The following is a 57671-nucleotide window of genomic DNA, read 5'->3' as shown; positions in this document are numbered from 1 at the left end:
CTTCCATGGAGGAAATTGCTGCATCAGCAGATGAGCTGTCAATCATGGCAGAAAGATTAAAGCAAACAATTCAGCAATTTAAATATTAAGTTTGTTCTCAGATGAGGGTGGTCAGAAATGGCCACCCTTAATCTATTTTAAAAGCTAGTTAGGGTTTGTACCCTTTATAAGGGTTTAATAGATATGAGTCTTTTACTATAACAAAAGTCCCCATTTAGAATTATAGATTTACTCTATTGTTAGTATATGGTACACTAACCAATGTAACTAAAAAACAATATATTGTATTAGTTTTGTAAAGGTACTACTATATGTAGTTTAAAAGGGAAGTTCGGTGAGAATCCGACGCTGTCCCCGCAACTGTAAAGCTGACGAAGGTTCGATGTCCACTGTGTGAATACATGGGAAGGGAACCAGAGAATGAAGCAAAGCCAGGAGACCTGCCTTATAAAACCGATCCATCATTTCTTCGGGGATTGAGGAATGGAGACGTAGACGTAGTTTATCCATTTTTCAATTGCGAACGTTTCCAGGCTATCTCTTTTCGAAGAGATAGCCTTTTTTTTGTGCTCTTTTTAATGAAGGAATTTGATAGAAGAAAACTGTGCGAAATATCGTTCATAAGGGGCGATACTGCCACAAAGTAGGTCGATTTAGTCACAAAAGGGATCCGTATTGTCACAAAGTAGAGCGATACTTTCACAAAGGGGCGATACTGCCACAAAGTAGGTCGATTTGGTCACAAAAGGAATCCATATTGACACAAAGTAGAGCGATCCTTTCAGATATGATGGGAATTTGGGACTGCTGGTACTTTTATTATCAAAAGAAAGAAGGAATCTAAATGAAACTTTATACAAAAACAGTCTGCCCAAAATGTATGTGGGTAAAATCAGAATTGCAACGTGCAGGGCTAGAAGTTGAAATGATCAATATCGACCACAACGAAGAAGCAAAACAAAAGGTATTAAACAATGGATTTCTTTCAGTACCAGTTCTTGAATTCGAGGGAAAATTACTAGGAGATGTAAAGGAGATCATTTCTAAAATCGAATTGGTAGCACAATGATTGTCTTTGCAAGTCGAACAGGAAACGTGAGATACATTGTTTCTAAACTGGAAGTTGAATCCATTGAAATTACAGACAATTTAATTATGGACAAGCCATACCTATTAATAACATATACAGACCGTTTGGGAGATGTACCTGCCAAAGTTTCGGAGTTTTTGGAGTTTAATGGTCACCTTTGCAAAGGGGTTGTAGTAAGTGGTAATAGTAACTTTGGCCATAATGTGTTTGGTGGAGCAGGTGACAAAATTGCAAAAATCTATCAAGTACCATTAGTGCGAAAACTAGAATTAAGAGGCTTCCAAGCAGATTACGATGCAATTCAAAAGTTTTACGAAACGAGGGTGAAGGATGAAAACTTACTTAAAATTAAATAATGAAGTTTTAAACCGTTATAGCTTAACTGGGGAATTAGAATTAGACAAGGATCATGATGCGACAAGTCATTATTTTTTGGAATATGTAAATCCAAAATTAAGAAATTTTAATACTATAGAAGAAAAGATTCGTAATCTAGTAGAAGAAGGATATTACGAAAAGGAATTTATCGAACTCTATGAAATGGAATTCATAAAAAAAATGTACGACAAGGCTAACAGATACAATTTCCGATTCCCTTCTTTCATGAGTGCAAGTAAATTCTATGATAGCTATGCAATGAAAAGTCGAGATGGGCAAGAGATTCTAGAAAAATATGAAGATCGAATTGTTATCATTGCATTGTACTTAGCGCAAGGGGATAAAGAACTTGCCGAGCGTGCAGTGGAAGCCATGATGGAAGCGTATCAGCCAGCCACACCTACTGCCTTAAATAGCGGAAAGAATGCGCGCGGAGAATTAGTGAGCTGTTTCAAACTAACGATGGATGATTCAATGAACAGCATTGCTGAGAATATTGGGTACTGTCTAGAGCTATCCCGCCTTGGCGGAGGAGTAGGTGTTAACCTAACAGATTTGCGACCATTAGGTGATCCAATTAAAGGAATATTAAATCGTGCGAGTGGTGTTATTCCTGTTGCTAAATTACTAGAGAACTCTTTCTCATATTCAAATCAACTTGGGCAGCGTAATGGCTCAGGTGTAGCATACTTGAACATCTTCCACGCGGATATCGAGAACTTTATTTCCGCAAAAAAACCAAACGCCGACGATAAAATAAGACTTGCAACACTTTCGACAGGCATTATTATTCCAAGCATCTTCTTCGAGCTAATGAAAAGAGATGAAGATATTGTGTTATTCAGTCCATACGATATTTATAACGAATACGGAAAACGTATGTCTGAAATTTCAATGACTGAAATGTACCAAGAGCTTTTACGCAATTCAAATATTCGTCAGATTAAGAGCCTTAATGCGCGGAAGCTTTATACAGAAGTAAAAAAAGCACAATTTGAATCAGGCTATCCATTTGAAATCTTTGATGACAATGTGAATGAAGTACATCCTCTGAAAAATATTGGACGAGTAAAGATGTCAAATCTATGCACAGAAATATTGCAAGTACAGGAAACGAGCAACATTACTGACCAAGATCAACCGAATGAATACGGCTTAGACGTTTCGTGTAATTTAGGGTCAATTGATATTCATGCGGCAAGTAAAGTACAAGATTTCGGAAAGTTAGTCGATACGTCGATGCGACTTCTTACGAATGTTTCAACAATGACGAATATTAAAAACGTCCCATCAGTCTCAAAAGCAAATCAGCTAATGCATTCTGTTGGGCTAGGTGCCATGAACTTACATGGTCATCTTGTCACGCAAGGAATTCTTTATGGCTCCAAGGATTCAATCGATTTTATAGATTGCTTTATGGAAGCAATGAACTACTACTCGCTTAAATCATCTATGGAGATAGCAAAAGAGCGCGGCGAAACGTTCTATCGATACGAAGATAGCGATTATGCTTCAGGTGTTTACTTTGATCAATATGTGAATAGGGAAGATGAAGAAGTCTCGCCGACAGTACTAAAAGCACTAGGAAACATTCCAATTATCACGAAACATATGTGGCAGGCGCTAAAAAAAGATGTTATGCGGTACGGAGTGTTTAACAGCTATCGGCTTGCGACCGCTCCAACTGGCTCAATAAGTTATATAAGATCATGTACAGCATCCATCGCACCGTGCACTGAACGCGTGGAGATCCGTGATTATGCGGATAGCCGTACAATATATCCAATGCCACACTTATCAAATGATAATGCGCATCTCTATGTTGAGGCATACGATGTGAATCCCTATGACATGATTGATTTGTATGCGGCTGCACAAAAGCATGTAGATCAAGGAATATCAATGACGCTTTATGTAACGGATCAGTGGACAACAGAGCAACTCGCAAAAATTTATATTTATGCTTGGATGCGCGGCATTAAGTCCGTTTACTATGTTCGTCAACGATTACAAACCTTGGAGGAGTGTGTAGCATGTCAAATTTAACCTATGAAGCTGTTAATTGGAATAAACCGACGAGTGAACTTGCTCAAGTATTTTGGGACCAACAATGGAAACAAATCTGGTTTCCTGAAGAAATCGCTGTTTCCAAAGACATAAAACAATGGCAAGACTTTGATCATCAAGAAACGTACAAAAAAGTTTTAGCTGGGCTAACCTTACTAGATACAGTTCAAACAAATATCGGGATGAACCAAATTGTAGCCCATGTATCCGATATGCAGGAAAAAGCTGTTTTAACTGTATTTGGATCCTTTGAAGCTATTCATGCAAAATCGTATTCTTATATTTTCACAACCCTTTGTACAAACTCTGAAATTGACGAACTGTTTGAATGGGTAAAGAACAATGAGTTCTTACAATATAAAGCAAATAAAATTAGCGAAATTTATAACAATATTGAAGTTGGAAATGCTGAAAGCTTATGGAAAGCGATGTATGCATCAGTAATGCTGGAATCTTTCTTATTTTACTCAGGATTCTTCTACCCACTTTACTTAGGTGGACAAGGCATATTACGAAACAGCGCGGAAGTTATTAGCTTGATTTTGAGAGACGAATCAATTCACGGAGTAGCAGTAGGATTTTTCGCTCAAAACCTATTCAAGCAATTCTCACTAGAAAAGCAAGATGAGTTAAAAGTTTGGAGCTATGAGGTATTACTTGATTTATATCAAAATGAATTAAACTATACTAATGACGTATATGCAAAAACAGGTTTATCCACTGATGTAATAGCTTATATACGTTATAATGCGAATAAGGCATTAATGAATGTGGGGTTTGATGCCATGTTCCCTGAAGAAGAAGTAAACCCAATCGTTATGAACGGGATTCGTAATGAAGGGTCAACTTATGATTTTTTCAGTCAAAAAGGATCATCGTACGCAAAAGCTAAAGTAGCTCCAATAACAGATGAAACCTTCCATTTTAATCGATAAGGATGACAATAATGAACTACGAAGTAAAAATTAAACGAATCCACGAAGATGCAAAAATACCGCTTCAAGCAAACCCAGGGGATGCTGGGATGGATCTTTATTCCATAGAAGATGTGGAGATTCCACCAGGTGAAGCTAGGCTCATAAAAACCGGTATTCAATTAGAATTACCAAAAGGTACGGAAGCCCAAGTACGTCCTCGAAGTGGACTTGCTTTAAAACACAGTATTACTGTTCTAAATAGTCCTGGAACAATTGATGAAGGGTATCGTGGTGAAATAGCTGTAATTCTAATTAATCACGGTAAATCCGAATTTCTTGTTGAAAAGGCGATGCGAATTGCTCAAATGGTTATTCAAACTGTTCCACAAGTGCATTTAGTAGAAGTTGATGAATTAACCAAAACAGCTAGAGGTGAGGGCGGCTTCGGCTCAAGCGGAACAAAATAATGTAAAAAAGATTCCCACTAGGAAGTGTCACTTTCTTTTGGGAATCTTTCTTAAATTTCTATTTTACTTTTCAAGTTCCTTAGTCATTTTCTCTACCCAGTCGCGAAATGACTCTTTGTTCCTCGAAATATCCTTTTGAAAGTTTTCTTCAGAGCCAAATTCTTCTTTCCTTTGACGAAATGCTCTTTCACCTTTTTTTCTTAAAGGAACTTTGTCGTCGAATTTTGAATACATATTAAAATCATTTCTTTCTGTCATATCGTCATCACCTCTCTTTTGTTAATATGAGAATATCTACTTTTGTTTATGTACAAGGAACTTCTCACTTAGAAGCGCTAGAAAATAGAAAAGATGGTGATTCCATGTTTTTAAAAAGAGTTGAACTACTTCGTGATGACATCCAATCATTTAGAAACTATCCTTTTTCAATTCCCGCCATTCGTAACTTACATCAACTAGATCTCTATAATCCCGTAACATTTTTTGTTGGTGAAAATGGAACAGGAAAGTCCACACTTCTAGAAGCTATTGCCGATAAATGCGGCTTCAACAGTGCAGGTGGGGGAAGGAATAATGTTTACAGTGTACATGCATCAGAATCTGCTCTTTCTGATTACATTAGACTTTCTTGGCTACCAAAAGTATCAAATGGGTTCTTTTTAAGAGCAGAATCATTTTATCAATTTGCCTCCCATATTGATGAAATTGCAGAAGAAGAAAGATCGACAAAAATTTATGACTCATATGGTGGAAGGTCTTTACATGAGCAATCTCATGGTGAATCCTTCTTATCTTTGTTCACTAATCGTTTTAATGGAAAATCAATTTACCTATTGGATGAACCAGAAGCGGCACTTTCACCTCAAAGACAGCTCGCATTTTTGAAAATCATCCATGACTTAGTTTCACAAGTAAATGTCCAATTTATAATTACGACTCACTCACCGATTATTTTAGGTTATCCAGGTGCAACGATATATTCTTTTGATGATGGTGATATTCATGAAATCGATTATGAAATGACAGATCATTATCAAATCACAAAATATTTTCTCCAACATAGAGAGAAGTTCTTAAAGGATATATTAGAGGACTAGTAAACATTTTTAGTTGTTGCAAATCCCAGTTGTTTACTTATATAATTAATTCAAAGTAATCTAATCGGAAATGAGGGATTATGATGTTTCGTGTACAGCAACCGGGTGCCAGAAAGCTTTCGTTATTAAAAATTCCAAGTGGGAATGATTATATAGTGGGAAGACTATATATTGCAGATGGGGAAGAAGCAAAACCAACAATCGTTTTACTTCATGGATTTCCTGGTGTAGTACTAAATCTTGATATTGCTGCTAGTCTTCAGGATAAAGGATGGAATGTCCTAGTAATCAATTACCGCGGCTCGTGGGGGAGTTCGGGAAACTATTCCTTCGCAAATGCAATTGAAGATGTTCAAATAACATTAAAATATATTAGACAAGCTGATGTGGCAAAAGAACATCGAATAGATATAGAAAGAATTGGATTAGTTGGCCATAGTTTTGGAGGATTTTTGGCATTAAAAACAGCATCTGTGGATCCAACGATTCGAGTAGTTGCTTCATTATCAGGTGCTAACTTTTCGTTATTTATAAAAATGATTGAACAAAATCCTCAATTGGAGAATCAAATCGTTCAGATGTTAGAAGATGCTACATTTTTCCTAAAAAATAGTTCTGGAGAAAAGCTGATTCAGGAAGTCCGTGATCATGAAGATGAGTGGAATACATTTTTGTTCGCAGGTGATTTGGCAAATCGAAAACTCCTTATAACAGCTGCTACTAGTGATGAAGAATTACCAAAAGAGTATTTCCATGATCCATTCGTACAGATTCTTGAAGGTACTGGAGCTAAATTTGAAACTGCTATTTTTGATACAGATCATAATTACTTAGATAAAAGAACAGAACTAACAAACATATTGCACGAATGGTTATTGAATAACCTTTAATCATATTGTTTAATAACAAACTTTTTCGAGCCCCTAGTGTATCCCAGGGGCTCTTTATTTATTTACTATGTTTTTTATTTGACTTCGAGTTTTTATCGTGGTTTGTCGCATTATTTTTGTTTTTTAATTTTGAGTCAAATTCCTCTGAAAACTCTGCTGTATTATCTTCTGGATTATCTGTGTGACTTGTTGTGTTCGTATGCAAGTGTTTATATGTCTCGAAAGGATTATGAGTTCGCACATTCAATGTTCTCTTATTGTTTTTGTTACCCATGGTTAAATCACCTCCTAGACTTTTAATGTGCGTAAATCTGGAGGTTTTATTCTTTTTCTATTTGTAGAACATTTTAGGGAAAAATACCCATAATTTATAATTTATTTACAATTCATTAAAATTACATAGGAACAGACTATCAAGCGACAAACATTTGTTACATATTTTTGACATCTTCCATAAAAATTTTAGCAATTTTAAAACTATCCCCGTTTCGATTGTAAAGTTTTTGTTAAAATAGAAGCACGAAGAAAACAAAGATTTAATATATTTGTTTTAAAAAAGTATCTCTTTACCGAGGAGACTATTGTTATGCTTACGAAACATCCAATTCCTTTAAACAATATAGAAGAAATCAATGAACAACTCAAAGTACTACTTGATAAAGAATACGCATTAGATAAATCAGCCATTGTTGGGGTGACTGACAGACAAGGGATTATTACATATGTAAATGATTTATTTTGCGAGCTATCCCAATTTAGTAGGGAAGAACTAATAGGAAAAAGGCACAATATTATTAACTCAGGTTATCATCCAAAAGAGTTTTTTAAAGAAATGTGGAAAACCATTGGACAAGGACATATATGGACAGGTGAAATAAAAAATAAACGAAAAGATGGTTCGTATTATTGGGTGCATGCAACCATCGTCCCTTTTTTAAATGAAAATGGTATACCGTACCAATATATATCCATTCGTACAGATATTACAAAGGAAAAATTATTAAAAGAAGAAGTCATTAAAAGTAATGAGAAATATCGACTCATAGCGGAGAATTCAGTAAACCTTATATCTTTAATCGATGTGGATGGTAACTTAGATTATGTTTCACCATCCTTTGAAAAAATATTACAATTTAATCTTTCGAAATTAGAGAAATCGAATCTATTTGAATTGATACATCCAAATGATATAAAGTCTTTTAAACGTGATTTAGAGTCATTCATAGCTAAAAAGAAAACTATTGATTGTGAATGTCGCCTTCTTACTAAACAGGGCGACTATATTGAGGTTGAAGTTGTAATTAGTAAAATAGAAAAAAGTCAATATGGTTCTACAAAAGAGTTAATATTAGTTGTTATGCGCGATATTAGTACAAAAAAAGCGATTGAAAAGAAAATACATCATCTAGCCTATCATGATAGTTTAACTGATTTTCCAAATAGGAGATCTTTTATGAATCAGTTACGTAATGTTTTGCTAGATCGTAATAATTCGAAATATAACATGTCTATTTTGTTTATTGACTTAGATAATTTTAAAAATATTAATGATCAACTTGGTCACGATATTGGTGATAGTATCTTAAAGAAAGCAGCAGATACGATTCGTAACACGATACGTCCAACAGATGTAGCTGCAAGAATGGGTGGCGACGAATTTATTGTCATGTTGAAAAACGTGAAAAATAATGAAGAAACCAGCGAAATTATCAATCGTATAATGACAAATTTCCGTGCGGGCTTTAGTGTAGATGGTGAAGAACAAGTTGTTACATGTAGTATTGGCGTTGCAAATTATCCTGAACACGGTCAATCAGCAGAAGAACTTATTAAAAATGCAGCAAATGCATTAACTTTAGTAAAAACAGGAACTAAAAACGATTATCTGTTTTTCAATAAAACAATTGAGTATCAGTCGATTGAACGAAGACTGTTAGAAAGTGCTTTTCGTATTGCGTTGAAAGAAAAACAATTTTATTTAGAATATCAACCTAAAATTAATTTAAAAAGTGATCAGATTATTGGTATGGAAGCATTGGTTCGCTGGAATCACCCTGATTTAGGAACGATACCACCCGGAAAATTCATTTCTTTAGCGGAAGAAACAGGTTTAATCATTCCATTAGGAGAATGGATTTTGTATGAAGGTTGTCGCCAAGCGAAAGAATGGCAAGACAAGGGTCTAGACAATTTAGTTATCTCTATCAACGTTTCCGTTCGACAATTAGAGGACCCGGAATTTGCTAAAAAATTAACTCAAATACTTGAGGAGACAAAACTTGCTCCTGAATTTTTAGAAATTGAGTTAACAGAAAGTGTTTTTGCAGACATACAAAATACTATTTCTATTTTACAAGAGATCCGTGCAATTGGTGTTCAAGTATCTGTTGATGATTTTGGTACGGGTTATAGCTCTTTAAGCTATATTAAACATCTCCCAATTGATACGTTAAAAATTGATGCATCTTTTGTGCGTGACATCCATGTCAATGAAGAAAGTAGAGCCATTGTTCGTGCAATTATTCATATTGCAAATTCAATTGGATTGAAGGTAATCGCTGAAGGAATCGAATTACAAGACCAAGCAACAGAACTTTCTATTGAAGGTTGTAGATTTGGCCAAGGATATTACTATAGTCGACCGCTAAAAATTGAAGCATTTGAGCAATTTATGCAAAAAAGATTAGTTACTATTTAAGGGATTGTAAAGGGCAACCTTGCAATCTCTTTTTGTTTGTTTAAGTTTGACAAAATTTCTACATTACAAATAAATTAATGAATTAATACTATTCGAGGAGTAGAATAAAAGATGTAAAACGAATGCATCTTTAGAATTGGAGTGAATTCAAATGATGGATCAAAATGAAAAGCTACACGTTTACAAGTAATGTTAGAAGAAGCACTTAAACCAATACTGATGAAACTTGATTCGTTAGAAAAAGAAGTAAAAGTTCTACAAGAAAACCAGGAAAAATTACAAGAAAAGTTAGAAGTTAAGGCATAGTCCTTTTTTATAATAGTTATCATTGCTCGCAAGCAATGACATAAAAAAGTCGATCCCTATTTATAGGGGATCGACTTTTATTATTTTTCATTATTGCTTGGCATCAACCTAATATTTAATGGGTGTTTATACTTGATAGGCAAATGAATCTACTACAATAATCTATAAAATAATTTGTTTATCTAGTTAATTCAACTAAATCTAAAATTGTAAGTTGAATAGATATATATAGAAAAATAAAAAAGGAGTGTTATTATTGGCAAATCCATGCGGCTGTGGAGATTCTAATCCAGTTTCCACACAGAATACAAATCAAGTGCAACAAGTGCAACAAGATCCATTAACTCCATGTCCAGTAACGGTTCATGAGGAAGTTTGTGTGCAGGCTACAGTTACAATTAGACCAGATGTTCAAATACTACCTATTCGTTCATTTTGTCGTGGCCCAGCAAGAATCAATCAACCATGTGTCGGTACACCTCAACGTTTTTGTACTTTCACTGTAAGTCAGAACATCTGCGTCGAAATTCCTTTAACATTCTCTGTAACTCCAGAAGCAGTTCCAACAGGTATAGTTTGTGGTATACCGATGGAAGGACCATGTGTTCCGGATACTTTCGTTTGCTGCCAATTTATTCAAGCGCAACAAGGTGAATTTAACGGAAGACCTTTAAACAGCTTATCAATCCAACTTTGTGGCCCTGAAAATCAATGTTCACCACAAGGTAACCACATCAATATTGTCTTCCCTGGCGCTACTCCTAATATCAATCTTAACCAAGGGGAAATCACTTCAATGACTTGCGCAGGTGAAGGTCCAACTAGAGTTGTAACTGTAACTGCTCAAGATAATTTCGGTGGAGAGCTTACAAACTTTACATTCACATTTACACCAAATGCAAATGGGACAGTTAATCTCGTAGTTTTAGCTGTTAATGCAGCAGATCCTACTGATACTTTCACTGCAACAATTACACTAACTGGTCCAAATCTTTCATTCCAACCTTGTACACCATAACGAAAAGTTATAATATAGCATGCAAAAACAGACAGCGATGAGCTGTCTGTTTTTAATCTTCTTCACAATCTGTAGAAGGTTCTACATGCGTATCTAAACACACCGCTTTCTCTGATTTGACCACAGCCTTAGCTGAGAATATTAATGGAATTCTTAAACAAAGTTCTTGTTTAATTAAAAATGTACAGTCATCGTCTTTTTCAAGATGTGGTGTTTTCCCATATTTATAATTATGGACATTTTTATTACGAACTTTTTGCTTAGGATCTTCGTCGATTCTACAAATTATATAATCTCCACACTCTAATGAAAAATCATCCCCAATAATTACTCTTGGCTTAATTTGAACAATTGCTTCTATCTCAAGGTTTTGATGAATGATTGAAATACAAGCAATATCTTCTGATTGTTTTTTGTGTTCATCTTCCACAATACTTCGCTCCTTTTCAATTTTGACACGATGCAAAAGTAAAGGTCTTGTAGTATTAAATGCAATGAAGTGCACAAATGTACTAGGGTAAATGCCTATATAGAAACTAAAAGTAGATATAAAGTGAATTGTATTCATAGATTAATAAACCCATTTTCTGTATTATTGGAGGTAGAAGAAAAAACGAATCGAAGACTGAGTAAGAAGGGGTTTCATTTTGCAAATTATTTCAATGGGTTTAGTCATGACCATTAGTTTAATTGGGGTATTCATTTTTAAAAGCTTAAATTTGCCATTACCTTGGATGTTAGGACCGTTAGTTGCTGTATTGCTTAGTCAATTCATAATAAAAAAAATAGACTTAGTGTGGTCAGCGTCCTTTCGAAATTTTGGCCTAGTTGTTGTAGGGGTAGCAATTGGACAATCCTTTCAATTCGATCTGTTTACTGGAATGGGCTGGATTATTGGGTTTATGTTTGCTCTTAACATTTCACTTGCATTGCTTTCGGTAGTACTAGCATATGCGCTTGAAAAACTAGGGAAGATATCTTTCAAAACAGCTCTTACTTGCACAGTTCCTGGGGGCCTATCTCAAATTGTAGCCTTTGCAGAAGAAGAAAAAGAAATTAACCTTGCCATAGTCACATATTTTCATGTGATTAGGATAATATGTATTGTTTTAATTGTTCCATTTATTGTTTCAGGACATGTAATCAGTGATACGGGTGAGAATGTAGGGTTTACTATACAAACATTATTACCAGTAATCGTTCTTATAACCGTTGCCTATTTCTGTGCGATAGTTGGCAAAAAAGTTAAATTGCCTGTTTCATTCTTTTTAGGCCCAGTATTGTTAACTATAATGCTTCAACTAACGAGTGTATCTACTCCTGAGATACCCATTTGGTTATTGCATATTGCACAAATTTGTATTGGAGCATATATTGGCCTTCTATTAAAACCGCATATGCTAAAACTTGGTTCGAGGGTACTTATGTTAGGAATATCAAGTGCACTCGTATTAATACTTATCACGTACTTACAAGGACTATTGGTAACCTATTTATTTAAATACTCTTTACCAACTAGCTTTTTAAGTACAGCAGCAGGTGGATTAGATCAGATGAGTTTACTTGCTACTGCGGTCGGAGCAGATATATCAGTGGTAACTGTATTCCAAATGTTTAGATTACTTTTTGTCTTCATCATTATTATCCCATTGCTAAAAGCTGCATGTGTATGGATTGATAAGAAGCATGATCACTATCAAAAAAATGAAGTAAATATTAGTAAATCCTAAAGTAGCGAATAAGTGATTATTTATAGAAAATAATAATTGAGAATTGTCTTAAAGGCAGTTCTCTTTTATTTTTTATTTTTTGGAGTGTATTTAATGATCAAAAAAATTTTGTTTGTCTGGCTAGTTTTAGTATTTGTCCTTTGGAAAAATAATTTTGTAGTAGCTACTGAAGATATTGGCATTACGACTGATAATATGATTCCTTTCTATTCAGGGGGGAATGGTAAAGTGATTGAACCGACACCATTTTATATAGCCGAAGCAACGGGTTTAAAGAAAATGGGGACATTAGAATCTGGATTAGTTTTAACACCAACAACTATCTCAGATATATTTTTTACCGTTGAAGTTGGAAATATTCAGTACAATATTCCTAAGTTTGCAATGAAATCAACAAATGAGAAACCAACGCTTGAGCTTCCATTTGATTCAACAGGGAATAGTTCAATCCTTACTGCAAAAAGGGATGCGCAAGTTCGAAGTGAAAGTGGTGATGTCGTAGCAACTATTGAAATAGGAAACGATGTTACTTTACACTCTGTTGAAGAAAATCTTGGTGTTATACAACTGTTTGGAAAGAAAATGTTTATAGATTTGGCAGATTTTCGTCATATAAATCTAGTAAATCCAAAAAAGAATATTAGTTACAATGAAATGGAATACATTCTACAGGTAATATCTTTGCTCTATCCAGATTTTACTGAGTTGATGAAAATTGGAACATCAGTTCAAGGGAGAAATTTATACGCGCTCAAAATAGGAAAAGGTGATTTAGAAATTTTAATGGATGCCTCCATGCATGGAAGGGAACATATGACGACAAATGTGTTACTTGAAATGATGGATGAATATATAAAGGCTTATGATGAGAGTTCAAAAATTGGTGAATTTGATGTAAAAGAATTATTGAACAAGGTAAGTATTTGGTTTGTGCCAATGATGAATCCAGATGGTGTCACACTTGTACAAACGGGTCTTAGTGTACTACCAGAACAAATCATTATGAACTATGGGAGTGTAAACTTTAATCGATGGAAAGCAAATATACACGGTGTGGACTTAAATCGGAACTTTGATGGTGGGTGGGTAACTAAGAAAACAGTGAAGTTTCCAGCCTATAAAGATTATAAAGGAGAAGGTCCCTTTACAGAACCTGAAGCAAGAGCTTTAAGGGATTTTATCGCACAACGAATCATTAAATCGTATATTACTTATCATAGCTCTGGGTCAGTAATTTATTACTACCACCACCAAGTGGGAGAGCAATTAAAAAGAGATCTAACTCTTGCGAAAAAATTGAGTAAAGTAACAGGCTATCGGATTATGAAACCTACAGGAGATACAGGGTCAGGTGCTTCTGCTGACTGGTTTATAATGACGTACAAATTGCCAGGTATTACTATGGAAATTGCTCCACACATAAAGGAATCATTTGTTCCATTAAAGTACTGGGATGATATTTGGAATAAAAATAAACTAGTTGGATTAGTTGTTGCAGAAGAAGTACTAACATGGTAAATGGTAAATGTTGAGAAAAAAATCTAAAAACGACAATATATCTACAAAAATCGCAAAATCCTAAGAGTTATATAATTGTTGTATACCATAAATCAATGTTATGATAGAATCATGTGCTATTTTGACGATTTGTGTTTGTTAGTGAAGGGAATATGATTGATTATGCAGAACTATATGGATTTGTGGGCAAAAACAGTTAAGACCGGAATTATTAAGTCCAATTTAATTCCAATGATTGCCGCCTTAATGCTTGCTTTATATACTTATAATTTAGATTTTGTTGAAAACATCCCAAATATCATTTTTGCAATTATCGGAAGTGCATTCATCATAGGTGCTGCTGGAGCATTTAATAATCTTTATGATCGTGATATCGATTTGAAAATGGCGCGTACTAAAACTCGTCCGACTGTTACCGGTGAATTAGACGCGAAATTCGTAATGATTGTTGCAACGATCTTGTTGATAGCAGGTCTTGTAATTTTGTCGTTTACAACATTGCTTGCTGCTCTTTTAGGATTTCTTGGAGTGTTTTTCTATGTTGTTCCTTATACAATGTGGACAAAGCGGAGAACGATTTGGAATACTGAAGTTGGTAGTATTTCTGGTGCAATGCCGCCATTAATCGGATGGGCAGCTGTTGCTCCAGACATATGGCATCCAGCAGCGTGGGCACTATTTTTTATAATGGTCATTTGGCAAATGCCACATTTTTATGCAATTGCGATTCGTAAGAAAGATGATTATTCTGCAGCAGACGTCCCAATGTTACCGGTTGTTAAAGGAATTCGCAGAACTTACATTCAAACGAACATCTATTTAGTGATCCTAACATTAACAAGTTTCTTATTTGTACCAATTAGTTGGGGACTGACACTTGTTTCCTTACTTTTAGCGGTAATTTGGTTGTGGTTGAGTTTTGTAGGCTATCATAAAATGGAAGGGAAAACATGGGCAACTAAAATGTTTGTGTATTCTTTACTATTTATGACAATTGAATTTGCTACTGTCATTATTTATTCAATAGTAGCTATGATTATTAGTTAAAAAAACTTATGAGTGTAAAACATTTATGTTTTATGCTCATTTTTTGTGCAAAAAAGAATCAGATAGGATAATTAATTTAATGAAAAGTCAAAATTTTATGATAAACAATTGGTGAGTAATTAACAATTATAACAGTTTGTGGGACAGGATTTCTTATAAAGTGCATTTTTTCGGCATTTAAGAAATTATTCTAGGGAAAAGATACTTTGATTGATATGTTATATAACAATTTATTTCGAAATTGTGAACAAAAATATGATAAAAATGTGACATATAAGAAAAAACTATTCCTAGTCATAAGTATCAATGATAAACTAATATCATCATAAAGGTTACAAATGTAACTGATATGAAATGATCGCTCTTTAGTAAAAGTGATTAGTTAAGCTCAATAAACCTTAGTAAAGCTTGTTCGACAAGATATATAACCTCCCCTATAATTATATATTGCTTTAAAAAGGTTAGTTCAAAAAGTCGACTCTGGTAACAGGGTCGACTTTTTGCGTTAATGTATTTAATTTTTAGAGAAATATTATAAAGATAGTTTTGAAACCTCATGTACATAATCTCCGAGAACACGAAGACCTTTATCAAAATTCTCTAAGTGGAAATGTTCATTTGGCGCATGGAAATTTTCACTATTTAGTCCAAAGCCCATTAACACCACCGGCAACTCTAAAATCTGATCGAAAGCAGCCACAATTGGAATTGAACCACCACCACGAGTATACGCAGTTGGGACATTGTAAACTTTTTCATATGAACGACCAGCTGCTTGGATTACAGGGTGATCAAATGGTGTAATATAAGGAGCACCTTTGTCAAATTCAGATACAGTAATTTCTACGCCAGCAGGCTGATGTTTTTGAATATGCTTGCGAAGTAACTCAACAATTTCTTCTGGATCTTGATTAGGTACTAAGCGACAAGTAATTTTTGCACCAGCTTCAGCAGGTAATACGGTTTTAATTCCTTCACCAGAAAACCCACCAAAAACACCATTTATTTCAAGAGTAGGACGAGCCCAAGTTTGTTCTAAGTATGAATATCCTTTTTCCCCGAATAATTCATTTACACCAATTTCTGCTTTTAATGCATCCTCGTCAAAGTTTAGTTCTTGATAAGCTTGTCGTTCTTCGTCTGTAAGAGGGAGAACTTTATCATAAAAACCATCTACTAAAATTTGTCCATCCTCATTACGGAATGATGCTAATATTTCAGCTAAGGCATGAATTGCGTTTTGAACACCACCGCCGTAAAGGCCTGAGTGAAGATCTCCTTTTGCACCACGAACATCAATTTGAACGCCAGTTAGACCACGAAGTCCATAGCACACTGCTGGTTTTCCAGGTGCGTATAGCCCAGTATCAGAAATTACAATAAGATTAGCAGCAAGCTTTTCTTTATTTTCCTCAACATAGGCAGGAAGATTAGGACTACCAACTTCTTCTTCGCCTTCATAGATAAATTTAACATTTACAGGAAGTGTGCCTTCGGTTGCAAAAAGTGCTTCAATCATTTTTAAATGCATGAATACTTGTCCTTTATCATCTGAAGAACCACGTGCAAACAATTTATTATCACGGATTTCAGGATTGAAAGGTTCTGATTCCCATAAGTGTAATGGATCTACTGGTTGCACATCATAGTGTCCGTAAAATAGAATTGTCGGCTTTCCTTCAGCATGAAGCCAGTCGCCGTAAACAACAGGGTGGCCTTTTGTTTCATCAACTGAAACGTTTTCGATTCCTAACTTTTTCAAAGCTTCAGCTAACCAGTTAGCAGCTGTTAACATATCTTCTTTATGTTCGGATAGTGAACTAATGCTTGGGATACGTAAAAACTCCTTAAGTTCTTCTAAATGTTTTTCTCGATGTTGTGTGAAATATTCATCCAACAATTGTAAATGACTCATTAAATTCCCTCATTTCCAAATTTCCATAGTAAAAACAGTATAACAGAAACGTAGTTGTACGGCATTTTTCAGAGTGCCGATTGCATGTAGAATTCTGAAGATTCCTTCATTTGTAATATATTGTTAGTACTAAGATACTGAATTCTTACATCAATGTAATGAAATTGAAAGCTAATGCGATGGGATGTAATACAATTATTTGGCAAAATAGAAACTGTAGAAAGATATATAAATTACGTCAATTTATATGGAGGTACGAAAAATGAGTAAAAATTTAGCTGGGGTATATGAAGAATATAACCGATATATATATCATTTATGTTTAAAATTAACACGTAACGCACAGGAAGCAGAGGACCTGATGCAAGAAGTATGGGTAAAAGTAGTTCGTAACGAAGAACAAGTTTACCAAGTAGAACATGTGAAAGCTTGGCTTACTACTATTACAATGAACACTTTCCGTGACCGCTATCGCAAAAATGTTCGTCGTAGCAAGTACTTAATGCATCAACCTGAAACATTAGACGTTCCAATCTTAGATTTGGTTCCTAATAACGATCTTTCAACTGAGGAACAAGTTGAAAAAGAAGCCGTAACAAAAATTGTTCAGGAAAAGATGAAAATGCTCGATGGAATTTATCAAAAAACGTTATGGTATTTCTATGTTGACCAATATTCATTAGTTGAGATTTCAAATCTTATGAAAGTGTCAATTGGAACAGTAAAGTCACGTTTATTCCGTGCGAAAGCAAGATTGAAAGAAATATTGTTAGCTGATGATTCAGTGGTTGATGGAGTTTTAACAGCTTAATTACAGCTTAATTAGAAAGAATTGTTCTCTAAGAGCAATTCTTTTTTTTCATTAGAAGCAGCAGGGGAGAGAGGAAAGTAGAAAAAAGGGATAGTCCATGAAGTGTCACTTCATGACTATCCTTTTCACTTATTATTTAGTAAACATTTTTCAAAAATAGTATGTAATGTTTTTATTTCTTCATTTGTAAGCATACCGAACATGGAGTTCACCATTTCACTTACATGAGATCTCGATTCATCTAAAATCTTTTCGCCTTCTGGAGTAATAGCAATTTGAGAAGAACGGCGATCTGAACTACTTTGTGTTTTTTCTATAAAGCCTGAATTAATGAGTTTTGTAGTTAAAACCGTAACGCCACCAGTAGTTACTTTTAGGCGCTCTGCAATAACAGACGGACGCTTCGGGCCTTCCTTAGATAATAATTCTAACAAGAGTATATGAGATTTTGAAAAGCCCAAGTGATTTTTTTGGTTCCATTCATTTGCCCATTTCCGCTCTAAAGAAGAAACTACTTCAAATAGAGAAGTAAGATTTTCATATCTTTGGTGATCCATACACGCGAAGCCCCCATCGATTAAATAGCTTAGTAAAGAGAAATCCAAAGGAAGTCTCTTCACTAAGCTAATCATGTTTTACATTTGACTTGCAAGCTTTTGCATTGCAACAAGTTCATAAGCGCGAACTTTACGTGGAATAAATCGACGAATATCCATTTCATTGTAGCCAACTTGAATACGTTTTGCATCCAATAGAATCGGGCTTCGTAACATACGTGGATATTTTTGAATTAAGTCATAAAGCTCTTGTATTGAAAGTTGGTCGATATCAATATTAAGATTTTTAAAATCATTTGAGTTAGTAGCAATTATTTCGTCTGTACCATCTTCTGTCATACGCAAAATATTTTTAAATTCAGCTAAAGAAAGTGGATGAGAAGTAATGCGTTTTTCAACAAAATCGATTTTGTTTTCTTTTAACCATTTAATTGCTTTTCTAGATGAAGAACAACTTGATTGTGTGTAAATTGTAACTGTCATAATAACTCCTCGCTTTCATAAGTTTATAAAAGCTTACAAGTAAAATAAATCTGTTATACATATATCTTACTGGTAAGATAAAAGTAAGTCAATAGTGTTCACTAATCATTCATAATAAAGTACTTCATACTTTTTTTATAACCTTTTCTATAACAATATATACGTTGTCTCTAAAAAAAAGTTTCAAAAACTAAGGAAAAGTTAGTAAATTATGAATTAAAGTTGATAGATTTGTGAATTTAGAAAAATGATTTTTAAGTGAGAGTATGTGGTTGAAAGTGAATTTTCAGAGTTTGATAGATAATAGCGAGACAATTTATACTATGTACAAGTGAGGGGGGAAGGATAATGAGTGAAAAAAAAAGAACAGAGTCAGCAAAATTGCAAGCATTAGAAGCAATTGTAAGGCGTTTTCCTAAAGATGATATCCAATATGATAAATATAAAACACAGTTAGCTTGGGCTAAATCGGGGTTATTTGGAGAACAACGTGTTGATAAAGAATATTTAGATATGAATATTCAAATACCTCATGTTTATTTGTACGGATTAATGACTGAAAATGAAGCAGGATTTCAGCATGAAATAGATTCAATCTTTATATGTCAGCATTTTGTACTTGTGATTGAAATTAAGAACTATTCGGGATTCATAGAGTTTGATGAAAAGACACATCAGTGTATTAAGAAGAACTTTGATGGCGATATTGTAGGATTTAGTAATCCGGTTGATCAAGTTAGAAGGCATAGAAATTTTGTTACTTATAAAATTAGAGAAAAAGGAATTGATATGCCCATTGAGAGTGCATTGATTTTTGCAAATCCTAAATCAATTTTAGGGAAATTACCCTTTAATGATGTACTAGTATTTCACGTAGTAGGACTTCGGTATAAAATACATCAGTTAATTGAAAAGCATACAGATGAAAGGATTACTGTTGAGCAGATGATGTCAATTGGACAACTTGTTAAGTCAATGCATAACAATAAGCCCTGGGAATTCAATATTGATAGGGAAAAACTTCAAAAAGGAGTCCTTTGTAGTGAGTGTAACTATTGTGTTGTAATGAATTATCATCATGGAGGTTGGAAATGTCCACGTTGTGACAACAGAGCTCATAAAGAAGTGTTAGAAGCGCTAGATGATTATCGACTATTGTGGGGGGATCGTATTTCTAATAGAGAATTCAGAGAGTTTATTGGTTTAGCGTCACAGAAGACTGCTTATCGCATTTTAAAAATTTTAAACTTTAAATCAGAAGGGGCAAGTAAAAATAAAAAGTATATAATTCCGCGAGATATTAGAGAACGAATTGACTTGAAATGAAAATGTCCCAAAATTATTTTTTGGATACTTACTTACATGTGTTATTTTTAACATGAATGTCATATATATATCATTCCAGATGCTGTGTTTTACTAAATGTCCGATAACTTTACGAAAGTGTCCGGTAAATCTTCTAAACTGTCCGATAAATCCGAGAAACTGTCCGATAAATCCCCAAAATCCGCATGTAAAAATAAAAAAAACGCGGAGAGCCCACAGAACTACCGCGTTTTTTAATCTATTCTTATAAATCTGTTTTCCCAGTCGTGAACCAATCCTGTACATTCCAAACTTTCGTTGCAAGTCCTTCGTAAAATTCAGGTTCATGGGATACCAATACAATCGTCCCTTTAAATTCTTGCATTGCACGTTTTAATTCAGCTTTCGCATCAACGTCTAAGTGATTTGTAGGTTCGTCAAATACTAGCCAGTTGGAATCTTCCATCATTAATTTACATAAACGTACTTTTGCTTGTTCTCCACCAGATAATGAGTTTAGTGGGCGCGTAATATGGTCCGTTTTAAGGCCCGCTTTTGCTAGTGCGCCTCGAACTTGAGCTTGCTGCAAACTTGGGAAAGCATTCCACACATCATCGATCGGTGTGATTTTGTCTGCTTTTACTTCTTGTTCAAAATAAGAAGGCTTCAAAAAATCACCTAGTATTACTTTTCCACTTAGTGGTTGTATTTTACCTAACATCGTTTTAAGTAAAGTTGATTTCCCTACACCGTTCATACCGACTAAGGCAATTTTCTCTCCACGTTCAATGGTAAATGTAAGTGGTGGTAATAATGGTTTATCTTTATTGTATCCAATACTTAAGTTCTCAGCTTCTACGATAAATCGGCCAGGTGTGCGTGCTTCTTTAAAACTAAATTCAGGTTTGACAGCCGTCTCTGGACGATCGATTCTTTCTAAACGATCTAATTGTTTTTCACGAGATTTTGCACGACCAGTAGTTGAGTAACGTGCTTTATTCTTTGCGATAAACTGTTCTTGCTTCTTAATAAACTCTTGTTGTTTTTCATAAGCATCAATATGTTGGCGTTTATTAATTTCTGCTAACTCTAAAAACTTTTCATAAGTTGCTGTATAACGAGTCATCTTCGTAAATTCTAATTGGAAAATAACATCTACAACACCGTTCATAAACTCTGTGTCATGCGAGATTAATAAAAATGCATGAGGGTAGTTCTTTAAATAGTTTGAAAGCCAAGTAACATGTTCCTCATCAAGATAGTTTGTAGGTTCATCTAGCAATAATACTTTCGGCTTTTCGAGTAATAGTTTTGCGAGTAAAACCTTTGTACGTTGACCACCTGATAGTGCAGCAACATCGCGTTCAAGTCCAATTGCATCTAAACCTAAACCTCGAGCAACTTCTTCAATTTTAATATCTAAAGTGTAAAAATCACCAGCATCTAAAGCATCTTGAATATCAGCCATTTGTTCAAGTAATGTTTCCAATTCTTCTGGTGTAGCGTCGGCCATCTTTGCAGTAATTTCGTTCATTTCTTCTTCTTTTTTATAAAGAGGTAGAAAAGCATCTCGTAATATGTCACGCATAGTACGTCCAGCTGTTAATACCGTATGTTGATCTAAATATCCATAATGTGTACCTGGTAACCATTCAACCTTACCAGTATCATGGATTGTTTGACCTGTAATAATGCCCATTAGAGTCGATTTTCCAACTCCATTTGCCCCTACTAGGCCGATATGGTCGCCTTCTACAAGACGAAAAGATACATCTTTAAATAGGGTACGATCCCCAAAAGAATGGCCTAAGTTTTCAACTGTTAATATTGCCATAACAATTTGTTCCTCCAAATATTCTAAATTTATTAATGAATGCATTATGCATAAATCTATTAGTAATCATAAGTAACACTTTTTAATAGGCTAACGAATTTAAACAGAAAAAAACGCGGGTTATGACAACTCCGCTAGTTGCTTATTTAGTTCTGCAAGTTGTTTTTCCATACATTCAAGGCGCTGTTGAGCCTGTGCTACTGATCCAGCATGACCTGTTTGTTCAAGCTTTTCCATATCACCTTGTAAATTCATATAGTCCATTTTCAATTCAAGAATTTGTTGTTCAAGTTCTTTTTTGGTAATCATGACTTGTTACCCCTTTATCACGAATTTTATCACTCTATTCTAACATAGGATAGATAACTATTTCATTATTAAATGAATCCCAATTATAGGAGAGGGGATAGGTGTACACATTAGGATTTCATAAATAAAAAAACTCCGTATGAGTGAACCTCACACAGAGCTAGTTTAAATTACGAAAGTACTAGTTGGAAAGACCCTTTAGACGAATGAACGTTAACGATTAGAGAACCTTCGTAAAGTGGTGTGCTTTCCTGTATTTGTTGAGGGTTCATCGTTAACTCAATACCCCAATTAGACATATTAACTAAGTAAATACCGTTATGTAAATTTAGGAATTCACTGACTGCATCTTTTGCAAGTGCATCCACTACAGTTAAATCTTCTTCTGCATATACTGAAGCTACAGCTAAAAGTGCATCTTCATTCATACTGAAGCCAGTTTTTAAAGATGCTTCTCCAACGATATCTTGGCTAATGAACCAATTAGTACTTTCTAAGCTACTATTATCTGCAACCTCTAAATAGACTTGGCTATCGATAAATCGAATCATATTTTTGGCAAATAAAGAGATGTACTTGCCATACTTTTCTTGTAAGCTAACATCTTCCGAGCTTAAAATGTTTTCTACTAAAGTATCAATGTTGCCATTTCGAATGGCTTCAAACTGATCATCCGATAGGCTAAAACCTTTTTTATATTCAGAAAGAGCAGTTCCAAATTCATCGATTGTCATATACTTGCGATCAACAAGGGCTTGTGCAAGATATAGATGGCCTTGTTTTTGATTTGAAATAAGTGCTTCTACTTGTGCTTCTGTTAAATAACCTAATTCAACAGCAATCTCACCGAAACGTTTGTCCACTTGCTTTTGTTTTTCATGAACTTCCTCAACTTGACCAGTTGTCATGAATCCTTCATCAACTGCGATGACACCAAATTTTACATGAACTGATTTTTGGTATTCTAATGCATCTGCTAGTTGATCAAGTGTAATTAACCCACGATTTAATAGGTAATGACCAAAGTATTGGCTAAACATTTTCATTTCCCTCCTTTAAAACCTTCTCAATAATATGAGCAACAGAGTCTAGGGAAATTGGCTTTTGAATAAAGTCATATGCGCCGTTTGAAAGTGCCTCTTTTAAGTGATCGCTTGTGCCGACTGAAGATGCCATTATTACTTTTACATCTGGATTAATCGCTTTAATCTCTTTTAATGCAGTGATACCATCTTTGTCAGGCATGACAATATCTAAGAAAATAACATCAGGATTTAATTCTTTCGCTTTTTCTACTGCTTGTACACCATTTTCAGCTTCATAAATTGTTTCGCATTTACATTTTTCAAGTGTAGATCTTAATTTTTTACGTATAAGCATCGAATCATCGCAGATTAATACCGATAAGTTGTTTACCATATTCCGCCAGCTCCTTGTAAATATATTCCTTCAATTACTATAGTACTAAAAATTATTTCAATTTTGAATATTTAGTAATAAAAAAAGCCGACACAAAATGATGGTGTCGACTGTTTGACAAACATTGTAATTCTTTTGTACTAGAAAACTATAAAGAAACCATATTATGACGTTCGTATGCAAAGTCTAATAACAGTGATTTTAATACTTCATTGTTATCAACAATCTCTAATTCTAATTGTTTACGAACTGCTCGTTCGCGTCTTGACTCATGTAATAACAGTTCCATTACGGCATTTTGAATATTGGATTGTTTCATTTTTCTACCAAGACCTAAATGAATAAATCCATGGTTTTCTCTAGGGAACGTATTATTTAATTCTAGGTCATTTTGTGCCGCAGTAATACATGGAACTCCAACTGCAGCCACTTTATAAGGAGAATAGCTAGCGTTGCAAATAACAATATCCGCCTCAGTTAATAATTGTTCTAATGCCCGTTCATGTTTAAAGATTTTCGTATTACGTCTTGTTAGTACCATCATTTGTAAATCTTCTACAGAATGCTTATAATCACGGTCAATCGCAACCGTTACTTTTAACGGAATGTTTAATTGAGTTAAATGTCGTAAAGTGCGATACGTTAGATTATTTTCATCCCCATCTTCATAAGCAACTACGATGTGGGGAGGGCTGGATAATTCGTTTGACGCTCGTGACTCAGAAATATTCCGAATTGTTTCTGTAACAGCAAAAGCATATGGCCCAGCCAGTATGTTTTGTGCCATATTTTCTTTTGCTTCTTCAAATAAAGCAAGTATATTACAATCTGCAAATTGTGCACCTTCTCCGAAGTCATCAAAATGCACAAGTGTTTTACAATAAGGTTTTAATTGTTCTACATGTTCAATCAGTGTATCTTTCCCATCTTGAACAATTAAGTCTGGTTGTAGATTTCGGATATGCTTTGATAACTCACTGTAATGGTTAAATAAAATCGGTGAAATTTGCTCATTTGCAAATATTTGAACCCCATCATTACTAGAAGTTTTTAGGAATACTGAAACCGTTTCTACCTTGTCCAATAATTTTGCAAGGGTTGCAGCACGTTCAAGAGGGTAAAGTCCTTTCGTTTGGCAATATTCTACAATAAAAGCAATCTTCTTTTTTTCTGATAGTTTCACTGTATTATTGTTCAAGAGAATCCCATCCTTTCCAATCCATACTAAGTTATGGTGTAAACTGCTAAAGTATGTGTAAAAAATAGTAAATTACCTTGGGAAATTGTTTTTAACATTCCTCGTTGACGAAAATGTTACTTTTCAAAAATTAGTTTTGGATTTTAAAAATGTATGCAGTTTGCCTAAAGAAAATGAAAAATTTAAAAAAATTGTGAACAAAGTTGGGAAGAATTTAGAGAAATCTTGGAATAATATAGTGAGAAGTAGGATTATGAGGGAAGAATAACAAGCTAAAATTTAAGACAAAAGACTGAACTTTCTTTCTTTCCAATCTTGTTTCCTATTCCTTACTTGTTTCATCTGTTAAAATGGAAATAAAAGTGGCATCCTTTAAGGGAATTCACTTTGTGCTTCTTACTACTATTAGAAGCGCGTGATAATAAGTCTCTCGCGAGTAACAACATAAGTAGTTGAATGAAGTAAAATGGAATAGAGATAGAAGGGGAAATACAACATGAAGATTCTACTTGTAGACGGCACAGTGTTTGGTACAAAAACAGGTGCAGTACTACGTCAAGTTGAGCAATATATTCAGGAATATGATCGTAGTCTCCAACTTGAAATATTATACTTTTCAAAATTAAAACATCAGATTTTAGATGGCAGTCCACTCAATGAGGATATGCAAATGATGATTCAAAAAATAGAAGATGCAGATGGATATATTTTTGCTACACCAATATATCAAGCTTCAATTCCTGGTGTATTGAAAAATGCGTTAGATATGATTTCACCTAAAGCATTACGTTATAAACCAGCATCAATTGTTGCAACTGGTGGCACATACCAACACCATCTTGTCGTTGAAAATCAATTTAAACCAATACTTGATTACTTCCGCTGTTTAGTTACTCCAAATTATGTATATACACATTCATCCCATTTCGATAAAAACGATGAAATAATTGATGAAGATATTCAAAATCGACTTCGAGAATTGGCTAGAGTATTTGTACAGTACTGTAAACTAAGTCAAACGTTACCGAAGCAACCAGTAGATAACCATTAAAAACATGGCACAAATAATGTGTCGTGTTTTTTTCTTTTTACCCGAGTTTGTTGTATATATCTTAACCTTTGTGCCATAACCTAGAGAATTTGCATACTATAGAAAAGAAAATAGGGGGTGTTTTTAAGTGGGATTGTTTATAAATAAAAAACAGCACCCAGATGTCTTTAAAAACAAAGGTGCGCTCATTGAGCCGAACCAAGTTGAATATTGTATAAATGCATTTACTGAATTCGTTAAGGAGCAAAAGGCTTCTAATAATTCCATAAGTAAAGCAATTGATAAGGTACACATTAACCAAGATAAATTTCATCTTCAACAAAATAGAAAAATGTCTGGTATGGAAGAACGAATCTTTGAGCTTAGAAACCTTCATAGAGAGCATGAAAAATTAGAAAAACAAATCCTGTCATGGTTACAAAGACTTGAGAATAAACAATCAAATCTACTAACACTTATTCAAAATGAACAAAGGGACAAAAAAGAACTAACAACACAGTTACAAACAATTTCTAACACTCAAGTGGAAGTTCTAAACGAATTAAATGAACTTGTTAAGGCAAAAGAGGGAATCCAAGAAAGATTAGAAATAATCTCATCAATTAAAGATGAGATTATGAGCCAATTCCAATTAGTCAATTCGACAAATGAACAAATTCTAAATAAAATAGATGAACAAATAGTTCAGCAGCATCAAGTTGCCGATAAACTTACAAAACTGGAAGACACACAACAAGAAGTACTTACTAGAGTGGATGGTCAGGAAGGGATTATCGATAAAATTATTCATCAAATCGATCATGTACGATTTGTATTATTTGAACGTACAAATTACCTAGAAGAAAAAATGGAAAAAGTTTATGAGCAAGCAGTAAATTATATCTCAAAAATAAAGAATAATGTGATTCCTACATCAACGATTGACGTAAGTAAAGGTGAAGTTGAAGAAAAGAAAGATGTATAAACCTATAAACCAATTAATCGGTTTATAGGTTTTATTTTGCTATAACAAAAAAGCGCAGAAATGCGCTTTTTTAGATTTAGTAATTATTTTTTAGATGTTGCTGGTACTAACGCATAACGCTCCCATTTACGACTCTTCCATCTAAAGAAAACGATAATTGCGCGGCACCATTCATCAGCAGCGATCGCTAACCAAACTCCAACTAACCCCAAATCAAATACAAAGACAAGTAAATAGCCTAGAGGTAAACTCATACAGATCATCGAGAAAAAACCAATTTTTACAGGGAAACGTGCATCACCCGTTGCACGAAGTGTATTGATGATCGTTATATTCATTGTACGTCCTGTTTCAAGTAAGATGCTTAATAATAATACAGAAACCCCAATACGAATAACTTCTGGATTATCAGTAAATACATCCATTAAAGGCTCCCGGAAAATCATTACAATAGCTACCATCACTAAGGTGAAAATCATTGCGGCCTTTACACTGCCCCAAAGTTGTTTATAAGCAGCATCTTGCTCACCTGCACCTACATAACGTCCTACAATAATGGCTGTCCCCATACCGATAGCCATTGCAAAAAGATAAGTAAACATTGAAATATTTACTGCATATTGGCGAGCAGCAAGAGCTTCTGTTCCAAGGTAAGTAACATAGTATAAGAAAACAATTTGACATACCTGGTACATAATTTGCTCTAAAGCACTTGGGATTCCAATAGACAAAATTTTTCGTACATAGTCTTTAGAAAAGGTAAAGAATGTTTTGAGCTGTACCTTTACTTCTAACACTTGGTAAAATAACCAAATGAATACGAATACTGCAAGCAGGCGACTAACTACTGTTGAAATAGCGGCTCCTTGAACGCCAAGTTCTGGTGCACCAAAGTTACCGAATATTAATATGTAGTTACCTACGACGTGAAGTATGTTCATACCAAGTGATACATACATCGTTTGCTGTGTCCATCCATGAACACGAATAATAGCAGCTAGTGATGTCATGATAGCCTGTAAAAAGATGCAGCCACCAACGATAATTAAGTAGCTACTTGCATATTCAAGTACATCGCCTTGAAGATTCATCATCTTCATTAAATAATCTGACGTTAAAATGAAGACAATGGAGATAATTAACCCAACACAAATATTTAGTGTAACCGCTAGTGCTGAAATCTTTGTAGCTTCATGATATTGACGTGATCCAAGATATTGAGAAACGACAATTGAAGCGCCACTGCCAACAACCCCTAAAATTAAAATAGCAATCTGAATATATTGGTTAGCCGTTCCCACACCAGAGACAGCATCATCAGATACTGACGCTAGCATGAATGTGTCAGCTACCCCCATTAACATGAATAAGAAAATCTCTAAGAAAATTGGCCAAGTTAATTGAAATAGTCCAAGTTTTTCCTTAGGACGCTGAATTGTTTCTGTCATACTTAACCTCTTTCCAAATGGTTAATTTCATTTTTAAAAATAAAAATATATTACCATAAAAAAGTACTGTTAGGATAAATTTTTTAAAGATTTCTATTGAAGACAGTTTTCTTTGAAAAATATGAAATCTTTTGGAAAGAATAAAAAGATAAGTTATGAAAAGGTCGATTGTTTTTTTGATTTGCATCTTAGGAGTGAACCACAAAGTGAACTTAGCAAAATTACTAGAACCTTTAATAAAGATTGATGATAAACTACATTCTTTTAAAATTGAAGGAATATCGATAAATTCAAAAGGAGTAGAACAGAACACTCTTTTCATTGCAATTTCGGGTGAAAGTGTGAATGGTCATGAATTTATTGAGGAGGCAATTCGAAACGGTGCAGTAGCAATTGTTGGGGAAAAGAATCTTGATGAGTTAGGAATAGAAAGATTAGAGGACGCTACGTTTATGAAGGGGAAGATAGGACCTAACGAACTTAGTGAATATTCAATCCCTTACATACAAGTTGAAAATAGTAGAAAGGCCCTTGCCAAAATTGCATGTCAGTTTTATGGAAATCCAACAAAGAATAAAACTGTAATTGGAATTACAGGAACAAATGGTAAAACAACTACATCTTTTATGTTGAAGAAAATACTCGAAGATGCGGGAAATACTTGTACGTTGTTTGGGTCCATACATAATGAGGTAAATGGACAAGTTACACCTTCTATTAATACAACACCTGATGCACTGGAATTACAAAATCGACTAGCCCAGTCAAATGATGATTTTGTAATACTTGAAGTCTCCTCCCATGGGATATCCCAACACAGAATTGAAGGGATTGAATTTGATTATTGTTTGTTTACAAATCTAGACCATGAACATCTAGATTACCATCATGATATGGAAGATTATTTTAATGTAAAAACAACCCTTTTTGAACAGCTAAAACCTACTGGAAAAGCAATTATTAATGGATTTGACCTATGGGGGACGAAGTTATCAAAACAACTTATTGCAGACAATAAGCAAGTTATTCTTTTAGGGCAGAATGTTCAATTGAAGGAATGGCATTCGTGCTTTGGCAAACTTACAAGTTTTGATGGAGACGACATTGATTTGCATTTGCAAGTATTAGGTAAACACAATATTCTTAATGCTTCTATGGCCCTATTAACTGCGCGAGAATTAGGGATTACAAAGGAGAGTATTGTTCAATCACTACTTCAATTCTCGGGAGTTCCAGGTAGATTTGAAATTCTCACACACCCGAAAGGTGCAAAAATTGTCATTGATTATGCACATACACATGATGCCTTTTCGCAGTGTTTACAAACGATTAAAGAACAAGGTGCTAAACGTATTTTTCATATTTTCGGATTTAGAGGAAACCGAGATCAAACGAAAAGACAACCTATGGTGGAGATATCTAAGGAATTATGTGATTTAACGCTTTTAACACTGGATGATTTAAATGGAACTACTAAAGAGTCAATGGAGCAAACACTCCATGAATTACATGGTGCTGTAATTCTTGATCGAACAATTGCAATTAAGCAAGTATTAGAATTGGCAAATGAGGGAGATTGGGTTTGTATTACTGGAAAAGGACACGAAACGTATAAAGAAAAATTTCAGTATCCTACCGCAACGGACAAGGAAACAGTTGATTTTTTCACTAAAGATTTTAACAAAAACAACAATTATCAATAATTTAAAAGGGTGTACGGAAAATGCAATATTTTTTGTACACCCTTTCTTTGGTTCATCCTAAGGCAACATCTAAAATCATCATGATTGTAAATCCAAGCATTAAACTAATAACAGCTAAATCCTCATTGCCATTTTCCTGTGAGCTAGGAATAACTTCTTCGGCAACAACAAAAATCATTGCACCAGCTGCAAAGGCTAATGCGAGTGGTAATAATGGTGCAATAAAAGCCACAGCTAAAAATCCAATGACAGCTGAAATTGGTTCGACCATTCCAGAAAACTGTCCAAACATAAAGCTTTTCCTTTTTGACATTCCATCCCTTAGTAGGGGCATTGATACAGCGACGCCCTCGGGAATATTCTGAATACCTATTCCAATTGCGAGTGCTAGAGCTCCAGCCAATGAAGCAGAAGGGGAACCAATTGCAACTGCACCAAAGGATACACCAATTGCTAAACCTTCAGGTATATTATGAAGTGTAATGGCAAGTACAAGTAGTGTGCTTCTTTTTCTTTTTTTAGGTAAGATCCCTTCTGCAGTTTTAATATGTGCATTTGGATGAAGGTGTGGTAGTAGCTTGTCTACTGAAAATAAGAACAAGCCTCCGAGTAAAAATCCAATAGCAACAGGAACCCAAGCAGGAAATCTCCCACCTTCAGCCATTTCTAGGGCAGGGGAAAGTAGTGACCAAAAGCTTGCTGCAATCATAACGCCCCCCGCAAATCCAAGCATAAAATCCAAATAGCGTTGGCTAAACTTTCTCGTGGTGAATACTAAAGCAGCCCCCAAAGCGGTCATACCCCAAGTAAAAATAGTAGCGAAAATTACTTGTTGAAAAGTTGTTAGCTCAAGAAAGTAATCAATCATTTTCTACATGCACCTCATTCGGACACAAATTATTAATGTTGTCACAATACATCTTTTAGGAAATAGTAAGCTTCCTCTATACATAAGTCAAAAATAATAATATGTAATTTAGCATTCTTTAACACAAGTGTATGAAAGAATAGAAGATTATTTGCAAGTTTGTAAAAGCAGATGTGTTGACTGACTAAATTTAAGGTGATAATATTATCTCGAATTCATTATATTAGAATTCAAGGCATTATATTTTTACCACACAATGCTAAACAATTACAACAATATTGGAGGAACATACATTGGTTAAAATTGGTATTATCTTAGGTTCAACACGTGACGGACGCGTAAGTCCACAAGTAGGTGCATGGGTTAAAGAAATCGCTGACAAACGCGGAGATGCAGAATATGAAATCATCGATATCGCAGATTTCAAATTACCATTTTTAGGTGAAGCAGGCGGAGACACTTCTGGAGTAGCAGCTTGGTCACAAGCAGTTGCAAAACAAGACGGTTTCGTATTCATCACTCAAGAATATAACCACTCAATTACAGGTGCTCTTAAAAACGCATTAGACTTCCTACGTGAAGAATGGAACAACAAAGCTGCTGGTATCGTTTCTTACGGTTCAGTAGGTGGAGCTCGTGCAGCTGAACATTTACGTGGAATTTTAGGTGAATTATCAGTTGCTGACGTACGTGTACACCCAGCTTTATCTTTATTCACTGACTTTGTAAATGGTAATGAGTTCAAACCATCTGAACACCAAGTACAATCAGTAAACGATATGTTAGACCAAGTTATTCCTTGGGCAACAGCTTTAAAAACAATCCGTAACTAATTATCGGGTAGAACTTTTCGGTGTATGGAAAATACAATTGGGAAAGTAATCTAAAAAAAAGTTGGCAAAGTCAACATTATAAAAACCGAACTATTACAATGAAGCTCTAAGATTTAGAGATTCATAGTAGTTCGGTTTTTTGTTTTTGAGAGGAGTTGTCGCGAAAAGAAGTTTTTCGTGACACCTGCACATCTTTTACAAGGTGAGATGTCCCGAAATCCATTCATAAGAAACCCCCGCTACAGATTTTAATGCAGAGCTATACCCTAACCCGCCGTAACAACCTCTATTTATCTTCAATATTCAAGATCAAGAACTGACTCACTGTATTTACATATTTTTCTTTTGGATAACTCTTATATAAATCACTTGCAATGCGAATCGGATCGCCGAAAAAGTATCGTTCATATTGAGTTTGTCGTGTTCCAAAAGAACTCATCGTCAAATCCCATGCTAAGCGAAAAATTTTTACACGATCTAATGCAGAGCGATTTGCACCTTGAAGGTAAAGACTTAAATCTCTACTTATTTCTGAAGTGAATGCTTTTTCTGTTGGCAATGTTATGATTCCACTTGCACTAATCAACTGTATAATTTCTGTAAAGCGCGGATAAATCTTAGGGAATACGTTACTTGCTACTTTCAGTGGAATAATATTCGGTCGAATAAAACCCCATTCATCTAAAGTAGCGTCATTTTCTGCCTTTTCTAACAATGCCTTCATTGTTTCTAACCCAATGATCATTTCGGATAATTTTTCTTGTACATGTTGAAATTCGCTAATGTTAATCGTGTCGACTATTAGTTCAGCAATTCCCAACAGAAACTCTGTTTTTACAATTTGTCTTGTAAGAACCTGGTGTTTTGCATAATGATGAAATGCACTTTGTTGTGTGAATTCTTCGGCAACCTCTGCATTGTTATAATAAAACACCCGATCCCAAGGAACGAGTACATTATCAAATACGACAACGGAATCCATTTCTTCGTACCTTGAACTTAGTGGATGGTCGAAATTAGACTCTCCACCTAAAAAGGTGTCCCTAAAAATGAACTTCAATCCTTGTGTGTTTGATGGAATAGCAAAGGCAAAAGCCTCATCTTCATTAAAAAGAAAACGCCCTACACTAAATACTAGAACCTCATCAGTTAATCCGCCTTGTGTTGCTAATAAACGTGCACCTTTAATAATAATTCCTTGCTCATTTTCTCCGACTACCTTTGCTGCGATTGGTTCTTTAGAATTTTCAATATATATTTGCGATCGATTTACTTGAGGACTAATGAAAGTATGAGTTAATGATATGTCATTTTCTCTCGCATACTCAAAAAAGGAACGAAGGTTATTTGGAAAACAATTTTCTTTGCCTTCTAAATAATTTGCACAGCATGCAAAGCTCATTAAAACGGAATTCAAATAATCGGGAGTTCTTCCCATAATACCGTTTGTGGCTTTCGCCCAATGCTCCATCATCTTTCTTTTTTTTCTTAAATCCTCAATTGTTTTTGGTTGCAAATAAGAAAGTCCAACTGCATCACCAGTCAATGGTGAAGGAAAAGTCATTTCATCTTTTACCTTGTCATCATGTTGTAAATCATAAAGAGACGCCTTTGATTGCATAAATCCTTTAAAAGCGTGGTGTTCGGAGATTAATTCATCAATCTTTTCACCATTAAGCCAAATTTCAGGTTTCAATTTATTTATACGATCGATAAATTCTTTGCCATTGATTGCTCCCATAAGAAACACCCCAAATGATTAATGAAAAACATATACTATTTTATTTTTATAAAACGAATTGGGTTCTCCTTTTGAGAAAACTTTTAAACAAAAGCCTGTGTATTTTCAAAACAAACATAAAAATAATCGAATAATCCACACTAATGTAAGGGAGGAATTGTCCGTGAAAAACACCAAATTAGATGCGAAGGTATTACCGATATTAGAAGAAAAAATTACTTTAATTCGTACAGATGAAGGCGGTATTTACTTAGTAGGTCCAGTCAACTTGCCAGTCAATTTATACGGTGAAACAATTAAGATGAAATGGTATTGCTGGTTAAATTGTAAAGAAGTGACAGAGGATTTTGAAAAGATCATCGATAAATTAACAGATTTGAATTTGGCTGAAATGCAACAGTCTAGCGTACTCGTTTATGGAGATTTTGAACATGAGGATGATGCAATCATTAGAATGCATTCAATTTGCCATACTGGTGATATTTTTGGTAGTAAACGATGTGATTGTGGTTATCAGTTAAAAGAATCGATGAAACGAATTGTGGAGCATGGTACAGGCGCACTCTTTTATCTAGCAAATCATGAAGGTAGGGGAATCGGCTTATTTAGCAAGGCAATGGCGTACATACTTCAAGAGAATGGGTATGACACAGTTGATGCAAATTATGCATTAGGTTTTGTAAATGATTCTAGAAATTATGATGACGCTATCCATGTGTTAAAGGCACTTCGTACAAAACCAGTTTCACTTGTAACGAACAATCCTAAAAAATTAGAAGCATTAAAGGATGCAGGACTTGAACTTTTGAGCAGAAAACCTATTTGGGGTGATGTTTCTGAATATAATCGAAATTATTTAGAAACTAAAATTCAACGTTCTGGCCACATAAGTGAAGACGGTACATGCTGTAATGATTAGACAATAAGTCAAAAATTAAGATGTTCAAAAACGTTTTGAACATCTTTTTTAACGAATCCTCATGCATAGAAAGTTAGTAAATGTTGAATCCTTTTAATATAGAAACGTAAAACTTCTAGGAGGGTCATCATGAAAAATAGACTAATTTTCGGAGCAGTGTCTCTTTTATTATTATTACTATTAGCTGCGTGTGGAAACGATAATGCAAAAAGTGGGGATACAAATAACACAAACAACACAGCAAATTCTGGTGCTGATGTGACGAACAAAGATGCAAATATGGCAAGCGAAGAAGCTCAATCAAATCAAACGGATCAAACGATGGATTCTGAATTAACTAATAATGCGACACTTTCTGAAATTCCTGAAGGTATGAAGGTAGCAGAAAATTCAAAGTTTAAAGTTGGCGATGAAGTGACTATAAATGCAGAACATGAAGAAGACATGAAGGGATCCAACGGGACAATTACAGGTGCCTTTGACACAATCGTCTACTCCGTATCCTACCAACCTACCCACGATGATTTCCGGGAAGAAAATCATAAGTGGGTCGTTCAAGAGGAATTACAGGGAATAGATGAGGAGATGTTAGTGCCTGGTTCTGAAGTTATTATTGAAACAAACCAAGAAGAAGGAATGTTTGGAGCTGAAGGTGAAATCGATACAGCTGAAAAAACCATTGTTTATATGGTTGAATACATTTCTACACAAGGGACTTCCCACAAAAAGTGGTTTAAAGAAAGTGAATTGTCAGCTAAATAAATAGTCAGCCAAATAATATTTATATGAGGCTGGGACAAAAGATAATTTTCAACCAAAAGTCAGTATTACGTATAATAAAAATCTGCTAACGCCATATTAGAAAGTCGTCGCTTCCGAGGCATGCGAAGACTCTCTCGAAAATGCTAAAGCATTTTCTCGTTGCGATGATGATTCAATGAAGCATTCCTTGTCCTGCAGGACGTAGAAGCAGTCATGAGACCCCGGAGAGCTTTAGCTCCCGGAGGCTCATGGCTTCCCTGCGGAAAGCGAAGCATGCATCGGAAACGAACGTCGCTATATCAAAAAGGTACAATACCAATTGAATGATGGATTGTACCTTTTTTACTTATGTCCCAGCCTTATTTTTTGTCTAAAAATTTGGATAAATATCCCTTTGAAGTTTTCGTAATAGTCTGATAAAATCATATAACACTGATTTGGATATAGAGAATCCTTTCAGCGATCATTAGCGCAGGAAGAAGGAAATAGTTATGAAGTACTCAGATAAAATTATTAATACACCATCCTCATTTATTCGCAATATATTAAAGGTTGCAAGTAGCGAGGATGTAATTTCATTTGCAGGGGGATTACCTAATCCAATATCATTTCCAATAGTTGAATTACAAAAGACAATTAATGATGCAATTGAAGAACATGGCCCAAAATTATTCCAATATTCAACGACAGAAGGATACTTACCACTTCGACAATATATAGCAAATAAATATAACAATAATTTCGGAATATCCATTGAGCCAGAGGATATCTTAATTACAACTGGTTCACAACAAGCTTTAGAAATGATTTCCCAAGTACTTATTAATAAGGGTGAAGGAATTATTGTAGAAGAACCTGGCTATTTAGGTGCACTGCAAGCGTTCAGCTTAACTGAACCAACTTTTTATCCTGTACCGTTAACAGAAGAAGGGTTAAATGTTGAACAACTAACTCAAACACTATTAGAGAATCCGCACATTAAATTTATTTATACCGTTCCAAACTTTCAAAATCCTACAGGTATAACTTATACACGAGAAAATCGTGAGGCAATCTATGAAGTTGTGAAGAATTTTGATGTTGTTTTAATAGAAGATGATCCATACGGTGACCTTCGCTGGAGAGGTGAAAAGCTACCATACATTGGAGCAGGCCGACTTGAAAATTCAGTAATACTAGGTTCATTTTCTAAGATAGTTACACCTGGTTTTCGTATAGGCTATTTGGTTACGAAAAATAAAGAATTATTGAATCATGTAAACACTGCAAAACAAGCAACAGATTTACATACAAATATTTTCTCTCAAATTGTAATACACGACTATTTAGCTAAAAATGATCTAGTCACACATATTGCTAAAATTACAGATTTATATCAAGCACAAGCTAGTGCAATGCAAGAAGCGATGGATAAATATTTTCCACCAACTGTAAAATATACGAAACCTGATGGCGGGATGTTTATGTGGGTAACTTTAGATGAAGGCCTTTCTGCTCTAGAATTATTCCATAAAGCAATGGATGCAAAAGTTGCCTTTGTGCCTGGTGATCCATTTTATACATGTAAAGAAAACGTTAATACTTTACGTTTAAACTATACGAATTCATCGCCAGAAGTTATTGAAGAAGGGATCAAACGTTTAGGAAAAATATTATATGAAGTAACTGCAAAAGAATTAGTATAAATGTAAAGCTAATTTATACATACCAGTCTGGTGTGTATGAATCAGCTTTTCTTTTGGTAATTGAATTATCTATTTTTATCATCAGTACGTATTCTAACATGGATTAAATCTTTAAGTAGGATGGATACTCCTGCAACAAGTACACCCTCAACAAATGATTGTATGATAAAGCCGTAATATAAAAAACAGGAAATGACGCTAATACCAATAATAATCCATGCATGTGTCCAAGGCGCAAGGCGTGGTGTCTGTCTTAGGAGTAGCAAGATGATATATAGTACAGGAATTAGCACATAAGACTTAGGGTCAATGAATGCTGCTAAAAAATCCACCTCCAATCAAACTACCTCCTCTCGCTTTTTATTACTAATTTATTCATTAAAATGAGAGGGAGATAGTGAATTGCCTAAATATATTACTATATATGAAGTTTCTTTCTTTCTACTATTTTTTAGAGTATTTTAGTAATATTTACAAGTTGTCTGCTATAACTTATCTAGAGGTTAGTATAAGGGAGTGCGGTGAGTATAGTGAAATATGTAAAGCTATTCATGTTGTTAGTATTAACAGGACTTATTGGTGTTGGTTGTGCAGAAGCAGGGGAAAAGAAGTTTGCATTTCCTGACGACCTGCCTGAGTTTGTGTTGGAAAGTGACTTTGACATTATTGACTGGGAACGTCAAGCAGGTGAATTTGATGGAATGGTAGGAAATCAAAATATGGTTGGAGTAATTGGAGCAGATATGCCCAGTCTAAATGGTCAAAAGTGGATGTGGCATTTATGGGGGATTGACGAGGTATTAGGTAAGGAGCTTACGGTTGTAGGGTATCATAAAGAGACTGAAACGATTCATCCCATCCTAACGAGTAGCAATGATAGTTGGTCAGTAACTCTAGCTGGAGAAAACAATGGAGCAGATGCACATACACCATCATCGGTAAAATTTACAGAACCGGGTGAATGGGCGCTGTTATTATATGTGAACGAGGAGCTTTTCGATATTATAGTATTGAATATTAATGAATAAAAGCTGGGACAAATTATTGTCCCAGCTTTGTTTTCAGTTTGTACTTAGGTAATTCTTAATCAAATTTAAGTCCCTTTAAAGCTTCTGCAAGTGCATTGTTTACAGGTTCTTCCTCTTTTTGCACCTGCGCTACGTAGTTGCTCGGTGCAGAAAATTAAAATTGTTATCTAATCAAATTTAAGTCCCTTTAAAGCTTCAGCGAGCGCATTGTTTACAGGTTCTTCTTCTTTTTGCACCTGCGCTACATAGTTGCTCGGTGCAGAAAATAAAGTGGTGTCTAATCGAATTTCAGTCCCTTTAATGCTTCTGCAAGAGCATTGTTTACAGGTTCATCTTCTTTTTGTTGCTGTTTTAAATATTTTTGTACAGAACGCTTATCAACTTTGCCTCCACCATCTTTTTTGCGTCGTGCTTCAAAAGCAGATAGTTTTTCACGGTGTCCACATTGACATACGAATATTTGGCCGTCGCCTTCACCACGTAATTCAAGCTTCTTGTGGCAATTCGGACAGCGAGCATTTGTCACGCGGGACACGTTTTTACGATGTCCACAATCGCGATCTTGGCAAACGAGCATTTTTCCTTTTTTGCCGTTCACTTCAAGCATTGGTTTTCCACAGTCAGGACAGGATTTTGTGGAGATATTATCATGTTTATATTTTTTATCGCTCGATTTTATTTCTGAAACGATTTCTTTTGTATAAGTTTTCATTTCGTTGATAAAAACGTCTTTCTTCAATTGACCTTTTGCGATCTTTTCGAGTTTCATTTCCCATTCTGCAGTTAGGGCAGGGGATTTTAACTCTTCAGGGACTAAGTCAAGAAGTTGTCGCCCTTTAGACGTTAAATAAATATCTTTGCCACCACGTTTTTCAATTAAGAATGAATTGAATAGCTTATCAATAATATCTGCACGAGTTGCTACAGTTCCAAGTCCGCCAGTTGATTTTAACGTATCGGCAAGTTTTTTATCTTGCGTTTCCATGTATTTTACCGGGTTCTCCATTGCAGATAAGAGACTAGCTTCTGTAAATCTTGCTGGTGGTTTAGTTTGGCCAGAGGTTTGAACTACCAATTTAATTGATAAGTTTTGCCCTTTTTCAATGCGTGGCAAAATTTGTTCTTTTACATCATCATTTGAATCCTCATCATCGAAATGATGTCCATAAACTTCCTTCCAACCATTTGAAAGAATCGTTTTTCCTCTTGCGATAAACGTCTCATCTCCGATTTTTGCATGTAACGTTAGTTGTTCGTATTCAAATGGAGGAAACAAAACAGCTAAAAAGCGTTTCACTACTAAATCATAAATCTTACGTTCTTTGTCGGTAAATTTTGCCATTTGTACAATGCCCTCTGTGGGGATGATTGCATGATGGTCACTTACTTTACTATCATCTACAAAAGCTTTCGTTGCTTTAATAGGTTTAGTTAAAATCTTATTAGTTAAAGATCGGTATTCGCCAATTCCACATGCTTTCAAACGTTCAGGAATTGTTGCGACAATGTCACTAGATAAATAACGAGAATCTGTACGTGGATAAGTTAACACTTTATGTTGTTCATATAATTTCTGCATTATATTTAATGTTTCTTTTGCAGAATAACCAAAGATTTTATTGGCATCACGTTGAAGTTCAGTTAAATCGTATAATCCCGGTGCGAAGGATTTTTTGGCTTTACGCTCAATATCAGTTACAACAGCATCTTTAGAGCCAAGTTTTTGAACAGTTGCATCGATTTTTTCTTTGTTAAAACTACGATTGTTTCCATTCGCATCTTGCCAAGTTAAGCGCAAATTGTCTGTTGTATTTGCTTCAATTCCGTAGTAGGTTTGTGATTTGAAGTTTTTAATTTCATCTTCTCGAGCTGCAATAATTGCAACAGTTGGCGTTTGAACACGGCCACAATTTAATTGAGCGTTGAATCGTGTCGTTAAAGCGCGGGTAGCATTTAAACCGATATACCAATCTGCTTCTGAACGGGCAACTGCGGATTCATATAAGTTTTCATAGGCTTTCCCAGGCTTTAAGTTTTTGAATCCGTCTTTAATTGCTTTATCTGTCACTGATGAAATCCATAAGCGTTTTATCGGTTTACGAACTTTTGCTTTTTCAATAATCCATCGTGCTACAAGTTCACCTTCGCGACCAGCATCAGTAGCAATGATAATATCTGATACATCGGCACGTAATAATTGTGATTTTACGCTATTAAATTGCTTACCAGATTGTTTAATGACTGTTAGTTTTAAGCGATCTGGTAACATCGGTAAATCTTCTAAATTCCACGTTTTATATTTCACATCGTAACTTTCTGGATCTGCTAATGTGACGAGATGGCCTAATGCCCAAGTAACTATATATTGGTCACCTTCAAGAAAACCATTTCCTTTTTTTGTACATTTCAAAACGTTAGCTATATCACGTGCGACAGAAGGTTTTTCTGCAAGTACTAAACTTTTTGCCATTGCCAAACATCCTTTCTAACTACCATAGAAATTAATATAGCATATGATAAGAGTTGTTTCAGTGAAAGCGTATGATTGTAATGCAATATGCAAAAAGTATTAGAAATTAAATGATTGAAGTATTAACAATTAATCTCAATATTTAAAAGGTAATTATAGCCTTGTATAAATGAAATAAACTTTAATTGTATTATAAATTTTTTTTGTTAAATCTATGAAATGTGAATATTGTATTAAGGTATTGTAAAGGTATTGTAAATTTTATATTTCAAAATTGTAAAATCATTTACACTAGAGGGCGAAATATGAATAATAGTGTCGAAGACATTGGAAGGGTGGAAACTACTTAATGGATTGGCAGACGATGTTATTCCAATTCCTAGGAGGACTAGGGCTATTTTTATTTGCTATAAAATTTATGGGTGATGGTCTGCAAAAAGCAGCAGGAGATCGACTACGCGAGATTTTAGATAGATTTACGACAAATCCATTAATGGGTGTGTTGGTAGGTATACTCGTTACAGTATTGATACAATCCAGTTCAGGTACAACAGTCATTACAGTAGGACTAGTTAGTGCTGGGTTTATGAATCTAAGACAGGCAATTGGCGTTATTATGGGTGCTAATATTGGTACTACAATAACTGCGTTTATCATTGGATTTGATGTTGGAACTTATGCCTACCCTATTATGGCACTAGGCGCGGTTTTACTTTTCTTCTTTAAAAAGAACAGCATTCAAAATATCGGTCAAATATTATTTGGTTTTGCTGGCCTATTCATCGGTCTTGAAATGATGGGTGATGGGATGAAACCATTACGAGGCGCTGAAGCATTTATAGATTTAACTGTAAGTTTTAGTGAATTTCCAATCTTAGGTGTAGTAGCAGGTACAATCTTTACTTTAATTGTTCAATCTTCATCTGCAACAGTAGGTATTTTGCAAGAATTATATGGTGGAGGTCTAATTCCACTTGGAGGAGCATTGCCAGTATTATTTGGTGATAACATTGGGACAACTATTACTGCAATATTAGCCTCTTTAGGAGCATCAGTTGTAGCTCGTCGTGCTGCAGCTGCCCATGTGATGTTCAACGTTATAGGAACTGTAATTTTCATGCTTATATTACCGTTGTTTGTTAATTATGTAGAGTGGATATCTGGAGTTCTAAATTTAGATGAAAAAATGCAAATCGCATTTGCTCACGGTACATTCAACGTTTTAAATACGATTATTCAACTTCCATTTGTTGCAGCAATTGCTTATATTGTTACAAAAATTGTTCCTGGAGAAGATAAAACAATTGAATATTCACCTAAATATATCGACCGGTCGTTAATTGAAACTTCACCTTCAATTGCTTTAGGACAAGCAAAGGAGGAAGTAGTCCGTATGGGAGACTTTGCTATTAGAGGTCTTCAAGAGTCACAAGAATTTCTATTTACTTTAGATTCTAAACATATAGGTATTACTGAGCAAATAGAAGAAGCCATCAATAATTTAGATCGTGTAATTACAGACTATTTAGTAGAATTATCAAAAGAATCTTTGTCAGGAAATGATTCAAAACTTCACCATAGCCTATTGCAAAATATACGAGATATTGAACGAGTTGGTGACCATGTAGAAAACTTAGTAGAACTGACTCAATATAGTGTTACAAATCGTGTGAAATTTAGCGTTGAAGCTGAAGAAGAACTAAAAGAAATGTTTAATCTTGTTCTGGATACAGTGAGTGTTGCAATACTAGCATTAGATAAACAAAGTAAGGAATTAGCAAGAAAAGTTTTAGAAGATGAAAATCGTATTGACGAATTAGAGCGTGTATTAAGGAAGCGACATATTTATCGTTTAAATAATGGAGAATGTTCTGGTTCAGCTGGTATTGTTTTTGCTGACATTATTAGTAATTTAGAACGTGTTGGGGACCATGCAGTAAATATCGCTGGAACTATACTAGAAGAAAACTTGTAAAATTTACCTGTGTAAAGTAATCAATCTTTACACAGGTATTTTTTTGGTAGCTGATTAAATGAAGAAACTTGTAGACATACTGTAATAAAGTGGTAAAATAATCGATATTAAAATTCTTAAAGAGTGGTGAGGAATTTGAAGATTTTAAGTTCATTAAATGATAACTATAAATTAGAAGAACGAAAATTTGAATCTCAACGTAAAGAGATGGCAAAAGCTTATAAAAGATCATCTACTTTTATAGAAGCAAGTAAAAATCCAGTAAATAATTTAATCAATGACTTACTAAAATCTGAAATCGACTTACCAAAACAATTGTTAAAACCAATCATAAACACTGAAATAAGTCTTGCGGAGTTAGAAGTAGCAAGTTCAAGCCATTTTGATGATGGAGAATTTGAACTAAATCGATTTCATCATTTGAAAAATGATATATTACATCGTTACGAAAAAACAAAAACAGATTACCTTGCAACAACATATGAAACAGCTATAAAAGAAAATATATTTAGAAATGATTTAAAGTACAGAAAATTTCAGAAAGCCATTTCTTCCTATAAATTTCACATGAATTTGGCTCACAACACTTTTGTTAATGGTAAATCACAGTACATTATAACTGCATAGAAATTTGAACTCTCAGTAATACTGAGGGTTTATTTTAATTTCTAAAATCCCTATTAGAGGAAATAAATTGAAATACAGTTAAAAAATTTAGTTGGAAAGATGTATATCTTATAATAGAATACATTTATTCAATACAAAATTTCGTAATGAACAAAGGGGAAGTCAACACGTGGCAAAACAGAAAACATCAAAAACAAATGCTGTTCGATTGTTAGACCAAGGAAAAATTCCTTATGATTTGTTTGAATATGAAGTAGATGAACATATTGACGGAGTTTCTGCAGCTGCTAAAATAGGCCAACCCGTTTCTCACGTTTATAAAACACTTGTTACAGAGGCTGGAGCAGGTAAATATTTTGTATTTGTCATTCCAGTTTCAAATGAACTTGACCTGAAAAAATGTGCAAAGGTTGCTGGTGAAAAGAAACTTGAAATGATTCACGTTAACGATTTGCTTAAAACGACTGGTTACATTCGTGGAGGTTGTTCACCTATTGGAATGAAGAAGCTCTTTCCTACATTTGTTCATGATGGTGCAAGCGACCTTGATTACTTTATCGTAAGTGCTGGAAAAAGAGGCATGCAAATTAAACTAGCGCCAAATGATCTACTGAAAACTACTAAAGGACAATTTGCTGATATAATAAAATAATAGCTAGTCAATTACCATTAATTAAAATAGTATTCATAGGATTACATATAGGTAGATATATAGAAAGAAGGCAAATGAGAGGGAATGAGAAAAGTATATTCGTGGCGATGGGCGTTCTTTTTTGTAGGAATCGTCATTTTATCATTAGGGGTTTCAATGGTGATCAAAGGTGCAGAATTAGGAACGAGTGCTTGGGATGTTCTTCATATTGCGCTATTTGAAAACTTTGGATTAACAATCGGCACGTGGAATATTATTACAGGTCTACTTGTAATAGGATTTACTTCAATAATGAAACGTCAATTCCCGAAAATTGGAACTTGGATTAATATGGTAGTATGTGGATTTTTTATAGACTTATTTTATTGGATTTTGCCAGCATCCACTTCATTGACAACATCAATCATTTATTATTTATTAGGATTACTCGTTTTAGGATTTGGATGTGCAATGTACATTGCGCCGAACTTAGGGGCTGGACCGAGAGATTCACTTATGATGTGGATTGTCGAAAGATTTGGCGGTTCAATCAGGGTAGCTAGGATGAGTGTTGAGTTAGCTGTTGCCCTTATAGGTTGGATTTTAGGTGGTCCACTAGGGGTAGGGACAGTTATTATCGCAGTATTTTCAGGATATGTTATACAATTTTCACTACCATATTGCCGCAAAATGCTACTAAAAGCAATTGGTGATGTGGAAGAAATGAAACCATTTTTTTAATCACTTTTCATTCTCGTAAAAGATTCGTAGTCTTTTACGAGTTTTTTTATTATTTTCAAAAAAATATTTAAAGTATAATTGGGAACAACTTAGGTTGGTGTCAGTTAAAGGAGGCGAAAACAATTGTCGTATATTGAGGTTGGTAATATTTCTGTTAAAACTGAATGGGCTGCATTCCTATTAGCACTTGTTTTATTTATGTTAGCGGAGAAATTATTTTATAAAAAATCGGAGTCTTTTTTTCAAGATGCGTTGTTTTATTACATAATTGTGTGGAAACTAAGCTATATCCTCATTGAGTGGCCGATGTTTATTAAAAATCCAATATCTGCTCTTTATTTTAGTGGTGGTGTATGGGGACATATTTTAGCAGTAATAGTAGTTTCAATGATTCTAATTTATAGAACTAAAATACAGTCGAAAATTTTAGATTGGTACGGCTGGCTCTATTCGTTTTTAGAGTTTTATCTATTATTCCAAGGGAGTGAATTCCTTCTTACAAGTGAATGGGTTGCTGGAGCCGTTATTATAATAGCTTATGTTTACGTTGCAATTAGAAATAATAATAAGGAAAATTCAACCAAGCTTTTTATTTTAATTCTATTAAATTCTATCTTTTTAGCTTATAATCAAAAACTTTTTGCATTAGAAGGATGGCTGTTCATTAGTATAAGTACGATTGCTTTGTTATTAATTGTATTGAAAGAACGACACCTTCTAAAAAATATTTTATCTTGGGTGTTCATTGTCATATTAGCCGCCTCTGTTGCATTAAATTTTGAGAAGGACAAGAAAACTATTGTAATAGGAGAGGCAACTGATTTTGAGTTGCAGACAATCTCTGGGGAAACAGTTAGATTATCAGATTACCGTGGCAAAAAAGTAATATTAAATTTTTGGGCTACTTGGTGTCCGCCGTGTAAAGCAGAAATGCCACATATGCAGAAATTCTACGAAGAACATGGGGATGAAATTGAGGTAATTGCGGTGAATTTAACTAGTAGGGACAATGGTGTTGAAGCCGTAGAGAAGTTTGTAGGCGACAACGGGTTAACATTCACCATTCCACTAGATGTAAATGGAGAGTATGGCGATGCATATGAAATTTTCTCGATACCGACCACATATATTATAGATGAGAAGGGGCAAATCTATCAAAAAATCGTCGGTCCAATGGATAAAAACACACTTGAATCATTTTTAAATTAAGTACTAAGGTACACGCATTATATGAGGAGGGGTTATGTTGGAGAAAATTTTAGATAGGTTTTTAGAAGAAAACTTGCAAGCTTTACGTGATCAGGGGTTGTATAACGAAATAGATGTTGTCGAAGGTGCGAATGGGACAATCATTCAAATAAAAGGGAAAGAATTAATTAACTTATCTTCTAATAATTATTTAGGATTAGCAACAAATGAAAAGCTTAAGAGAGTAGCTGTCGATGCAGTTCATGAATATGGAGTTGGGGCAGGAGCAGTACGTACGATCAATGGAACGCTAGATTTGCATGTAGAGCTTGAAAGAAAACTTGCTGAATTTAAAGGAACGGAAGCAGCCATTTCCTATCAGTCAGGATTTAACTGTAATATGGCTGCAATTTCAGCGGTTATGGACAAACATGATGCCATTTTGTCAGATCAGTTGAACCATGCTTCGATTATTGACGGATGCCGATTGTCAAAGGCTAAAATTATTGCCTACAATCATTCAGATATGGACGACTTGAAAAGAAAAGCAGAGGATGCAGTAAATTCAGGACAATATAAAAAAGTTATGGTTATTACAGATGGTGTATTTTCAATGGATGGGGATATCGCCAAACTTCCTGAAATCATTGAGATTGCTAAACAATTTGATCTAATCACTTATGTAGATGATGCTCATGGTTCTGGAGTGACAGGGAAGGGTAAAGGAACTGTAAAACATTTTAGTCTTGAAAGTGAAGTGGATTTCCAAATTGGTACATTGTCAAAAGCAGTAGGTGTTGTGGGCGGTTATGTTGCAGGGAAAAGAAATTTAATCGATTGGCTAAAGGTACGCTCACGACCATTCTTATTTTCAACTGCTTTAACTCCTGCTGATGTTGCCGCAACATCAGCAGCTATCGAACTAATCGCAAATTCTTCAGAACTTGTTGAGAAGCTTTGGGCAAATGGCGATTACTTAAAAGCTGGTCTTAAAGATCTTGGGTTCAACATTGGTAATTCAGAGACTCCTATTACACCATGTATCATAGGGGATGAAAAATTAACTCAACAATTTTCAAAAAGACTTATAGAAGAAGGTGTATATGCAAAATCAATTGTGTTCCCAACAGTACCAAAAGGAACTGGCCGCATTCGTAATATGCCAACTGCAGCCCATACAAAAGAAATGTTAGACTCTTGCATTGCGATATATGAAAAGATAGGTAAGGAATTAGGTGTAATTTAAGATAATCATAAGGATATACAGGCTTTAATCAAGAGGAGGGGTTTATGTGTTAACAAAAGTAATTAGTGAACGAGTGGTCCGCTTTCATAAAAGTATTGAAGATATTGTAAAGGTATTAGAAGAAACAGAGGAACTTACCCTATATGTTAAACCTTCTGCAGAAGAATGGTCTGGTATGCAAATTGTTTCACACGTACTTGAAGCAGTTGATTTTTGGTTAACTGATTTGGAAGGGTTACTTATTGTTCCAGGTACAAGATGGGGGCGCAATCACGAGCATGTTCGTCGATTAGCTGCTGTTGATGAAGGGGTCGTAGCAAACCTTAAGAAGGATGAAGTCATCGCTAAACTAAAACAGCTTGCTCAAAGATTTGAAAAAACATTATCGAAAGTGTCCGTTGAGGATTTAGAAAAGACGGCTCCGAGCTATAATGTGAATTTTGACGGAAAACCACTATCATTTATAATTGACCAATTAATCATTCAACATGTAGAGGGGCATTATGGCCAATTAGTGCGCCATTTACAGAAAGTAGTTTAAGAGATTTTAAATCTCCAAATAAAAATGGAGAAGTGTTTATGGCAATTAATTTGTCCTAGGCACTTTTTTTCATTTGTTCACATAAAAATAAGGTAAGAAACTCTAGGAAGGATGACATCTTGAACAGCACGATCTTACATTTCTTTGGAAAAGCGTTAACTGGGCAAGGCATGAAAAATGTATATAAAGACGTTATGAGCGAAGCAAAAATCGTATATTTTCTAAAAGGAGCCCAAGGGTTTAAACTTTCAGAAGTACTTCAAAACCTTGGAAAGCATTATTATAGCCAAAACGTTGATATTGAGTATTTCCATGATCCTTTGTTTGAAAATACTTTTGAAGCTCTTTTTGTTAAAGAACCTCACAATATTTTATTTCTTCAAGCAACAAGCCCATCATTTGAACCACAATTTTATGGAAGTCGTGACAAAGTAATCTCATTATATGAATGTATCGATGATGAAAAATTAAAGGCTCATAGCGAGAAAATTATTCAGCTAACAAAGGATAAGGAAAAATGGCATGATAAATGCTTCCATGCACTCGCAAGAGCGATAAAAATACATGATGATTGGGAAATTGAAACGAGAAGACATATGGACTGGTCTGGTTTAAATCAGCAAATTGAACAGCTTATTCAAAATCTATTTGGTAAAAACCAGTTAAATAAAAGGGGAAATGAAACCCATCGCCTTTTAGGAACATTAACACCAGCTGGAGCTAGGGATACTCTTCAAAGCATTACACAAAACGTAGAAAATCGCTTCTTCATTAAAGGCTATCCAGGAACAGGAAAGTCTTCCATGATGAAAAGATTAGCAGGAGAAGCATTGAACCGAGGGTATGACGTTCAAAAGGTATGGTGCGGTCTTGACGCCACTTCCATCGATATGGTCATTATTCCGGAATTGAATTTCTGTATATTTGATAGTACTGAACCACATGTATACTTCCCAGACCCAGCTCGAAGTGGAGATCAAATCTTTGATATAGCACAACATTGTCATCCAACGGAACTAGAGGAAGAAAACATTAAGGTGATTGTCTCTAAATACCGCTCAGCGATGTATGATGCTGTAGCTTTTGTTAATCTTTATGCTGAAGCGGAAAGAGAGTTAAGACAGTTAATGGATAGTAGTATTGTTGAGGAAAAGTGGAATGAGCGTATAACTAAATTATTTCCGTAATGAATGAAAGCTTGAGAAGTTGGAATCACCTACTTCTCAAGCTTTTTTGTACTTATGATAATTGATCATCATGATTAGCTAATTCTTCGTCTGGCAAAGTACTCATTCGCTTATCGTAAGCAATTAAGACCACGCCTAGTTCTTCTTGTAACATATTAATTCTTTCTAATTGTTCTACATCCAATTCCGCAAATTTCAATTCCTCCATTATTTCGTCACATCCTTTCTTATTTAAAGATGTTCAATGGAGAAAAGTTACATACACTTACAGGTTTAGAATTTTAGAAATATTAATTGGGATAAATTCTCTTTGATTTATTGCTGCGAATTTTTATTTATCGGACAGATCCTTAGTTTTATCGGACAGTTTCGGTGATTTATCGGACATTTTTTGAAGTTTATCGGACAATTCCGCTAGAAATTAAATTTTCACCGGTTCTTTAAAAATCCCAAGCTTCTCCACACGTTGAATTGCTTCTCTTAATCGGTCTTCACTAACTAATAAACCAACTCGAATATAACCTTCACCGTATTCTCCAAATCCATTTCCAGCTGCTACGGCTACATCAGCTTTATGCAAGAGTAAGTCTGCAAATTCCTCACTTGTAAAACCTTCAGGAACTTTCAACCATGCGAAAAAGGAGCCTTTTGGAGCAGTCACATCCCAACCAATACGATGAGCTTCATCAATCAATGCATTACGGCGGCTTTCGTAAATAGCACCTTGTTCTTCAACACATTGCTGATCTCCTTTTAAAGCTTCAGTCGCTGCTAGTTGAATAGCAGAGAACTGACTTACGAATAAATGATCTTGAATCAAATTAATGGCTTCAATAATTGTTGCATTACCAACTGCAAAGCCAATTCGCCATCCAGCCATATTGTAAGTTTTTGAAAGTGTATAAAGTTCAACGCCAATTTCTTTTGCCCCTTTAGCTTTCAAGAAACTAACAGGTTTTTCATTATCGAAGCCAAATGCACCATAAGCAAAATCATGCACGACTGCGATATTGTTTTTCTTAGCAAAATCCACAGTTTCGTTGAAAAAATCTAAGTTTGCTGTAGCGCCTGTTGGATTGTTTGGGTAATTTAAGTACATCAATTTTGCTCTAGTCTTAACTTCATTGGAAAGAGCATTGTAGTCAGGTAAAAATGAGTTTTCGCTAAGCAAAGGCATTGTATCAAAATGTACATCCCCTAAAACGATACCTGACAAATAATCAGGGTATCCTGGATCGGGTAGTAACACATAATCTCCAGGGTTCAGAATCGCCATTGGTAGTTCGACTAAACCAATTTTTGCTCCACCCATTACTGCTACTTCTGTCTCTGGGTCAATAGCAACACCATATTCACGTTGATAAAAGTGTGAAATTGCATTTTTTAACTCTGGTAATCCTCTGAAAGGTGAGTATCTATGTGTTTTAGGATCAGTTACTGCTGTTTGGAGGGCTTTTACAATATACTCAGGTGTGGGTTGGTCTGGATTTCCTTGACCTAAATTGATAACATCACGACCTTGGGCAATCGCAGCATTTACCTTTTGTACTAGAGAAGCAAAAAATTGAGTTGGAAGGTTTTGAAGTTTTTTTGATATTTCCATATACATACCTCTTTTCTATAAGAATAGTTGGTTTAAATAAATATGGCTAATTCTAGGATTAAAAGGATCCTGCTAAATAACTTTTTAATCGTCTCTTTTGCATACTATTCAGAATATAATTAAAATTAGTATAGCAATCTTTTTAACTTTTTAATAGAAATACAGGGGAGATGATGTTTTGAAAATTGGGTGTGTTCAGTTAAATGTGAGATATGGAAAAGTAGATGAAAACTACGAACGAGCGGAGCATTTCATTCGTGAAGCAGCAAGTAAAGGTGCTGATATCGTTGTTCTACCTGAATTGTGGAACACAGGGTTCGCTTTAGAAAAACTACCTGATTTAGCAGATAAAGAAGGAGAACGCACGAAAGTGTTTCTTCAAAAACTAGCAAATGAACTCAGTATACATATCGTGGGCGGTTCAGTCGCTATAGAACGTGAAGGAAAATACTATAACACAATGTATATAGTGGGTAAAGAAGGCGAACTATTAAGCGAATATAGCAAAGTTCATTTATTTAGATTAATGGATGAAGAAAAATATTTAGAAGCTGGAGATCAAATGAACCGCTTTGCATTTGATGATCTCGAAGCTGGCGCTGTAATTTGTTATGATATTCGATTCCCAGAATGGCTACGTGCACATGCATTAGCGGGTGCGAAAGTATTATTCGTTTCTGCCCAATGGCCAACACCACGAATTGACCATTGGAAAACATTATTGCAAGCTCGTGCCATCGAAAATCAATGCTATATCGTCGCAGTCAATCGAATTTCAAAAAGGCCTGAAAACTTCAATGGTCAATCTATGATCATTGAACCTTGGGGTGAAGTATTGTGGACAGGTGCTGAGGATGAAGAACTTGCTATTATAGATGTAGATTTCTCAAAAGTAGATGAAGTGCGTACAAGAATACCAGTTTACGATGATCGTAGACCTAGTTTGTATGCACGTGTGGTAAAAGAATAAATAAAATTTTATCAGTGTATTAAAATACGGCATTTCTTCCATTAGAGGAAATGAGATACGACATAACTGGAATTATGTGCGGTTTGCGCATAATTTTGATTAAGTCGTATATGATATCCAGTCGTTGGGACTTTTAGTATCTAAAAAGTATGGGACAAATTTTGTATCGAATTTTTTAAACATAAAGACTTTTTAGCGGGTTGCTAAAAAGTCTTTTTTTCATAAAAAAAAACTATTATTCTATGAAAAAGGATTTTTATGTTAATTAGTTAGAAACTATTTATATTTTTAAGAGGTGAACCAACTTGAATCTTCCAGAACAATTTTTAACGAAAATGAAACAACTACTACACGAAGAATATGATGTATTTATTCGTAGTTTTGGTGAAGAAAAAAGTCAGGCACTACGTGTAAATAATTTGAAAATCGAAACGGACGATTTTTTGCAAAAGAGTCCATTTTGCTTAGAACAAATACCTTGGGTTGAAACAGGATTCTTTTTTCATGGAAAGGACCGACCTGGAAAGCATCCCTTTCATGAGGCGGGATTGTATTATATTCAGGAACCAAGTGCGATGGTGGTAGGAGAATTTGTGGATCCAAAACCCGGTGAGAAGGTGCTAGATTTATGCGCGGCACCTGGTGGAAAAACGACTCATCTTGCTTCAAAGATGAATGGCGAAGGTTTTTTGTTGTCTAATGAAATTCAACCTGCGCGGGCAAAGATCTTATCGCAAAATGTGGAGCGAATGGGCATAAAAAATGCAGTCGTGACAAATGAAACGCCAGACCGTCTAGCCGAAAGATTTCCAAGCTTTTTTGACCGAATATTGGTCGATGCTCCGTGTTCGGGTGAAGGCATGTTCCGAAAGGATGAGGAAGCAAGAGAACATTGGAGTTTAGGTAATGTAGAAATTTGCCATGTGCGTCAAGTGAATATATTGAAATCGGCTGCGGCGATGCTAAAACCTGGCGGACGCCTAGTATATTCTACATGTACGTTTTCACCTGAAGAAAACGAAGGCACAATTAGTAGTTTCCTAGAGCAGCATCCATATTTTGAAATTGAAGAAGTACAAACTTATAAAGATTTCAGCCATGGTAGAAAAGAGTGGGTAACGAATTCGGCAGATGATATAGAAAAGTCAATCAGATTATGGCCACATAAAATGAAAGGTGAGGGGCATTTTATCGCTGTTTTAAAAAAGCTAGAAGGTGACATTACGCCTTGTTTGAAGCAACCTCAAGCAAAAGTTGATTCGATCATTTTAAAGCATTATAAAGAATTTGCAATGCAATCATTAAATATCGTTCCAACAGGCAAGTTCGTTTCCTTTAACGACCAGCTCTATCTTTTACCTGATGAAATGTTGTCATTGGAAAAGCTGAAAGTCGTTCGCCCAGGCTGGCATTTGGGTACTTGCAAAAAAAATCGCTTTGAGCCATCCCACGCCCTTGCAGTATCACTAAAAAGTGCCGACGCTAAAAAAAGTTGGAACCTGTCTGTAGGTTCTGAGGAGATTATCTCTTACTTGAGAGGTGAAACGATACAAGCATCTGGTGAAAAAGGTTGGTATTTAATTGAAGTTGATGGGCATTCAATCGGCTGGGGGAAACTAGCTGGAAACTGCATGAAGAACCACTATCCTAAAGGATTAAGATGGATGGGGAACAATATTTTATCAAAATCCTCATAGTATCCCGCAACAAATTAATATCTTCACATAATATAAAATTACCTCTTGGGGCTGGCGCTTCGGGGGGTTTTTATTTTTGCTAGTTAAGGTACTTTAGTAGTAAATGGTGAAGGACCTGATCATGCGATATATATAGTAAAAACAAATGAGTGAGGGTTTTATTTACCCTTGCTCATTTTTTGATTTAAAATAAATATATAAGGAGTGAAGGGGGAGATTTTAATGACGAAAGAAGCTTTAATTATCGTTGATATGAGTAATGATTTTGTAGCAGATGAAGGTACTTTAACTGCAGGAAAACCTGCGCAAGAAATTGTCCCTTATATTGTTGATCTGGCAAAGGACTTTATTAACCGCGATCAAGTGGTTGTTGTGGGAATGGATGCCCACCAAGAAAATGACCCACATTTTGAGCTTTGGCCAGCACATAATGTTGCTGGAACAAAAGGTCAAGAGCTATACGGTGATTTAATGAATTGGTATAGAGAAAATGAGGCAAATCCAAATGTGATCATGCAGCCAAAAGAGAATTACAATGCTTTCTTTAAAACAGGCTTAGCAGAGAAGCTCCGTGAAATGGGTGTAGAAAAAGTGCATGTTGCGGGAGTATGTACGGACATTTGTAACTACTTAACAATTGCAGGTGCTGATGCTGAAGGATTTAAAACAGCTATCCACAAACGAGGATCAGCAACATTTACAGATCTAGGAGAAACATTTATCAACCAAATGAAAAGATGTTTCTATACGGAAATTATTGAATAAATGAAATGAGAAGGACCTTCAAAATGGAGGTCCTTTTCTATGACGTTTCTATGGCGTCCTCTTTCTTTTTTTTGTAAACATTTTCTTAACCATAAAAAAGCGGCTGATTTTATGCCAGCCGTAATATATATTTTAATCTTCTTTTATTACAATAGATCGTAACTTCTTTTCATGTTGTAGGTTTTTACTTGCGAGATAGTCAACCGTTTCTTGAGTTTCAATTAATTCAACTCGTAAACCATCTAGCTTTTTTTCTAGACGTTCGAAACGCTCGTCCATCTTGTTTTCTAAACTTTCTACTCGTGTTTCGAGTTTGTCCATACGAGTTTCCAATCCAACCATACGAGTTTCCAATCCAACCATACGATTTTCTAATCCGTCCATTCGACTATCAAATCGCTTTTCTAAAGAGTCAAACCTTTCATCAATCCTTTTAGAATGCACTTCTAATGCACTTAACACTGCATTTAATTCATGTTGTTCCATTTTCTTCACCACTCCTGTTCAAAATAATAATTTGTACATTTCAAAGGAATAATAAAACAAAAAGAACTTATGTTCCTATTGTAAGTGAAGGCTTAGAGAAATGTCAATTTATTATAATCCCCAAAAAATCCCACTTGCGTCTCAAAACGTCTCATTCTAAAATGAATTAAAGAACAAATGTTCGCATATACTAATTGGTGAATTGATGTCTCTTTGGAGGTGTTTTGAGATGCTAGCAAGTAGCCTAAGTGAATATGATGTTGAACTAAACCGAACAGAAATGTCTTCTATATACAAAGATTTGCCAAACCGTTCGATTATTTGTATCGATATGCGATGCTTTTATGCAAGCTGTATGGCAATGCTTGAAAATCTGGATCCAATGGAAGTGCCCATTGCTGTGGTTGGGAACTTTCAGCAAAAAGGAAGTGTTGTGCTTGCTGCATCGCCGCCGATGAAAAAGCGTTTTGGCATTAAAACAGGATCACGACTTTATGAAATACCGAAGCACCCGGATATTAAATTATTTGAGCCAAAAATGGAATTCTTCGTTCGTACTTCGATGGAAATAACAAATTTAATTAATCAGTTTGTCCCAAAAGAAGCGATTCATGTATATAGCGTGGATGAAAGCTTTGTAGATTTAACAGGTACTGAAAATCTTTGGGGACCGCCAGAAGAAACAGCGAAATATATTCAAGAAAGTATTTATAATCAGTTTCAAATTCCAAGTGCGGTTGGAATGGGGCCGAATATGTTAATGGCAAAACTAGCCCTTGATTTAGAAGCAAAGAAAGATGGGTTTGCTAAATGGACTTATGAAGACGTTCCGAAGAAGTTGTGGCCGATTGCACCGTTATCCGAAATGTGGGGGATTGGTAGACGAACAGAACGAACGTTAAACAATATGGGGATTTTTAAAATAGGGGATTTAGCACATGCTAGTTTGCCAATGCTTGAAAAACGGTTCGGTATTATGGGCAATCAGCTTTATCACCATGCATGGGGAATAGATTTATCACCTCTTGGTGCCCTGCTTGTACAAGGACAAATTAGCTTTGGAAAAGGTCAGATGCTTATGCGCGACTATCGCAATCGCGATGAGATTCTGACAGTAATGTTAGAAATGTGTGAAGATGTGGCAAGACGAGCAAGAGAGACATATCAAGTAGGAAGAACGATTACCCTTGGTGTGACTTATAGTAAAGATGCCTTTGGTGGCGGCTTTCACCGTGCACGGACTATCGATGAGCCAACCAATGACACGATGAAGATTTTTAAAGTATGTACCCAGCTATTAGATGAGTTTTATGCAGAACGGCCTGTAAGACATATTGATATTAGCCTCACAAAGTTAGAATCAGAGCGCTCTATGCAGCTTAGTTTGTTTGATAAATCTAGGTGGAGAAAACGAAAACTAGGTGCAACGATGGACAGATTACGTTCAAAATATGGAACGACATCGGTATTGCGCGCAGTATCTTATACGGCAGCTGGGACAGCGGTTAAACGTGCACAATTATTAGGAGGGCACAAAAAGTAATGTTTTAGATCATCTTACTAAAAGGAGGTGATTAAATTGATTCGAGACCGGGGAAATATTAAATGGACCGCGATGATGCTTCCTGAACATGTGAAGCTACTACGGGAATGGCAAGAACAAGATCAGTACGTGAAAAAACCGGAGTTGGATGAATGGGCACTCCAGGAGTTAAGTGAACAACTACAACTCGCATACGATCAAAAAAGAGAAGTGGAACTAAAAGTCTGGGAAGAAAAACAGATTTATAAAGCAACAGGTACGATTGAGAAATTAAACGAAAAGAATGCAACGCTCTATTTTGAAGACGGCCGGGCATTTCCATTTCAGTCTATCTTCGGAATTTCCTTCATAATCGCTGAATAAAACGAAACAATCGCCTAGCCTAAATAAGAAATTCTATTATTTAAAACGATGGAATAATGTTTTCGATGTACTGCAATTGTAGTACATCTACAAGTTAGTCGCATAAGATAGATTGAGTTTTTATGAACGTGAAATTTACTTATAATTTCCATCATTCTCAATCTAGGAGGCGACGGTGTGAAAAAAATAATTGTTACGGGAGCCCTTGGGCAAATTGGCTCAGAATTAGTTGAAAAATTAGGCAATCTTTATGGAAAAGACAACGTTTTATCAACAGATATAAGAGAACCTAATGAAATTGAAGGTCCTTTTGAAGTACTAGACGTAATGGACTCAAAGAGAATGTATGAACTTGCTAAAGAGTTTGAGGCAGATACATTTATTCATTTAGCTGCATTACTTTCTGCTACGGCTGAGAAAAATCCGTACTTTGCATGGAACTTAAATATGGGTGGACTGATTAATGCCCTTGAAGTCTCAAGGGAATTAAATATGCAATTTTTTACACCAAGTTCAATTGGTGCTTTTGGTCCTACAACACCAAAAGACAACACGCCACAAGATACATTGCAAAGGCCGACAACAATGTACGGAGTGAATAAAGTAGCAGGGGAATTATTGTGTGATTACTACTTTACACGTTTCGGTTTGGATACGCGTAGCGTTCGATTTCCAGGCCTAATCTCGTATGTAACACCCCCAGGCGGAGGGACCACCGATTATGCAGTGGAAATCTATTATAAGGCAATCGAAGAAGGACAATATTCTTCATATATAGCAGAAGGAACCTTTATGGATATGATGTATATGCCAGACGCACTACAGGCAATTGTAGATTTAATGGAAGCAGATCCCGCGAAGTTAAAACATCGTAATGCATTTAACATATCAGCTATGAGCTTTGAACCTTCACAAATTGCCGGGGAAATTAAAAAGCATATACCTACATTTGAAATGACCTATGATGTGGATCCAATACGACAATCAATAGCGAATAGTTGGCCGAATTCTATTGATTCAACTGCAGCGATTGAAGAGTGGGGCTTTAAAGTGGAGTATGATTTGGAAAAGATGACGGTGGATATGTTGGAGAAATTAAGAGTAAAATTAAGAATGTAAAAATAGCAGAATCTGAAAGGAACCTAAATTCACTAGAAATTTAGGTTCTTTAATATAAAGGAGATTATAGTTTTTGGAAAAATATCCTCGAGAGCGCTTCTCAAGGACAAGAAAAGCAGATTTTCCAGAAAAGTGTTCTCGAGAGCGCTTCTCAAGGACAAAAAATAAAATCTTCAAAAAAGTGTCCTTGAAGCAACTTTTCGAATTTCAGAATAGATTAATTTGAAAGATTATTTTTATTTCACAGGAGCTACTTTAGAAACCTTCACTAAATCCTCAATCGTAGCCCAATCATCGTTAGCTAAACTATCAACAATTTTACTACCAACAATCACACCATCACAAATCGCACCGAAGTTTCTTACGTGATCTGGAGTTGAAATCCCGAAACCTGCTAATACAGGAGTATCTGTAGAAGATTGGAGCATTTTAAAATGTTCACCTAATTCATCAGCAAAGCTTT

58 protein-coding genes and 1 riboswitch (2 of these 59 running past the window's edge) are annotated in these 57671 nt (G+C 35.1%); of the genes, 37 read left to right on the top strand and 21 right to left on the bottom strand.

Annotation, left to right across the window (positions count from 1 at the left end; all coding sequences use genetic code 11):
* From CD29_RS02640 to dut, 6 genes are all read left to right on the top strand, one after another.
* Window positions 1–89, top strand: the 3' portion of a protein-coding gene (locus CD29_RS02640; RefSeq protein ID WP_036182527.1) for a methyl-accepting chemotaxis protein. The gene continues 1879 nt to the left of window position 1, outside the view; only the last 89 of its 1968 coding nucleotides appear in the window; its start codon lies beyond the left edge, outside the window; it ends in the stop codon at window positions 87–89.
* 193 nt (window positions 90–282) lie between these two features.
* A riboswitch (cobalamin riboswitch) is annotated at window positions 283–462 on the top strand.
* Window positions 463–844: 382 nt separating this feature from the next.
* Window positions 845–1069 carry a glutaredoxin family protein gene (locus CD29_RS02635; protein ID WP_036182525.1) on the top strand — a complete coding sequence of 75 codons (225 nt, stop codon included), beginning with the start codon at window positions 845–847 and terminating at the stop codon, window positions 1067–1069.
* A complete protein-coding gene (gene nrdI, locus CD29_RS02630) occupies window positions 1066–1446 on the top strand; it encodes a class Ib ribonucleoside-diphosphate reductase assembly flavoprotein NrdI (RefSeq protein ID WP_036182523.1) in 381 nt (126 codons plus the stop codon). The genes CD29_RS02635 and nrdI overlap by 4 nt, the downstream gene beginning before the upstream one ends.
* Window positions 1421–3514, top strand: coding sequence for a class 1b ribonucleoside-diphosphate reductase subunit alpha (gene nrdE, locus CD29_RS02625; protein WP_036182521.1), 2094 nt, complete (start codon window positions 1421–1423; stop codon window positions 3512–3514). Before nrdI ends, nrdE begins: the two co-directional genes overlap by 26 nt.
* Entirely contained in the window at window positions 3502–4470 is a 969-nt protein-coding gene (gene nrdF, locus CD29_RS02620) for a class 1b ribonucleoside-diphosphate reductase subunit beta (RefSeq protein WP_036182519.1), read from the top strand. The genes nrdE and nrdF overlap by 13 nt, the downstream gene beginning before the upstream one ends.
* An 11-nt stretch (window positions 4471–4481) precedes the next feature.
* Window positions 4482–4919 carry a dUTP diphosphatase gene (gene dut / locus CD29_RS02615; RefSeq protein WP_036182517.1) on the top strand — a complete coding sequence of 146 codons (438 nt, stop codon included), beginning with the start codon at window positions 4482–4484 and terminating at the stop codon, window positions 4917–4919.
* Between the two features lie 63 nt (window positions 4920–4982).
* Here the strand turns inward: dut and CD29_RS02610 are convergent, their stop codons facing one another.
* Window positions 4983–5177: a hypothetical protein gene (locus CD29_RS02610; RefSeq protein WP_036182515.1), complete on the bottom strand. Its 195-nt coding sequence runs from the start codon at window positions 5175–5177 to the stop codon at window positions 4983–4985.
* Window positions 5178–5281: 104 nt separating this feature from the next.
* Here CD29_RS02610 and CD29_RS02605 point away from each other — a divergent pair, with 104 nt between their 5' ends.
* Together CD29_RS02605 and CD29_RS02600 are read left to right on the top strand one after the other, a co-directional pair.
* A complete protein-coding gene (locus CD29_RS02605) occupies window positions 5282–6016 on the top strand; it encodes an AAA family ATPase (RefSeq protein ID WP_036182513.1) in 735 nt (244 codons plus the stop codon).
* Between the two features lie 83 nt (window positions 6017–6099).
* Complete coding sequence (locus CD29_RS02600; RefSeq protein WP_036182511.1) at window positions 6100–6906, top strand: alpha/beta hydrolase family protein; 807 nt, start codon at window positions 6100–6102, stop codon at window positions 6904–6906.
* A 58-nt stretch (window positions 6907–6964) separates the two neighbouring features.
* On the opposite strand, the gene CD29_RS02595 is transcribed toward CD29_RS02600, so the two are convergent.
* Complete coding sequence (locus CD29_RS02595) at window positions 6965–7180, bottom strand: hypothetical protein (RefSeq protein WP_036182509.1); 216 nt, start codon at window positions 7178–7180, stop codon at window positions 6965–6967.
* Window positions 7181–7492: 312 nt separating this feature from the next.
* On the opposite strand from CD29_RS02595, the gene CD29_RS02590 reads away from it, so the two are divergent.
* Window positions 7493–9604, top strand: a complete 2112-nt coding sequence (locus CD29_RS02590; protein ID WP_036182507.1) for a sensor domain-containing protein — start codon at window positions 7493–7495, stop codon at window positions 9602–9604.
* A gap of 562 nt (window positions 9605–10166) precedes the next feature.
* The gene (locus tag CD29_RS02585; protein ID WP_036182505.1) at window positions 10167–10928 is read left to right on the top strand and encodes a hypothetical protein; all 762 of its coding nucleotides are present in this window, start codon (window positions 10167–10169) and stop codon (window positions 10926–10928) included.
* 52 nt (window positions 10929–10980) lie between these two features.
* Here CD29_RS02585 and CD29_RS02580 read toward each other — a convergent pair whose 3' ends face one another.
* The gene (locus CD29_RS02580; RefSeq protein ID WP_036182503.1) at window positions 10981–11358 is read right to left on the bottom strand and encodes a hypothetical protein; all 378 of its coding nucleotides are present in this window, start codon (window positions 11356–11358) and stop codon (window positions 10981–10983) included.
* A gap of 217 nt (window positions 11359–11575) precedes the next feature.
* Between CD29_RS02580 and CD29_RS02575 the strand changes: the two genes are divergently transcribed.
* The 3 genes from CD29_RS02575 (at window position 11576) to cyoE (ending at window position 15223) form a co-directional block, all read left to right on the top strand.
* A complete protein-coding gene (locus tag CD29_RS02575) occupies window positions 11576–12658 on the top strand; it encodes an AbrB family transcriptional regulator (protein ID WP_052123962.1) in 1083 nt (360 codons plus the stop codon).
* A 93-nt stretch (window positions 12659–12751) separates the two neighbouring features.
* Window positions 12752–14176: a M14 family zinc carboxypeptidase gene (locus CD29_RS02570; RefSeq protein ID WP_052123961.1), complete on the top strand. Its 1425-nt coding sequence runs from the start codon at window positions 12752–12754 to the stop codon at window positions 14174–14176.
* 162 nt (window positions 14177–14338) lie between these two features.
* Window positions 14339–15223: a heme o synthase gene (gene cyoE / locus CD29_RS02565; RefSeq protein WP_036182599.1), complete on the top strand. Its 885-nt coding sequence runs from the start codon at window positions 14339–14341 to the stop codon at window positions 15221–15223.
* Window positions 15224–15755: 532 nt separating this feature from the next.
* On the opposite strand, the gene CD29_RS02555 is transcribed toward cyoE, so the two are convergent.
* A complete protein-coding gene (locus CD29_RS02555) occupies window positions 15756–17138 on the bottom strand; it encodes a dipeptidase (protein WP_036182499.1) in 1383 nt (460 codons plus the stop codon).
* Window positions 17139–17400: 262 nt separating this feature from the next.
* Between CD29_RS02555 and CD29_RS02550 the strand changes: the two genes are divergently transcribed.
* Window positions 17401–17949 carry an RNA polymerase sigma factor gene (locus CD29_RS02550; RefSeq protein ID WP_036182497.1) on the top strand — a complete coding sequence of 183 codons (549 nt, stop codon included), beginning with the start codon at window positions 17401–17403 and terminating at the stop codon, window positions 17947–17949.
* A 125-nt stretch (window positions 17950–18074) separates the two neighbouring features.
* On the opposite strand, the gene CD29_RS02545 is transcribed toward CD29_RS02550, so the two are convergent.
* Together CD29_RS02545 and spxA are read right to left on the bottom strand one after the other, a co-directional pair.
* Window positions 18075–18506: a MarR family winged helix-turn-helix transcriptional regulator gene (locus CD29_RS02545; RefSeq protein ID WP_036182495.1), complete on the bottom strand. Its 432-nt coding sequence runs from the start codon at window positions 18504–18506 to the stop codon at window positions 18075–18077.
* Between the two features lie 78 nt (window positions 18507–18584).
* Entirely contained in the window at window positions 18585–18989 is a 405-nt protein-coding gene (gene spxA / locus CD29_RS02540) for a transcriptional regulator SpxA (protein ID WP_036182493.1), read from the bottom strand.
* A 348-nt stretch (window positions 18990–19337) separates the two neighbouring features.
* Between spxA and CD29_RS02535 the strand changes: the two genes are divergently transcribed.
* Window positions 19338–20315 carry a nuclease-related domain-containing protein gene (locus CD29_RS02535; protein ID WP_036182491.1) on the top strand — a complete coding sequence of 326 codons (978 nt, stop codon included), beginning with the start codon at window positions 19338–19340 and terminating at the stop codon, window positions 20313–20315.
* Between the two features lie 244 nt (window positions 20316–20559).
* Here the strand turns inward: CD29_RS02535 and CD29_RS02530 are convergent, their stop codons facing one another.
* From CD29_RS02530 to CD29_RS02510, 5 genes are all read right to left on the bottom strand, one after another.
* Window positions 20560–22128, bottom strand: coding sequence for an ABC-F family ATP-binding cassette domain-containing protein (locus CD29_RS02530; protein WP_036182489.1), 1569 nt, complete (start codon window positions 22126–22128; stop codon window positions 20560–20562).
* A gap of 120 nt (window positions 22129–22248) precedes the next feature.
* A complete protein-coding gene (locus CD29_RS02525; protein ID WP_081976115.1) occupies window positions 22249–22437 on the bottom strand; it encodes an SE1832 family protein in 189 nt (62 codons plus the stop codon).
* Between the two features lie 170 nt (window positions 22438–22607).
* A complete protein-coding gene (locus tag CD29_RS02520) occupies window positions 22608–23477 on the bottom strand; it encodes a hypothetical protein (protein WP_036182487.1) in 870 nt (289 codons plus the stop codon).
* Entirely contained in the window at window positions 23470–23856 is a 387-nt protein-coding gene (locus tag CD29_RS02515; protein ID WP_036182485.1) for a response regulator, read from the bottom strand. Before CD29_RS02515 ends, CD29_RS02520 begins: the two co-directional genes overlap by 8 nt.
* Window positions 23857–24004: 148 nt before the next feature.
* Window positions 24005–25039: a PseG/SpsG family protein gene (locus CD29_RS02510; RefSeq protein WP_088322087.1), complete on the bottom strand. Its 1035-nt coding sequence runs from the start codon at window positions 25037–25039 to the stop codon at window positions 24005–24007.
* Window positions 25040–25550: 511 nt separating this feature from the next.
* Between CD29_RS02510 and CD29_RS02505 the strand changes: the two genes are divergently transcribed.
* Together CD29_RS02505 and CD29_RS19520 are read left to right on the top strand one after the other, a co-directional pair.
* Complete coding sequence (locus CD29_RS02505; RefSeq protein WP_036182481.1) at window positions 25551–26105, top strand: NADPH-dependent FMN reductase; 555 nt, start codon at window positions 25551–25553, stop codon at window positions 26103–26105.
* 127 nt (window positions 26106–26232) lie between these two features.
* A complete protein-coding gene (locus CD29_RS19520; RefSeq protein WP_052123960.1) occupies window positions 26233–27069 on the top strand; it encodes a hypothetical protein in 837 nt (278 codons plus the stop codon).
* A gap of 83 nt (window positions 27070–27152) precedes the next feature.
* Here CD29_RS19520 and CD29_RS02495 read toward each other — a convergent pair whose 3' ends face one another.
* Window positions 27153–28517 (bottom strand): MATE family efflux transporter, encoded by a 1365-nt coding sequence (locus CD29_RS02495; RefSeq protein WP_036182479.1) that lies wholly within the window; start codon window positions 28515–28517, stop codon window positions 27153–27155.
* Between the two features lie 206 nt (window positions 28518–28723).
* Between CD29_RS02495 and CD29_RS02490 the strand changes: the two genes are divergently transcribed.
* A complete protein-coding gene (locus CD29_RS02490) occupies window positions 28724–30220 on the top strand; it encodes a UDP-N-acetylmuramoyl-L-alanyl-D-glutamate--2,6-diaminopimelate ligase (RefSeq protein WP_052123959.1) in 1497 nt (498 codons plus the stop codon).
* Between the two features lie 52 nt (window positions 30221–30272).
* On the opposite strand, the gene CD29_RS02485 is transcribed toward CD29_RS02490, so the two are convergent.
* A complete protein-coding gene (locus tag CD29_RS02485; RefSeq protein WP_036182477.1) occupies window positions 30273–31088 on the bottom strand; it encodes a ZIP family metal transporter in 816 nt (271 codons plus the stop codon).
* A 293-nt stretch (window positions 31089–31381) separates the two neighbouring features.
* On the opposite strand from CD29_RS02485, the gene CD29_RS02480 reads away from it, so the two are divergent.
* Entirely contained in the window at window positions 31382–31921 is a 540-nt protein-coding gene (locus tag CD29_RS02480; protein ID WP_052123958.1) for an NADPH-dependent FMN reductase, read from the top strand.
* 286 nt (window positions 31922–32207) lie between these two features.
* Here the strand turns inward: CD29_RS02480 and hpaB are convergent, their stop codons facing one another.
* On the bottom strand, window positions 32208–33662 hold the full coding sequence (gene hpaB / locus CD29_RS02475; protein ID WP_036182473.1) for a 4-hydroxyphenylacetate 3-monooxygenase, oxygenase component: 1455 nt from the start codon (window positions 33660–33662) through the stop codon (window positions 32208–32210).
* A gap of 163 nt (window positions 33663–33825) precedes the next feature.
* Between hpaB and CD29_RS02470 the strand changes: the two genes are divergently transcribed.
* The 3 genes from CD29_RS02470 to CD29_RS02460 all read left to right on the top strand — a co-directional run bounded on the left by CD29_RS02470 (window position 33826) and on the right by CD29_RS02460 (window position 37028).
* Window positions 33826–34581, top strand: a complete 756-nt coding sequence (locus tag CD29_RS02470; RefSeq protein WP_036182471.1) for a GTP cyclohydrolase II — start codon at window positions 33826–33828, stop codon at window positions 34579–34581.
* Between the two features lie 129 nt (window positions 34582–34710).
* Complete coding sequence (locus tag CD29_RS02465; protein ID WP_036182469.1) at window positions 34711–35343, top strand: YdhK family protein; 633 nt, start codon at window positions 34711–34713, stop codon at window positions 35341–35343.
* 491 nt (window positions 35344–35834) lie between these two features.
* A complete protein-coding gene (locus CD29_RS02460) occupies window positions 35835–37028 on the top strand; it encodes an aminotransferase-like domain-containing protein (protein ID WP_036182467.1) in 1194 nt (397 codons plus the stop codon).
* A 65-nt stretch (window positions 37029–37093) separates the two neighbouring features.
* Here the strand turns inward: CD29_RS02460 and CD29_RS02455 are convergent, their stop codons facing one another.
* A complete protein-coding gene (locus CD29_RS02455; RefSeq protein WP_036182465.1) occupies window positions 37094–37366 on the bottom strand; it encodes a phage holin family protein in 273 nt (90 codons plus the stop codon).
* A 192-nt stretch (window positions 37367–37558) separates the two neighbouring features.
* Between CD29_RS02455 and CD29_RS02450 the strand changes: the two genes are divergently transcribed.
* Window positions 37559–38056, top strand: a complete 498-nt coding sequence (locus tag CD29_RS02450; RefSeq protein WP_235801761.1) for a DUF4871 domain-containing protein — start codon at window positions 37559–37561, stop codon at window positions 38054–38056.
* 277 nt (window positions 38057–38333) lie between these two features.
* On the opposite strand, the gene CD29_RS02445 is transcribed toward CD29_RS02450, so the two are convergent.
* Window positions 38334–40526, bottom strand: coding sequence for a DNA topoisomerase III (locus tag CD29_RS02445; protein WP_036182463.1), 2193 nt, complete (start codon window positions 40524–40526; stop codon window positions 38334–38336).
* 349 nt (window positions 40527–40875) lie between these two features.
* Between CD29_RS02445 and CD29_RS02440 the strand changes: the two genes are divergently transcribed.
* The 8 genes from CD29_RS02440 (at window position 40876) to CD29_RS02405 (ending at window position 48662) form a co-directional block, all read left to right on the top strand.
* On the top strand, window positions 40876–42501 hold the full coding sequence (locus CD29_RS02440) for a Na/Pi cotransporter family protein (RefSeq protein ID WP_036182461.1): 1626 nt from the start codon (window positions 40876–40878) through the stop codon (window positions 42499–42501).
* Window positions 42502–42636: 135 nt separating this feature from the next.
* The gene (locus tag CD29_RS02435; protein WP_036182459.1) at window positions 42637–43128 is read left to right on the top strand and encodes a hypothetical protein; all 492 of its coding nucleotides are present in this window, start codon (window positions 42637–42639) and stop codon (window positions 43126–43128) included.
* 169 nt (window positions 43129–43297) lie between these two features.
* The gene (ybaK, locus tag CD29_RS02430) at window positions 43298–43780 is read left to right on the top strand and encodes a Cys-tRNA(Pro) deacylase (protein WP_036182457.1); all 483 of its coding nucleotides are present in this window, start codon (window positions 43298–43300) and stop codon (window positions 43778–43780) included.
* A gap of 84 nt (window positions 43781–43864) precedes the next feature.
* Window positions 43865–44500: a YczE/YyaS/YitT family protein gene (locus CD29_RS02425; RefSeq protein WP_036182455.1), complete on the top strand. Its 636-nt coding sequence runs from the start codon at window positions 43865–43867 to the stop codon at window positions 44498–44500.
* 123 nt (window positions 44501–44623) lie between these two features.
* The gene (locus CD29_RS19515; RefSeq protein WP_052123957.1) at window positions 44624–45709 is read left to right on the top strand and encodes a redoxin domain-containing protein; all 1086 of its coding nucleotides are present in this window, start codon (window positions 44624–44626) and stop codon (window positions 45707–45709) included.
* A 34-nt stretch (window positions 45710–45743) separates the two neighbouring features.
* On the top strand, window positions 45744–46934 hold the full coding sequence (locus CD29_RS02415; RefSeq protein ID WP_036182453.1) for a glycine C-acetyltransferase: 1191 nt from the start codon (window positions 45744–45746) through the stop codon (window positions 46932–46934).
* A gap of 46 nt (window positions 46935–46980) precedes the next feature.
* Window positions 46981–47475: a DinB family protein gene (locus tag CD29_RS02410; protein WP_036182451.1), complete on the top strand. Its 495-nt coding sequence runs from the start codon at window positions 46981–46983 to the stop codon at window positions 47473–47475.
* Window positions 47476–47594: 119 nt separating this feature from the next.
* Window positions 47595–48662: a nucleotide kinase gene (locus CD29_RS02405; protein WP_036182449.1), complete on the top strand. Its 1068-nt coding sequence runs from the start codon at window positions 47595–47597 to the stop codon at window positions 48660–48662.
* 52 nt (window positions 48663–48714) lie between these two features.
* On the opposite strand, the gene CD29_RS20405 is transcribed toward CD29_RS02405, so the two are convergent.
* The 3 genes from CD29_RS20405 to CD29_RS02400 all read right to left on the bottom strand — a co-directional run bounded on the left by CD29_RS20405 (window position 48715) and on the right by CD29_RS02400 (window position 50265).
* Complete coding sequence (locus CD29_RS20405; protein WP_169716142.1) at window positions 48715–48870, bottom strand: hypothetical protein; 156 nt, start codon at window positions 48868–48870, stop codon at window positions 48715–48717.
* A 123-nt stretch (window positions 48871–48993) separates the two neighbouring features.
* The gene (locus tag CD29_RS20905) at window positions 48994–49071 is read right to left on the bottom strand and encodes a hypothetical protein (RefSeq protein WP_408056593.1); all 78 of its coding nucleotides are present in this window, start codon (window positions 49069–49071) and stop codon (window positions 48994–48996) included.
* A gap of 12 nt (window positions 49072–49083) precedes the next feature.
* The gene (locus tag CD29_RS02400) at window positions 49084–50265 is read right to left on the bottom strand and encodes a pyridoxal phosphate-dependent aminotransferase (protein WP_036182446.1); all 1182 of its coding nucleotides are present in this window, start codon (window positions 50263–50265) and stop codon (window positions 49084–49086) included.
* 178 nt (window positions 50266–50443) lie between these two features.
* Between CD29_RS02400 and CD29_RS02395 the strand changes: the two genes are divergently transcribed.
* The 3 genes from CD29_RS02395 to CD29_RS02385 all read left to right on the top strand — a co-directional run bounded on the left by CD29_RS02395 (window position 50444) and on the right by CD29_RS02385 (window position 53697).
* A complete protein-coding gene (locus CD29_RS02395; protein ID WP_036182444.1) occupies window positions 50444–51235 on the top strand; it encodes a carbon-nitrogen family hydrolase in 792 nt (263 codons plus the stop codon).
* 305 nt (window positions 51236–51540) lie between these two features.
* A complete protein-coding gene (locus CD29_RS02390; RefSeq protein ID WP_036182442.1) occupies window positions 51541–52932 on the top strand; it encodes an RsmF rRNA methyltransferase first C-terminal domain-containing protein in 1392 nt (463 codons plus the stop codon).
* 222 nt (window positions 52933–53154) lie between these two features.
* Complete coding sequence (locus tag CD29_RS02385) at window positions 53155–53697, top strand: cysteine hydrolase family protein (RefSeq protein WP_036182440.1); 543 nt, start codon at window positions 53155–53157, stop codon at window positions 53695–53697.
* A 132-nt stretch (window positions 53698–53829) separates the two neighbouring features.
* On the opposite strand, the gene CD29_RS02380 is transcribed toward CD29_RS02385, so the two are convergent.
* Complete coding sequence (locus tag CD29_RS02380; RefSeq protein ID WP_036182438.1) at window positions 53830–54183, bottom strand: KAR9 family protein; 354 nt, start codon at window positions 54181–54183, stop codon at window positions 53830–53832.
* 280 nt (window positions 54184–54463) lie between these two features.
* On the opposite strand from CD29_RS02380, the gene CD29_RS02375 reads away from it, so the two are divergent.
* The 3 genes from CD29_RS02375 (at window position 54464) to CD29_RS02365 (ending at window position 57208) form a co-directional block, all read left to right on the top strand.
* Window positions 54464–55726: a Y-family DNA polymerase gene (locus CD29_RS02375; protein WP_408056592.1), complete on the top strand. Its 1263-nt coding sequence runs from the start codon at window positions 54464–54466 to the stop codon at window positions 55724–55726.
* Between the two features lie 36 nt (window positions 55727–55762).
* On the top strand, window positions 55763–56089 hold the full coding sequence (locus CD29_RS02370; RefSeq protein WP_036182436.1) for a YolD-like family protein: 327 nt from the start codon (window positions 55763–55765) through the stop codon (window positions 56087–56089).
* A 177-nt stretch (window positions 56090–56266) separates the two neighbouring features.
* A complete protein-coding gene (locus tag CD29_RS02365; RefSeq protein WP_036182434.1) occupies window positions 56267–57208 on the top strand; it encodes an L-threonine 3-dehydrogenase in 942 nt (313 codons plus the stop codon).
* 236 nt (window positions 57209–57444) lie between these two features.
* Here CD29_RS02365 and trpA read toward each other — a convergent pair whose 3' ends face one another.
* Window positions 57445–57671: the end of a tryptophan synthase subunit alpha gene (gene trpA, locus CD29_RS02360; RefSeq protein ID WP_036182432.1), read on the bottom strand. 556 nt of this gene lie beyond the right edge of the window; 227 of the gene's 783 nt are visible here — the last part of the coding sequence; its start codon lies beyond the right edge, outside the window; it ends in the stop codon at window positions 57445–57447.

Source organism: Ureibacillus manganicus DSM 26584, assembly GCF_000772945.1.
Classification (GTDB): Bacteria; Bacillota; Bacilli; order Bacillales_A; family Planococcaceae; genus Ureibacillus; species Ureibacillus manganicus.
The sequence above is the reverse complement of the archived record's forward strand: the minus strand, read 5'-3'. Positions and strand labels throughout refer to the sequence as shown.

Excerpts from the sequence above, each read along its gene's own strand:
- CD29_RS02635 (WP_036182525.1), top strand. The coding sequence starts at position 845 with ATGAAACTTTATACAAAAACAGTCTGCCCAAAATGTATGTGGGTAAAA.
- nrdI (WP_036182523.1), top strand. The coding sequence starts at position 1,066 with ATGATTGTCTTTGCAAGTCGAACAGGAAACGTGAGATACATTGTTTCT.
- nrdE (WP_036182521.1), top strand. The coding sequence starts at position 1,421 with ATGAAAACTTACTTAAAATTAAATAATGAAGTTTTAAACCGTTATAGC.
- nrdF (WP_036182519.1), top strand. The coding sequence starts at position 3,502 with ATGTCAAATTTAACCTATGAAGCTGTTAATTGGAATAAACCGACGAGT.
- dut (WP_036182517.1), top strand. The coding sequence starts at position 4,482 with ATGAACTACGAAGTAAAAATTAAACGAATCCACGAAGATGCAAAAATA.
- CD29_RS02610 (WP_036182515.1), bottom strand. The coding sequence starts at position 5,177 with ATGACAGAAAGAAATGATTTTAATATGTATTCAAAATTCGACGACAAA.
- CD29_RS02605 (WP_036182513.1), top strand. The coding sequence starts at position 5,282 with ATGTTTTTAAAAAGAGTTGAACTACTTCGTGATGACATCCAATCATTT.
- CD29_RS02600 (WP_036182511.1), top strand. The coding sequence starts at position 6,100 with ATGTTTCGTGTACAGCAACCGGGTGCCAGAAAGCTTTCGTTATTAAAA.
- CD29_RS02595 (WP_036182509.1), bottom strand. The coding sequence starts at position 7,180 with ATGGGTAACAAAAACAATAAGAGAACATTGAATGTGCGAACTCATAAT.
- CD29_RS02590 (WP_036182507.1), top strand. The coding sequence starts at position 7,493 with ATGCTTACGAAACATCCAATTCCTTTAAACAATATAGAAGAAATCAAT.
- CD29_RS02570 (WP_052123961.1), top strand. The coding sequence starts at position 12,752 with ATGATCAAAAAAATTTTGTTTGTCTGGCTAGTTTTAGTATTTGTCCTT.
- cyoE (WP_036182599.1), top strand. The coding sequence starts at position 14,339 with ATGCAGAACTATATGGATTTGTGGGCAAAAACAGTTAAGACCGGAATT.
- CD29_RS02555 (WP_036182499.1), bottom strand. The coding sequence starts at position 17,138 with ATGAGTCATTTACAATTGTTGGATGAATATTTCACACAACATCGAGAA.
- CD29_RS02550 (WP_036182497.1), top strand. The coding sequence starts at position 17,401 with ATGAGTAAAAATTTAGCTGGGGTATATGAAGAATATAACCGATATATA.
- CD29_RS02545 (WP_036182495.1), bottom strand. The coding sequence starts at position 18,506 with ATGGATCACCAAAGATATGAAAATCTTACTTCTCTATTTGAAGTAGTT.
- spxA (WP_036182493.1), bottom strand. The coding sequence starts at position 18,989 with ATGACAGTTACAATTTACACACAATCAAGTTGTTCTTCATCTAGAAAA.
- CD29_RS02535 (WP_036182491.1), top strand. The coding sequence starts at position 19,338 with ATGAGTGAAAAAAAAAGAACAGAGTCAGCAAAATTGCAAGCATTAGAA.
- CD29_RS02530 (WP_036182489.1), bottom strand. The coding sequence starts at position 22,128 with ATGGCAATATTAACAGTTGAAAACTTAGGCCATTCTTTTGGGGATCGT.
- CD29_RS02525 (WP_081976115.1), bottom strand. The coding sequence starts at position 22,437 with ATGATTACCAAAAAAGAACTTGAACAACAAATTCTTGAATTGAAAATG.
- CD29_RS02520 (WP_036182487.1), bottom strand. The coding sequence starts at position 23,477 with ATGTTTAGCCAATACTTTGGTCATTACCTATTAAATCGTGGGTTAATT.
- CD29_RS02515 (WP_036182485.1), bottom strand. The coding sequence starts at position 23,856 with ATGGTAAACAACTTATCGGTATTAATCTGCGATGATTCGATGCTTATA.
- CD29_RS02505 (WP_036182481.1), top strand. The coding sequence starts at position 25,551 with ATGAAGATTCTACTTGTAGACGGCACAGTGTTTGGTACAAAAACAGGT.
- CD29_RS02495 (WP_036182479.1), bottom strand. The coding sequence starts at position 28,517 with ATGACAGAAACAATTCAGCGTCCTAAGGAAAAACTTGGACTATTTCAA.
- CD29_RS02485 (WP_036182477.1), bottom strand. The coding sequence starts at position 31,088 with ATGATTGATTACTTTCTTGAGCTAACAACTTTTCAACAAGTAATTTTC.
- hpaB (WP_036182473.1), bottom strand. The coding sequence starts at position 33,662 with ATGGGAGCAATCAATGGCAAAGAATTTATCGATCGTATAAATAAATTG.
- CD29_RS02465 (WP_036182469.1), top strand. The coding sequence starts at position 34,711 with ATGAAAAATAGACTAATTTTCGGAGCAGTGTCTCTTTTATTATTATTA.
- CD29_RS02460 (WP_036182467.1), top strand. The coding sequence starts at position 35,835 with ATGAAGTACTCAGATAAAATTATTAATACACCATCCTCATTTATTCGC.
- CD29_RS02445 (WP_036182463.1), bottom strand. The coding sequence starts at position 40,526 with ATGGCAAAAAGTTTAGTACTTGCAGAAAAACCTTCTGTCGCACGTGAT.
- CD29_RS02440 (WP_036182461.1), top strand. The coding sequence starts at position 40,876 with ATGGATTGGCAGACGATGTTATTCCAATTCCTAGGAGGACTAGGGCTA.
- CD29_RS02425 (WP_036182455.1), top strand. The coding sequence starts at position 43,865 with ATGAGAAAAGTATATTCGTGGCGATGGGCGTTCTTTTTTGTAGGAATC.
- CD29_RS02415 (WP_036182453.1), top strand. The coding sequence starts at position 45,744 with ATGTTGGAGAAAATTTTAGATAGGTTTTTAGAAGAAAACTTGCAAGCT.
- CD29_RS20405 (WP_169716142.1), bottom strand. The coding sequence starts at position 48,870 with ATGGAGGAATTGAAATTTGCGGAATTGGATGTAGAACAATTAGAAAGA.
- CD29_RS02400 (WP_036182446.1), bottom strand. The coding sequence starts at position 50,265 with ATGGAAATATCAAAAAAACTTCAAAACCTTCCAACTCAATTTTTTGCT.
- CD29_RS02385 (WP_036182440.1), top strand. The coding sequence starts at position 53,155 with ATGACGAAAGAAGCTTTAATTATCGTTGATATGAGTAATGATTTTGTA.
- CD29_RS02380 (WP_036182438.1), bottom strand. The coding sequence starts at position 54,183 with ATGGAACAACATGAATTAAATGCAGTGTTAAGTGCATTAGAAGTGCAT.
- CD29_RS02375 (WP_408056592.1), top strand. The coding sequence starts at position 54,464 with ATGTCTTCTATATACAAAGATTTGCCAAACCGTTCGATTATTTGTATC.